The organism is Phytoactinopolyspora alkaliphila, assembly GCF_010550695.1.
GTDB lineage: Bacteria > Actinomycetota > Actinomycetes > Jiangellales > Jiangellaceae > Phytoactinopolyspora > Phytoactinopolyspora alkaliphila.
This window is the reverse complement of the sequence record NZ_JAAGOB010000003.1, coordinates 342,818-400,488: the sequence shown is the minus strand read 5'-3', so window position 1 is coordinate 400,488 and position 57,671 is coordinate 342,818. Positions and strand designations below refer to the sequence as shown.

The following is a 57,671-nucleotide window of genomic DNA, read 5'->3' as shown; positions in this document are numbered from 1 at the left end:
CTCCGCGGCGAGTCCACCACGGTCACGCCCTTGGCCCGGGCCAGCTCCTGACGCTCGGGAGACGGGTCGAAACCGAGCACGGTGTGGCCAGCGACCACCAGGTTGGCGGCCATGCCCAACCCCATGGCGCCTAGTCCCAGGAAACCCACGTTCTCTGTCATGACGCCTCTTTCGTGAGGGTACGAATCCACATGTCGGATGGGGTGTCAGGCACTGAGGTCGACCACCGTCACGGTAGCGCCGAGACGCCCGAGCTCATCGGCGAACGCCAGGTGCCGAGGGTGGCTCAGATACTCGTCCAGCATCGACTCGCTGGCGAACAACGCCGCCATACCCTGGGCCACATCTCCAGCGAACTCCTCCGGCGCCCGGTTGGGCCCCGTGAGCGCCTGCTGTGCGCCGCACTCTCGCGCAACATCGGCCAGACCGACCAGCACCGCCGCCATTCGTTCGTCCGCTGTGACGCCGGCAAGGACCAGGTGTACGAGGGTCACGACTCCGCGTCCTCCTCGAACGGACTCAGCTGGAGTTCCCTCCGCACGGTCCGCGTCACGACCGCGCTCATCGGGTGATCTCGATCGTCTCGTTACCTGCCACGAACGGCACGCCACCGCTGACCGCCTCTTGCGCGGCGATCCAGCGCGGATCGTTCTTGAATGCCGCCCATTTGCGGTCCCGGTCGTCGGCGTCATCGAACTCGACGATATAGACGAGTTGCTCTCCCTTGGTGAGCCTGCGCCGCCAGGGCCCGTACGCGGTGATGCCGTGATCAGCGAAGAGCGGCAGGCTCAGGTCGCGAAACTGACCGAACAGCGCGTCGGACTGTCCAGGGGAAATGGTGTAGGTACGAAGCTCAGCGAGCATTGTCGATCTCCGTTTCTGACGAGGTGGCGACAGCGGCCCAGCTGTCGAGGAAAGCTGCGGTCCGTGCCACCACGGCGAAGCGCTGACCAGCGGTGCGTAACGCCGCGTCATGCAGGGACATGTCCCAAGACGCGCACGCGTCCTCCGCGATGTGGACGAAGAACTCGCGACTGAACGCCTCTCGGGCCGTGGTGTCAACGCATACGTTGGTGGAGACACCCACACAGATCACCGTGTCGAGTGCCAGGCTCCGCAGCAACAGCTCCAGGCTGGTGCCGGTGAAAGCGCCGTAGCGGAATTTCTTCACCACGTGGTCGCCCGGCTCGGGGGCGAGCTGATCGACGGGCTGCTGTCCCCAGCTGCCGTCCAGGCAGATGTCGGTGGCCGAGTACGTGGCTCGCGAACGAGCATCGTGCCACACCGCCGAATCGCTGGCGGCGCCGGGAAGCGTTGTGTGCAGGCAATGGATCACCGCAACACCGGCTCGTCGCGCCCCGGTAGCCAGCATGGCGGCTTGCCGCACCGCGCCTACGGCAGGCGCGACATCCCGGCCGCCAGCCCGCGCCGCTTTGCCGCCGGGATCGACGAAATCGTTGGACAGGTCGATCAGTAAGAGCGCTGTACGCGAGGGATGGATGCGATCAGGGGTAAGCACTGAGCACCTCCATCAGTCTCCAATGCTCTGCGAGCCCGTTGAGTACCTGGTCAGGATCCGCCGACGGCGCGAGCACCGCGAAGAGTCCTCTCCGGCCCTCGAGCCCGGTCAGGGGCGCGGTGAAGCCGGTAGAGGCAAGCTGCGCGGCCTCCACCCCCCGGAGCAGGGCGTGCCGCCGCTGAACGGTGCTGAATGGTGTTGCGGTAAGAGCGGCGAGACCTGATGCCTGCGTCGCGGCGATGCTCAACGCTCGTGCCGTCTCCGCTGAGTCCAGACCCAGGCGACGGGCCGCCGCAGCGGCCGCTCCGATCACGATGGCCGCGCAGCCGGGGTCCCACCCGGCCTCGATGTGCGGGGCCAGGGCCGCATGGATCCGTACCGCTACCTCCGCCCCCACGAGCACAACGGAGGTGGCGCCGTCACTATCCGATTCCGCCGGAGCGACCGCCTGCGAAAGCTCGCTCAGCATCCTCACCCACGGCTCCGTCCCAGGGGCCGCGAGCCTCGGCATGGCCTGGCTGAGGTAGTCCGGCGGAGCCGCGGTGACGGCGAACTCGCCGAGCCGGACGGTCACGGCGCTCATCGCGCGGCCTCCGCGATCCGATCCGGCGCGCTCAACGACCGCCACGGGTCGCTGGTGACGCTCGGCAGCGACGTCACGAACCGCCACAGTTCCTCCGCCGAAGGTCCCCGGCCGAGTTCGAGCAAGGCGTCAGCCTTCGCCCTCAGCTCATCGTCGGTCAGCGGGCGGTCGATACTGCCACGCGCGTGCTCAACCCACTCGACCATGACGTCACCGCCAGCCATGTCGACCGCAAGTTCAGCCTGATCCCGCTCCAGGCGGGCATCGGGCACCATGGTGATGCGCGAGCGCATGTCTCCGTACTCCGGCGAACGTGCGGCCCCGGCGTCGAACTCGGCCAGCCCGACCGTGCCGCGGAGCAGGCCGGCGGCCACGCCGTGTACGGCGGAGAACCGCGCCTCGAGCTCGTTATCCGGTGCGGTCCGGCCCATCAGCTCCGGGACCAGCGGATGGCAGCGATACCGCACCGAGACGATCTCCGCCACCGTGCGGCCAGAGGCGCGGAGCCGCTGGTGGACGGCGAGGCCGGCGTCGATGCCCGGATGGGCGACGATGCCGCACGGGTACGGCTTGATCGCATTGGTGTCCAGTTCCCAGCGGATCTTGTCCGTGAGCAGTGTTGCAGGATCCGCGGACCGTGGTGCGAAGGCGGTGAGAAGCAGCGCCATCGGATCGTCTTCGTGGTTCCACCGCAACGATCCGCCGGACGCGTCGTCCACTGAGCTCACCGCGTTGGCGGCGGCCTGGCCAGCGTGGAAAGGCTTCAGCTCGGTGCCGAATGCCTCACGATGGCCCAGCGTCCGCACGCTCGCGATGGCGAGCGCCGTCGCCAGTTCGTCGCGGGATAGCCCGCGCAGGAGAGCAGCGGTCACGGTGGCGCCGATGACGCCGCACGTGCCGGTGATGTGCCAGCCGCGGTCGTAGTGCTCGGGGCTGACGGCGAGACCCAGCCGGAGCTGTATCTCACACCCGATGGCGAACGCGTCCATCAGCAGCGCGCCGTCGACTCGCGGCCCGCGCCCCACTGCCCATGCCGCCCCGAAGCACGCAGCCGCCGGGTGGATCACGGTGGCGAGGTGCGTGTCGTCGTAGTCGTCGTAGTGCCCGGCGAAACCGGCCAGCAACGCGGCGGCGCGCGGGCTCCCGCGCTCGCTGATCAGCGGGCTCGGCCCCAGCGGAACACCCGTACCGGTGTCGAGGTGGCGAGCCAGCCGTTGCACCCCAGGGGTTCGGGACGCGCCTATGGCCACCGCCACGATGTTGGCGAGGGTCCGCTCGGCCGCCCGGGTCCCCTCGTCCGTACGAGGGCGAGAGGCCAGGCCGATCACCGCATCGGCGAGCGCGCCGGTGATGCTCGGCGTCCGGTTCACAGGCTCGGCTCCAGCCAGGTGATGGCCCCGAAGGAATACGCCAGCTGGGCCAGGTCCGAACCCGCTGCGCTGCCGTGCCAATGCTCTTCGTCCGGCTCTATCCATACGATGTCTCCCGTGGTGACCTGGAGCGGGTCCTCGCCACGACGGCCGACTAGTCCCGCGCCCTGCACCACGTGGACGACCTGGCCGTCGGCGTGCCGATGCCAGTGCCCCCGGCTGCCCGCGGGAAGCCGGATCAATGCCGCAGTCGCCTTGGTGGTGGCGGTGCTTGCGACATTCGCGCTATACGCGAGACCGTGGAAACGCAACGGCTCAGGCACCTCGGTGGGATCGGCGAGCAATTCGTGCAACTGGAAGACGATCACAGGGTGGCCTCCTGGCGGGTTTCGTTCAGCGGATCGATCACCGGAGCGAGCTTGATCTCCGTGAACGCCCGAATGGTCTCCGTGATCGCGATCTCAACCGGGATACGTTCCATGCTGGACGCGCCGAGGAAACCCGTCACTCCGTCGCACCTCTTGAGCACGTATTCGGCGTCGCCCGGCGACACGATGGGGCCGCCGTGGCACACCACGAACGCCTCGTCGTTGACGGATCTCACGACATCGTGGACCCGCTGGGTCTTCTCCGCGGCTTCGTCGAGACCGACGGCGTTACGCCCGCCGATCATCCCGGCCGCGGTCAATCCGACGTGCGCCACGATCACGTCGGCGCCGGCGCCGGCCATCGCCCGGGCCTCGTCGTCGGTGCGGACGTAGGTGGCGGTCAGCAGGTCGAGCTCACGTGCACGGGCCACCATGGCCACTTCTTTGTCGAATCCATACCCGGTGGCTTCCAAGTCCTCGCGGACGCTGCCATCGAGGAGGCACACGCTCGGAAAGTTCTGGACGCCGGCGAACCCCATCGACTTCAGCGTCTCGAGGAGCATCGAGATGTTCTTTGTCGGGTCTGTGGCGCACACGCCCGCGAGCACCGGCGTCGGCGTCGCCACGGGCAAAACCTCCATCGCCATCTCGACGACGATGTCGTTGGCGTTGCCGAACGGCATCATGCCGGCCATGGACCCACGTCCGGCCATCCGAAAACGGCCCGCGTTGTAGATGACAATGAAATCGACTCCGGCCGCGGCCGCGCACTTGGCGGAGATTCCGGTTCCGGCGCCCGCGCCGATCAGCGGGCGCCCCTCTTCGACCTTGCCGCGGTAGCGGCTGAGGTGCTCTTGTCGTGTCATTCGTGTCTTCCTTTTGCTTGTGGTGAGCTGAACCGTTCAGCTGGCGTGAGTGCTCTGTGGTGCGTCGTCCGGAACCGGTAGATCGGCCCGCGCTCCAGCACGGAGCGTGGATGAGCCCGCAGCACCGCAAGATCAGATTCCGCGACTGTCGGCTGCCACCAGACTAGAAGATTGTCGTTGCTTTGTCTATAGATTGACTACTTAATGTGCTGATTACATTACCGCGCCATGAGTTTGAGCAGCTCGCTCGCCGCATTGCGGCCGAACGTCTCGGTGTTCAGCGCGGCGTCTACCCGACTCACCTTCACGTCCTCACTCAGCCCGGCCAGCAGCGCCTCGACCAGTGCTTCCTCCGCAACCGGATCCCAGAATTCGCACCCCTCCTCGGCCAGCGACGACGTGCCCCCGACGGGCAACACCATCGTCACCGGGCCGGTCGACCGGCACACCTTCTGCGCGAGGGTGCTTCCCAGCGTGCGGGCATCATCAACCGAGGTCCGCACGAGTGTGTCGACCGGACCGTGCCGGTAGGCCCGCCGGGAGCGGACCGGGACCGGGATGGTGTCAGGCGGACCGAAGTTCGCGATGTCGAGTGCCCCCACCGAGACCACCTGAGGAATACCTCTCGCGCCCGCGGCTTCGAGCCGATTCACACCCGCACTCGCCTTCCCACCGAGAAGCTCGTCCGCCAACTCCGTGGTGGTGAGGTCGAGCACGCCGGCGAACACCCCCTGCGTGATCAGCGACTCCATGGTCCGCCCGCCGCTGCCATTGGCATGGAAGGTGATGACGTCGAACCCTGCCGCCTCGACTGCTCGTGTCGCGGCCACGACCCCCACCGTCGTTACGCCGAACATCGACGCCGCCACTAGCGGCACCGCACTCTTCTCCGGCACTGGGGCACCGACGCTCGCCAGCATGACGGCCGCGGCACGACGGAGCAGTCCGGTGGTGAACGAATTGAGCCCGCTGATATCCACCGGCGACGGCATGACGAGCACATCGCTACCGTCAACGGCCTCCGACGCCGTCGACGCCATCGTCGTGAGCAGGAGACGCGGAAAACCGAACGGCATCGCACACCACGCCGGGGCCAGCAAGGTCACCGCGCCAGACCCGCCCATGCCCACGGCGCCGTCGATCCCCGCAAGGCGTTCACCCACGACGACGCGCAAGCCATCAGCCATGACCTGCAGTGCATCCGCACGGTCCCGGCCGCTGACCAGGTCGGCAAGCTGGACCCCAGCGGCTTTGGCGACGTCGGCGCGAGAGATGTCGGGCCTGATCACCGGCTCCCCTCGGACGCCGACGTCCACGGTCAGCGTCTTCACGCCGTGTGCGTGAAGTTCAGCGGCGAGAAACTCGTATTCGGCACCCTTGGTATCAAGCGAACCCGCGAGCAACACGGTAGTCATGACCACATCCCTACATTCGCGCCAAATGTGCTGTGATTGTCGTCTGATTGTGCGCCCCTTGCCCAACTTCGGCAAGGTCTTGCGGTAAGTCAGGCGTGTCCCCCACCGCCGGCCGCCGAGCTCAGCCGGCGGCGAAACCAACCAGTTCAGCTCGCTTGTCGACCCGGAATGAGCTCCTCGAACAGCGTCATCTCCAAGCCTGCCGGGATCTCCAGCCGAGAATCCTGGGACTGCCACGGCGTGCGGGTGTGGGCGGCGCGACAAGGATGGCGCCCGCGCCGACGAGGCGGCTGGTCTGCCGTTCACCGCATTTGTAGGGCCAGACCGGATTGTGTTGCCTTGGAAGGCTGAGTTGTGTTGTTCATGCTCTGTACCGTAGGACTGCCGCCATGTCAGGACCACGGCTTGAGAAGGCAGCTCCATGCCTGGCAGCGGCTTGGTGAGTAGCGTTGGGAACTTGCCGGCGAGCGCTGCTCAGGCCGAGCGTCTGCCGATTGTGTATATATTGTTACGGTGATGGAAATCTGGGATCGGCTTCTTGACAACCGGGACACCGACGACGGCCGGCCGGTGTATGAGCGCATTGCCGATGCCATCGCCGCGGCGATCGACAGCGGCGACGTAGCCCCAGGCGTCCGGCTGCCCACGGTGCGCGAACTCAGCCGCCGGCTCAACGTCAGCTCCACGACCGTGATGAGCGTGTACAACCGGCTCGGCGAGAAGGGCATGGTCCGTGGCGAGACTGGCCGCGGAACCTTCGTCAACCCGCCCGCTCAGGCCGAACGGCACCGACCGCTCGGGCGGGCTGCGGCGCAGAGTCGGGTACCCGTGAACCGCCGTGCCTGGCGCCGGCGCCTGCTGGCACAGTCGGAGTCGCGGCTCCAACACGCCTTTCCTACTGCAGTCGACCTGATGCGCGGCAGCCCGGACAGGGCCCTCTATCCACTGACAGAGCTCAAACGTGCCTATCGCGCGGCTGTAGGCAAAACCACTGCGCACGACCTTGAGTATCCGCGGCACCTGGATCTCGACCCGGTCCTCGCCGAGCCGATTCTGGCCATCCTTGACCGCGACGAGATCTCCGCTACCTCGGAACAGTTGCTGGTGATGAACTCAAGCCAGCAATTCCTCCAGCTCTTCGCCCACATGCTCATGGATCAGGCAGGCGACGAACCTGTGATCGCCGTCGAGGAGCCCGGCTATCAGACGGCGATGGATACCTTCGAACACGCTGGTTGCCTCTTGCTGGGCGTGCCCATCGATCAGCACGGCATGAATCCGGCGGCCCTCGACGACGCGCTGAACCGCGGCGCCTCGGCCGTTCTGTTCACGCCTCGCGTCCAGAGCCCCACCGGCACGTCATGGTCATCCGCCCGCCGCCGTCAACTCGCCGATGTCCTGGCTCAGCACCCGGACGTGAAGATCTTCGAGGACGACCATTTCGCCGAGGCATCCGCACGGCCCGGCGGATCCCTGTACTCAGACCGCCGGCTCCGGGGCAGAGTCGTGTATGTCAGGAGCTTCGCCAAATCCATCGCCCCCGATCTGCGGGTGGCGGTCGGCGTCGCCGACCCCAGTGTCCGCTCGGCGCTGAATGTCCAGAAGTCCTTCGCCGACGGCTGGACGTCGCGAATCGGCCAACGCACGCTCGGGCACCTTCTGGCCGGCGACGATGTCTTCCAGGCGATGGACCGCACACGCGCCGCATACGCGGAACGTCGTGCCGTCATGCTGGACGCGCTCACATCTCGGTTGGCGGGCTCCGGCGTCACGCTGCCCGAAGCGTCCGACATCGACGGGTTGCACGTCTGGCTCACTCTGCCCGTGGGCTGCTCCGCGGATCAAGTCGCCGAATACGCAGCGCAGCGGGGGTTTCTCGTCGCGCCCGGGGAACCATTCTATGTTCAGCCGGGCAACGAGAGCCACCTGCGGGTCAACGCGGGTGCTGCAGTCCCCGACCTCATCCGGGAAGCGAGTTCGGCGCTTGCCGATGCCGTTGAACGCGCGGCGAGCAGCCCGGTCAGCGCGGTCTTGACGCCTTGAGCCAGGATCGGGGGCGCCCTCAGGTGAGGGCGGGATCGTCCAGGAGGACCAGTCCAGTCTGTTCGAAGAGCTCGAAGGGCCGCGCCGCGCTGGGCACCGCCGCGAGCTCGATAGTGAGGTCGGGGCGGACCACCGTGCTCCGGCTCATGCAAGGACCTGCGTAGTAGACGGTGCCGATGCCGGCGAGTTGGGTGACCGCCTGGCACATGACGCACGGATGACAGCTCGAGATCAGATGGGCTCCGCCGAGGGTCCGGCTGCCACGCCGCGCGCACGCGTCTCGCACCGCCTGGGTCTCGGCATGTGCCGTAGGGTCCCCATCCGCGAGGACAGTGTTCACGCCCTCGCCGACAATATCGCCGTCCGCGACGACGAGCGCCGCGTACGGACGCTGACCGCGCGCGACGTTCTCCTCAGCCATCCGGACCACCTGCGCCATGAGATCTGCCAGGTCGTACCGGCCGTCCCGGTAGCTCGTATGCGGTATTCCGTTCATCATCCACTCCTCAGCTCGCGAACACGACCGGACAGGGCCAGGACATCAGAATTGTCGCCTTATTGTCTTGCCTCACGGGTCGAATGACAACGGCCAACGGGTTCCGCTCCGAAGGGCTCCCGGTAGCGCCGGGGAGCCGATGCCCTGCATATCCTGCCCCAAGTGATCACCATATGTCATCACATCACTCTAGTCGCGGAACACAAGCTAGCACTACAAGATCAGTACAAATAACAAACATTCCTCCTACATTCTCTTGACGAATGTACTGGGTTCGCTCCATGCTGGGCACTAAGACAGACGTGGACCCGGCTGACGACTCCACCCTTGAGAGTCCTACCCGGGCGCCGCGGCCGTGTCCTGAGTCGACGAACACGTAACCGGCGCCGCCCCGTGGCACAGCCCGTCTAGCGGAAGGACAACCCGCACATGAATGATCGCAATCGCAGTGTCTACCTCGGAGCCCGACGGGCCAGGCCGGAATCTGCAGAGATCTCCACACCGGACCGGCACCCTCGGCGACAAGTCCTTCGCACGGCCATCCCCGTTGGTATCGCTCTGGCGCTGACGGCGTGCTCGGTCGGATCGTCACCTGCAGAGTCCGGATCACAGGACACGATCGAGGGTGGCATGTCGGACGTTGTGGAATTCCCGAACTGGATGTGGGGCACACCGGACAACGAGCCCTACTGGCGCGAGCTCAAGGCCGAGTTCGAGTCGCGCCACCCCGGAGTGACCTTGACCGACGAGGTCATCCCCGGCGGCGAGTACCAGGACAAGATGTTCACCCTGATGTCCGCGGGCAACGCGCCGGACCTGGTCACCCCGTTCGACCCGGCCATGCGGGCCTGGGCCGACGCCGACCTCCTCGAGCCCCTTGACCCGTGGCTCGAGGAAGCGGGTTACGACATCGACAGCTTCATCCCGGCGAACCGGATGGCCGTCGGGGACGACGGGAAGGTCTACGGCGTCATCATGATGTCCAACCCCCGGGTGCTCTTTGTCAATCGCGGGCTCTTGGAGTCCGAAGGGCTCGACGTTCCCACCACGCCAGACGATGTGCTGGCCCTGAGCGAAGCACTCAGAGACAGCAGCTCCCAGACCTTCGGATTCGCGACCATGTCCGCTTCAGCCGCAGCCTTCCCGACATTCGGGGAACTCATGCCGATCGTCAAGAGCTTCGGCGGGGACTTCTTCCGCGACGGCGAACCAACCGCCAACGATCCCGCCACCGTGGAGGCACTCGACTTTATCAAGAGGCTTCACGACGAGAACCTCATTCCCACCGGGCAGACCGAACTTATCTACCGGGAGGCGTTCAGTCAGGGGAAGGTCGGGAGCATCGTGGTGGGCGCTTTCATCATGGCCATCATCCAGTCGAAGAACCCCGACGCGTTCGACGACTACGACACCGTCCCGATGCCTTTCGGATCGGCCCGCACGACCGCCGCCAACGGCTTCATCGCAATTCCGAAGGGCGCAAAGAACAAGGAGGCCGCCGCCCAGGTCATCTTGACGATGCTCGAAGACGAATGGCAGCAGAAGCAGGTGGAGATGTCCTGGCAAATTCCGGCGAGGCCCGGAATGGTGCCGGATGAGTTCCTGGCCGACAACCCCTGGTTCGAGGAGGTGCTCCAAGCGGTGCCGGTAGCCGAATCACTCGCGCCGGAGGGTGTGGAAGAGTTCACTCCACAGATCCAGGACATCGTGACGCGCCACTACCAAGACCTTCTCTTCAGCCAGAAGAGTGCAGCCGACGTCGCCGATGCCATTCAAGACGATCTCCTCGCGCTGCAAGAGGACTAGACGGTGCGCACGCTCGAATCCACCACCACGACGACGGTGAGCACGCGACGTCGACACCGGGTGCCCACGTCGTGGCTGTTCCTCATGCCGACCATGGCCGTGATGACACTGCTCTTCTTCTGGCCCCTGTGGCAGGCGGCCTCGATGAGCGTGACGGACACGACAGGTGCCGGGAGCCTTACTCTCGATCACTATCGTCGTGTGCTCGACGACCCTCGTTTCGGGAACTCAATCTGGGTCTCGGTCCGCTACACGGCTGGAGTGGTTGCCGGCAGCCTCGGCGTCGGAATCGCCGTAGCGCTCTTGCTCGACAGGGCCATGGCCGGCCGCGCCGTCTTACGTGCTCTCTTCATCATGCCCTGGGCAATGCCGTTCGTCGCCACCGCATTGATCTGGCGCTGGATGCTCGACTCGCAGTACGGGATCGTCACGTACCTTCTCGGACTTCTGGGATTCGACGACGTCCCCAACGCATTCAATTCCGAGCTGGCCTTGATGACGGTATCGACGATCGAGATCTGGAAGACCTTTCCGCTGGCCGCCATCATGTTCCTCGCCGGCATGCAAACAGTGCCGCGCGAGCAATACGAAGCAGCCGCGCTTGACGGAGCCGGGGCTTGGCGACGGTTCCGCTACGTCACGGTCCCGGGACTCCGGCACACCACCCGCGTTTTGACGCTCCTCCTCACGCTGTGGGTCTTCGGACGCGCCTTCATGGTGATCTTCTTGACCACCGGAGGTGGCCCAGCGGGAAACACCGAGACCATGGTGCTCCTCACCTACCTGCAAGGCTTCGGTCAGTTCGATCTGAACGGAGCTGCAGCCTTGGGGATGATCGTTCTCGCTATCGCGTCGGTTTTGACCGTGATCTACCTCAGGATGGCCCGCGATGAGAAATGACACTCGCCGTTCGCATGGCGGCACCTCAACGAAGGATGCGGCAGGCCACGGCCAAGGTCAGCGCCCGACCGCCTCGAAGAGTCGGCCGGGCCGGATCTCCCAGAAGCGCCGGTCCGGTTCCCGAGTACTGACCATCGCGACGTGGGTGCTCGGCCTCATGATGGTGTTCCCGTTCGTCTGGATGATCATTCAGGCTTTGCAGCCGAACGACGCACGGTTCGCCTATCCCCCGATTCCTGACCCGGCACGCTTTACCGGTGACGGTTTCGCCACCGCCGTCGGCAGCGGCGAGATCATCACCTGGCTTCGGAACTCCAGCATCGTCGCGCTCGTCAGCACGGCGATCTCCTTGGTGGCCGGGGCGGGAGCCGCCTATGCCCTCGCCCGATACCGCGGCCGCTCGGTGTCGGCATCCGGCTTCCTCATCCTCGCCAGTCAGATGGTCCCGCCCGTCGTGGTCATGGTGCCGCTGTTCAGCATGGTGACCTGGGCCGGCCTGTTCGACTCACTGACCGCCGTGATCTTGGGGAATGTCGCGTTCACCCTTCCAGTGGTGACCTGGATGCTGTCGGGAAGCTTCCGGGCCATCCCGATCGAACTCGAGGAGGCAGGAATGGTCGACGGCTGCAACCGGCTCGGTGTGCTGTTCCGGATCACCCTCCCCGCCTCGCTACCTGGCGTGGCCGCCGCCGCGGCCTTCTCCTTCAACTGGGCGTGGCAGGAGTTCCTGTTCAGCCGCTTGGTGATCTCCAGCGGCGAGAACTGGGTAGGCGGCATGGGCATCGCCTCTTTCCTGGGCGTCTTTGACACGCCATGGGACGCAGTGATGGCGGCAACCGTCATCTTCACGGTCGCACCTGTCTTGTTCTTCCTCATGGCACAACGAGGATTTGTCAACAGCGTCGGAGGAGGACTTAAAGGATGAGCTCGCCAGCATCGCTACCATACGAGAACACCGCTCACGAGAACTCGCCGCAAGGTGTGGCCGGGATCCTCGGGCTCGGAGACATGGGGGCCGGGATGGCCCAGAACCTGGTCGGCGCCGGCTATGAGATCGTGGCGTTCGATCCCTCTCCCGCCGCGTCACAGGCCGCCGCCGAGATCGGCATCCGGATGGTGACCTCACCCGCTGAAGTGGCCGCCGCGGCGACCAGCGCGGTCATCTGTGTGGTGCGGACGGAGGATCAGGCGAACTCAGCTCTTCTCGGTGCGGATGGAGTAGCGCGGGGCGCGAAAGCCGGATTGCCGGTCCTCATTGCCAGCACACTCTCGCCGAGCGCCACATCGACCATCGGCGCCCAGCTTGAGGAAGCCGGGCTGCGGCCGCTGAGCGCGGCTCTCAGCGGCGGACCGTGGGGATCCCGCGCCGGCACGCTGACCTTCATGGTCTCGGGCCACCCCAGTGCGGTCATGGCTGTCGAGCCACTCCTCGACGCCATGGGCAGCCGAACCTATGTGGTGTCGGAGCGCCTGGAGGCCGCCCAAGCCGCCAAGCTCGGCGTGCAACTCATCTACGGCGTCAACATGTTCGGCATCTTCGAAGCACTCAGGCTGGGCGCCGCGTTCGATCTCGACCAGGCGCAGCTCACCGAGATCTTCACTCACTCAGTTGGCGACAGCTGGGTGGCCCGCAACTGGGACCATGTCAGGGACTGGTGGGAAGGCGATGGGAATGGTCTCGACATTCTCGTCAAGGACATGCGAGCGACACTGGCCGAGGCCGACCACATGGCGCTGTCACTGCCTGTGACCCACCTGAGCTTCGATCTCATGCGTTCAGTCTGGCCAGCCTTTGGGCACACGATGCCGCCTCCAGGTGCCGAGATCGAAGACCCGGTGCCGTGGGCGTGACTAGCGGCCATCCCCTAGTGTCCATGGCCGAAGATTCTGCGGCTAGAGCCGACGGACGTGTCTGCACGTGGCACGGGGTATTCACGGGGTTGGGCCGTTTGCAGACGGCCCGGCATCCCGTACCCTGACCGGAGGTTCGGCCAGGTTAGAGTCTATATCGATCTTGTGCCCCCGGTGGGACTCGAACCCACACTCTGCAGATTTTAAGTCTGCTGCCTCTGCCTATTGGGCTACGGGGGCAATTCCGGCAAAACTCTACGCCATGTCCGTTACCCTTCCCATGATCACGAGAAGGGTGTGGCGGGTCAGAGGTAGGTCTTGCGGGGGTACAGGGCGTGTGCGCCGGCGACTCGGTCGAGGAAGAGGAAACCGTCGCAGTGGTCGATCTCGTGTAACAACGCGCGCGCCTCGAACGCGTCCGTTTCCACGGTGACGTCCTCTCCCGAGCCGGGCAGCTGACCAGTGACGGTGAGGCGCGTGGCCCGCTTGACGTCTCCGGTGAGGTCCGGCACCGACATGCAGCCCTCGCGCGCTTTCTCCTTGCGGGTGGCCTCGACGACCCGGGCGTTGCAGAGCACGAACGTTCCGTGCGACGTCCGGGTCTTCGGGTGACCGGTGACGTCCACGCTGAACATGTGCAGGTCAGCACCGACCTGGCAGCCGGCGAGACCGACGCAGCCTGGCGACACGCGCATGGTGGCCACCAGGTCGGCCGCGAGCTGAATCACGCGAGGGTCGGCGGGATCGACACTGCGCGAAGCCGACGAGAGCACCGGATGCGGCGCGCGGACGACGTCCAGCACGCGGCCCTGCACGCCGAGCTCGCGCTCGGACCAGTCCCGCACGCTCACAGGACGTCGGCCTCCTGTGGGCCGAACGTCACGTCCACGTCCAGCTCTCGGCTGACCTGCTTCAGTTCTGTTCCGAGGCGGTCCGGGTCGGTGCCGGCCGGCAGGTCGACTTCGGCGACGACGACGTACAGCTCGCCGGACAGCCGCGTGGTCAGGTCGGTGATGTTTCCGCCGGCGTCGGCGACAGCACGGGTCAGTGCCGCCACGATGCCGAGCCGGTCACCGCCGTGCACCGTCAGCAGGTACGGGCGTCCCGCCTCGGCCAGCGGCTCCTCAGCAGCGACCTCGCGGGCGGACACCCGCAGCGTGCCATCGGCGGCCAGGCCCGCCAGGGCTCGCTCGACCTCGTCGGCCGAGACCGCTCCCGAGCAGATCAGCATCATGGCGAAGTGCCCACGCAACCGGGTCATGGTCGAGTCCTCGAGGTTGACCCCGAGGTCGGCGAGGACCCTGGTGGTTTCCGCGATGATGCCGGGCCGGTCGTGGCCGATGACGGTGATGGCGATGGGGCTCACAGAGACATCAAACCGTACGCGTCATGGGCATGTCACTCCGGCCGTCCTCGTCCGGGCGCACGGCGAGCACCTGGTGGACCGCGATGCGGCCCGCGTCGAAAGAGAGAGCCGATCCGGTCATGTAGAGACGCCACACCCGCGCCCGGGGCTCACCGGCAAGCGACACCGCCCGGTCCCAGCTGGATACCAGGTTGGCCACCCACGCCCGGAGGGTTCGGGCGTAATGTTCACGCAATCCGTGTACGTCGCGCACCTCGAAGCCACCGCCCTCCACGTAGGAGATCACCCGCGAGATGGGGAGCAGCTCACCGTCCGGGAACACGTACGCGTCGATGAACGACCGGCGGCGCCCGTTCCCGGCGGCCGGCTCACTCTGCTGTCTGCCTTTCACGATCTGGTGATTCAGCAGCCGGCCACCCGGCCGGAGCAGCTCATACAGCCGAGACACGTATTCCGGCCACATCTGCGCCCCCAGGTGCTCGGCCATCCCCACACTGGCCACCGCGTCGAACGGAGCGTCGGCTACGTCACGCCAGTCCTGGACCCTGACCTCCACCAGGTGGTCCAGCCCGGCATCGGCGACTCGCCTCTTGGCCAGTTCCGCCTGCGCCTCGGACAACGTGACGCCGGTAGCATGCACGCCGTACTCACGGGCCGCGTGGATGAGCAGCGAGCCCCAGCCGCACCCGACGTCGAGCAGCCGCATGCCTGGCTCGAGGCCGAGCTTGCGGCAGATCAGGTCGTTCTTGTCCCGCTGAGCGTCGGCCAGCGTGTAGGACGGGTGCTCGTCGCCGGTCCAATACGCGCACGAATACACCATCGACGCGCCGAGAACCAGCTGGTAGAAGTCATTGCCGACGTCGTAGTGGTGGCTGATCGCCGCGCGGTCCCGTTCCCTGGAGTGCCGTTCTCCGGCCAGCCCGGCCTCGATGGACGGCGGCTTCGGCTGCGGCCCCACCGCACCCAGGAGCACAGCGGCCCGCAATGCTTCGGCCCGGTCGGAGGCAGAAAGCTTGGGCCGGTGATCCAGGCCCTCGAGAATGTCTTCGAGGCGCGCCAGTGCCTCTTCCAGATCGCCTTCGACGTCGATCTCCCCGGCCACCCACGCGCGACCCAGGCCGAGCTCATCGGGTTGCCACAGGATCCGCCGCAAGGCGCGCCGGGAATTCACCACCAGCACCGGGCCGTCCTCCGGGCCCACTTGCGCGCCGTCCCAGGTCCGAAGGGCCAGCGGCGACGGTTTGCCCAGGACTCGCTCGACCAGGCCGGCGATCCGGCCGGCGGCTCCTCCTCCAGACACCATCATCACCTCCGCGTTCGGCCCGTCAGGCACCACTATTCTTCCGCATCACCGACCACGATGCCCCCCGCGTCGCGATGTTCACGAGCTACCTGTGGTGGCGCTCGGCACGAAGCCGCTCCCCGGCTGATAGTGCGGCGACTGGTGCCGGAAGTACGTGTTGTAGACGTCGCAGTAGTGTCCGCCCGCACGCAGCAGCGATGCGTGGTCACCCTCTTCGATGATCCGGCCGTGGTCGAGGACGATGATCCGGTCCACGTGCTCGATGGTGGACAGCCGGTGTGCGATGACGATCGAGGTGCGGCCGGCCAGGACGACATCCAGGCCCTCCGATATCTGCGCCTCCGTCAGCGGGTCGACGCTGGCCGTCGCCTCGTCCAGCACCACGATGGCCGGATCCTGGACGAGCAGCCGGGCGAGCGCCACCAGCTGCCGCTGCCCGGTGGACAGGGCCCGCCCGAACTCACCGACGTCCGTATCCAATCCGTCCGGCAGCGCATCGATCCAATCGCCCCCCGCGACCTGGAGAGCGGCGGTACGCACCTCCGAGTCGGTGGCGTCCGCACGCGGGTAGCGGATGTTGTCGGCCACTGTGCCACTGAAGAGGAACGGCTGCTGCGGCACGGCGCCGATCTGGCGCCGGTACTCCCCCAGGTCGAACGTGCGCACATCGCGCCCGTCGACCAGCAGGCTGCCGCCGGAGAACTCGTAGAAACGGGTGATCAGCTTCGACAGGGTGGACTTGCCCGCGCCGGTGTGGCCGACGAGGGCCACCGTCTCGCCCGCCTCGATGGTGAGGTCGAAGGAGCGCAGCACGGGCGTGGACGGCTCGTACCCGAAGGTGAGATTGCGGAACTCGATGCGGCCCGCGAGCCTGTCGACCGGCTGCGCGTCGGTCTGTGTCACCCTGGGCGTCGCGTCGATCAGCGAGAACACCCGCTCCGAGGCGGCCAGCCCCTGCTGGAACTGGGACCAGAACGCCGCGATGGAGGTCAGCGGCAGCCAGAACAACGCCACCGCCTGGAGGAACAGGTACCAGTCCCCCGCACTGAGCGTACCGCCGAGCACCGACGAGCCTCCGACCTGGACGAGCAAGACCGTGGCCAGGCCGGCAACCAGGAACAGGACCGGGAAGATGCCGGAGAAGACGAAACCCTGTCGCAAGGTGACGGCGTAGCTCTGCTGGTTGATGGGGCGGAACTCCGAATAGACCGTCTGCTCCTGGCGGAAGCTCTTCGCGACGGAGATGCCGCCCATAGTCTCTTGCAAATTGGCATTGACCCTGGCCAAGGAGCGCTGCGCCCGCACGGTGTTACGCCTGGCCACCTTCCGGAACAGCAGCGCCAGCCCGATCACCACGGGCGAGACGGCCAGGGTCAGCAATGCCAGCTCGACGTTGCGGAAGAAGAGCAGCCCGGTGATGAAGCCGACGAGGAGAACCTGGCTCAGCAGGTTCATGGTCAGCGACACCACGTTGGCGAACTCGTCGGTGTCGGAGGTGACCCGGCTGACGATCTTGCCCGAGGGTTGCTCGTCGTAGAACGACATGTCGCGTTCCAGCACGGCGTCGAAGGCGTCGCGCCGGAGGTCGAGGACGACGTCCCCGGTCACCTTCGCGCTGAACCACTGCCGGAAGAAGTTGAACACCCACCCCAGCACGCCGATCGCCAGGATGCCGCCGGTAAGCAGCCAGCCGACGTCGGCGATTGAGCCCGCCTCCATGCGGTCGACGCCCCAGCTGATCATTAACGGCACCGCCGCCTGAGTGAGCGAGTGCAGGACGATCATGCCTGCCACCAGGAGCATCGCCGGGAGCTTGGGCCGGAAGTAGCCGAGGATGCGCTGCAGCAGCTCGCCGTCACGGTACGAGCGGTCGTATTCGTCGACGTCCAAGCCGTTGAGGATGAAGCCCATCAGCCGGCCACCTCCTCGTGCTGTGTGGAGCCGCTGTCCCGTACCGGGACGTCCACCTCGTCGTAGTGAGCGAAGATCCGCCGGTACAGCCGGCTGCGTTCCAGCAGCTCGTCGTGCGTGCCGAAGTCTGCCAGCTCGCCCTTGCGCAGGAGCAGCACTTTGTCGGCCCAGCGGATCTGGGACAGCCGGTGAGTGATCAGCAAGGTGGTCCGCCCGGCCAAGATCCGTTTGATGGCGGTCTGGATCCGATCTTCGGTGGCGGAGTCGATGGCGCTCGTGGAGTCGTCGAGGACGAGGATGGCCGGATCCGTGATCAAGGCTCGTGCGATGGCCAGCCGCTGGCGCTGCCCACCGGAGAGCGTGACCCCACGCTCGCCGATCACCGTGTCATAGCCGTCCGGCAGCTCGTCGATGAACTCGTCGGCCTGCGCGTCCTGAGCGGCCCGCACCACGGCCGCGCGGTCGGTTCGCTGACCCAGGCTGAAGGCGATGTTCTCCTCCACCGAGCGGGAGAACAGCACGATGTCCTGCTCGATGGTGGAGATCTGCGAGCGCAATGAGTCCAGGTTCCAGTCCCGCACGTCGACCCCGTCGACCAGGACCCGCCCGGAGTCGGCGTTGTAGATCCTGGGCACCAGCTTGGTGAGCGTCGTCTTGCCGGCGCCGGTCTCGCCGACGACGGCGATGGTCTCACCCGGCTTGACCGTGAACGAGACTCCCTTCAAGACGGGATCCCCGCCGTATCCGAAGGTGACGTCGTCGAAGACGATCTCGCCCCGCATCGTTGCTTCGTGCCCGTCTGGACGGTGCTCCAGCTCAGTCTCGGTATTCATGATGGACAGGATCCGGCGAGCCGACACCACGCCGATCTGCACCAGCGAGTACGCGAAGATCGAGATGAAGGTGGGGAAACCCAAGAGGCCCATCAGGCCCATGAACGCGATCACGTCGCCGAGCGACAGATCCCCGGCACTGTACATCGTCAGCGCATGCCACAGCGCGCCGGCCATGGCCAGCGCCAGCAGCAGCGTGGGCAGGTAGCGGGCCTGGACCAAGCCGTTCTTGACGAACGAATCACGATACCTGGCGGCGTTGACCTCGAACCGGCGTCTCTCCTGCTCTTCTTGAGCGGTGACCTTGATGACCTCGATGCCGCGCACGGCCTCGTTGAGACCGGCGTTGAGATCGCCGAACTGTTCGCGCATGCGAGTGGAGACCGGGCTGAGCTGGCGCATGTAGTGCCACAGGGCAAACACGAAGGCGATGACGAACAGGACCGGTACGAGCAGCAGCCGCGGATCTATGAATGCGATGAAGATCAGCGGAATGATGCCCTGCAAGCCGGAGTCGACAATGAGGTCGGCTCCGGGTGTGATCATGTGGGACAACTGCCGGATGTCATTGGCCGCGCGTGCCATCAGGTCGCCTACGCGCTGCCGGTTGTGGAACGTCTGGCTCTTACCCAGCAGGCTCACGTACAGCTCATCTCGCGCGTCCCGCTCCAGCCGCTTGGCCAGCAGCTCGCTGGACAGCCGTGCGACCAGGTCGATGACGCCGCGCATGAGGACAACGACGAGCAGGATGAGTGACACTGCCGCGAGCGCGCCCGCGCGATCACCGTCGCCGAGAACGGCGTCGAACGCGCGGCCGGTGAGGGTCGGCACCATCGAGTTCAGCGCCACCATGATTGCCGACCCGCCGAGGAACCCGACGAGGATCAGCGGATGCCTCCGTACGTGCGACCAGATCCAGCGCACCGGTCCGCGCCGGTCGAACCGGTGACGGCCGGAGATGGTGAATTCCGAGTTCAGATTGGGCACGAGGCTGTCTCCGCGGCGTAGAGGTGAGCTTAAGTAGTTCTACACGACCGCACCGACATGCCTCGCCTGGTTTTCGGCCGCTTCGCGGCCCGGATGCTCGAGCCGACACCTGAGGCACATACCGGTGACCGGACCCGGGTAGCTGAAGCACAGCGCCAAGGAGGACGATGACCCAGTGAACACGCCCACCGAAACCCCCAGCTTCGACGAGCTCGGCCTGCGCGCCGAACTCCTGGACACCTTGTCCGCCCTCGGGTACGAGGAACCGACGCCGATCCAGGTCGAGGCGATTCCACCTCTGCACGAAGGCCGGGACTTGCTGGGGCAGGCCGCAACCGGAACCGGGAAGACGGCCGCGTTCGCGCTGCCGGTGCTCCAGCGATTCTCCACCGGCGAAAGGGGTTCGGGCCCGGCCGCGCTTGTGCTCGTGCCCACCCGCGAGCTGGCAATGCAGGTTTCGCAGGCGTTCCACCGCTACGGCCGGGACCTCGGTGTCCGCGTGCTGCCGATCTACGGCGGGCAGCCCATAGTGCGGCAGCTGCAGTCACTCAGCCGCGGTGTCGACGTCGTCGTCGCAACCCCGGGCCGGGCGATCGACCACCTCAATCGGGGGACGCTGCGCCTGGACGAAGCACGCACGGTGGTCCTGGACGAGGCCGACGAGATGCTCGACATGGGGTTCGCTGAGGACATCGAGGAGATCCTCGAGCAGACCCCCGCCGACCGGCAGACGGTCCTCTTCTCGGCCACCATGCCCGCCCGGGTCGAGCGGATCGCCCGCAGCCACCTGCGGGACCCGGTCCGGATCGAGATGGGACACAAGGCACCCGCCGGGGAGACCCCGCGGGTGCGGCAGAGCGCCTACGTGGTGGCCCGGGCACACAAGCCCACGGTGCTCGGCCGCATCCTCGACGTGGAAGCGCCGTCCGCGGCGATCGTCTTCTGCCGGACCAGGGAGGAGGTCGATCAGCTCACCGAGTCGCTGAACGGGCGCGGATACCGGGCCGAGGCCATTCACGGAGGCATGAGCCAGGAGCAGCGCGACCGGGTCATGGGCCGGTTGCGCAGCGCGTCGGCCGACCTGCTGGTGGCCACCGATGTCGCCGCGCGCGGACTGGACATCGAACAGCTCACCCACGTGGTCAATTACAACGTGCCGTCGGCGCCCGAGGCCTATGTGCACCGGATCGGCCGGGTCGGCCGCGCCGGGCGCGCCGGCGTCGCCATCACGCTGGCCGAGCCTCGCGAGCACCGGATGCTGAAGGCCATCGAGCGGGTCACCAAGCAGCGGTTCAGCATGGAGAAGGTGCCCACGGTCGCCGACCTGCACGCGCGCCGCCTCGAACTGACCCGGGCGTCGCTCGAGGACGTCCTGCAGACCAGCGAGGACCTGGACCGGTTCCGCGTCGTGCTGGAGACGTTGACCGACGAGTTCGACGTGATGGACGTCGCGCTGGCAGCGGTGAAGCTGGCGCACGAGACGGGCGGCAACGTCGTGGACGAGGAAGACATCCCCCAGGTCGCCGAGCCGGCGCGTGGCAAGCGCCCGGATCGCCACAGCGGGCAGCGCGGCGGAGACCGCCAGGAGGGCAAGCGTGGCCGCGGGCCAGCCGGACCCACCACACGGGTCTTCTTCGGAATCGGCCGGCAGAGCGGCGTGCGGCCACAGGACCTGGTCGGTGCCATCGCCGGCGAATCCCGCCTGAGCGGCCGGGAGATCGGCGCGATCGAGATCGCGGACCGGTTCTCTCTCGTGGAGGTTCCCGAGGCGGCCGCCGACGACGTGATCAAGGCCCTGCGGCAGAGCACCATCAAGGGCAAGAAGGCCACGGTGCGACGAGAGCGCTACGAGGGCCGCCGCTGATCCCTCATGATCATCGACGATCCCGCACATGTGCAGGTACAGGATCGCCGATGATCATGGCAGGGTGCGGTGCGGTGCGGTGCGCTGCGCTAGGGCTTGGGTGTCGCCGCGCGGCGGAACTCTTCCCTCGGCATCCGCATCCGGCCGAGCGAGACGACCTCCCGGCGGAACAGCAGCGCCATCGTCCAGTCGACGATGACCCGCGACTTGCGGTTGAACGTCGGCATCTTGCTCATGTGATAGCTGCGGTGCATGAACCAGGCGGGGAAGCCCTTGACCTTGATGCCGTACACGTGTGCGACGCCCTTGTACAGCCCCAGGCCGGCCACCGAGCCGACGTACTTGTGCCGGTACTGCTTGGGCTCCTTGCCGTTGAGCGTCGCCACGATATTCTTGGCGAGCAGCTTCGCCTGCCGCACCGCGTGCTGCGCGTTGGGTGCGCAGGTGGCGTCAGGCTCGTCCGAGGCCAGGTCCGGCACCGCCGCATTGTCACCGGCCGCCCAGGCGTCGTCGACACCCACCACCCGCATGTCCGCCGAGGCGCTGACCCTGCCCCGCTCGTCGAGCGGCAGGTCGCTGTCGGCGAGCACGGGGTTGGCCTTCACCCCGGCGGTCCAGACGATCGTGTCGGCGTCGAACGGCTTGCCCTTGGACAGCACCACGTGCCCGTCGACGCACGATTCGAGGAAGGTCTTGAGGCGGATCTCGATGCCCCGCTTGCTCAGCTCCTCTACCGTGTAGACGCCCATCTCGTCGCCCACTTCGGGCAGGATCCGGTCCGCGGCGTCCACCAGCACCCAGCGCATGTCCCGCGGCGAGATCTGCGGGTAGTAGCGAAGCGCGTACTGGGCCATGTTCTCCAGCTCGCCGAGAGCTTCGGCACCCGCGTAGCCACCGCCCACGAACACGAACGTCAAAGCCTTCCGGCGCACCGCCTCATCGGTGGTGGAGGCCGCGATGTCCAGCCGGTCGAGCACGTGGTTGCGTAGACCGATCGCCTCCTCCACCTGCTTGAACCCGATGCCGACGTCGGCAAGGCCGGGAATGGGAAGGGTGCGGGCGATGGCGCCCAGCGCCACGACCAGGATGTCGTAGTCGATGTCGAACGGGTCACCGATCTCAGGCTCGACGCTCACCTTCTTCTCGGCGTGCGAGATGGAACGCACGCGCGCGGTGACGACGTGGCACTTGCGCAGTACTCGTCGCAATGGAACGACGACGTGCCGCGGCTCGAGAGCGCCCGCGGACGCCTCCGGCAAGAAGGGCTGATAGGTCATGTAGGAGCGAGGGTCCACGACGGTCACCCGGGCCTGCCCTTGACGCAGCTTCTTCTGCAGGCCCAGCGCGGTGTACATGCCCACGTACCCGCCGCCGAGAACGAGGATGTGCGGAACCTTGCCTTGAGTCATCTTCACTGTCTACCCCAGGTCGACCCGGTCCAGACGGGACTACCGCGCGGCATTGCCGGTACCGGCTGGCACAACTCTTAAGGCGACTCTATCCCGCTTGTGAACACATTCACAAGCGAGATACGCATGATGCCCACCACAGCCCACCATGACTGCCCGCCAAATGATCATGTAAACCATGTTTTCTCGTGCTCCACCATGCCTGCAGGCCTGGTGAAGCACGAGAAAACATGGTTTACATGATCATTTGGAAGCGGCGGCGGGCGCGGGGTCAGCGGTGCAACGCCTTCCGGGCGAGCCGGTTGCCGATCACCTGCGCCAATTGCACGATGCCGATGATGACGAGGACCGTCACCAGCGTCACCTCCCAGTTGAACCGCTGGTAGCCGTAGACGATCGCGAAGTTGCCCAGGCCGCCGCCCCCGACGTATCCGGCCAGTGCCGACATGTCGATGATCCCGATCAGCAGGAACGTGTAGCCGAGGATGAGCGGCGCCAGCGCCTCCGGGATCAGGACTGTGAGGATGATCCGCAGTCTGGACGCACCCATCGCCCGGGCCGCCTCGATCACGCCCGGATCCGTCGCCACCAGGTTCTGCTCGACGATCCGAGCGGTGACGAACGACGCCATGATCGACATCGCGAAGATGACGGCGTCGTTGCCGATGGTGGTGCCGATGGTCGCCAGCGTCAGCGGACCCACGGCGGTGATGAAGATGATGAACGGGATCGGGCGCACGATGTTCACGGCGATGTTGAGCACCGTGAACACCGCGGCATTCTCCAGCAGGTTGCCCTTACGGGTCGCATACAGCAGCACGCCGAAGACCAGCCCGAAGAAGCCACCGATCCCGATGGTGATGGAGACCATGTAGAGGGTCTCCCGGATGGACTGGAGCAGGATTGGACTCAGCTCCGACCAGTCGCGGTTCATCGCGGCCCTCCGTGCCGGCGAATGGCGTCGACGGCGAAGCCGTACGGATCGACGTCGGGTGCCTCGTGTTCGTCCGGCGAGCCCTCCGGCGGATCACCGTCGATGATCGCCGACGGGTCGTCGCGGGGCGCGTCTCTGGTGCCCAGGTCATGGACGTCCGTCGTGGATCGCAGGTCGGCGATCAGCGCCTCGATCGCCGCCTCGTCGCCGCCGAGCTCGAGGGTGAGACTGCCGAAGGGACGCTCGTCGATCTCGGTGATGCCACCGAACACGATCGCGCCGTCGACGCCGTGTTCGCGCAGCGCCGCGGTGACGTCCGTCCCGCTGCCCGCGCCCTCGCGGATGCCGACCGTGATCATCCGGCCGGGATGCCGGTGGCGCAACCGCTCCAAGGTGTCTTTGCTCGGCCGGTCGCGCATGGTGGTGGCGACGAACCTGCGGGTGGCGGGTGCGCGCGGCGAGGCGAACACGTCGTACACCCGCCCGTGCTCGACGACCTTTCCCCGCTCCATGACCGCCACCCGATGCGCGATGGACCGGATGACGTCCATCTCATGGGTGATGACGACGACGGTCACGCCGAGTTCGCGGTTCACCCGCTTCAGCAGCGTCAGGACGTCGTCCGTGGTGCTCGGATCCAGGGCGCTGGTCGCCTCGTCGGCCAGGAGGATCGCCGGCTTGGTGGCCAGAGCCCGGGCAATACCTACCCGTTGCTTCTGGCCACCGGAGAGCTGCCCAGGGTAGGAACGTGCCTTGTCCGCGAGTCCGACGAACTCCAGCAGCTCGCTCACGCGCTGCTGCCGTTCTTGCTTCGACCACTTCGCGACCTTCAGCGGATACCCGACGTTGCCCGCTACAGTCCGGGAGTTCATCAGGTTGAACTGCTGGAAGATCATCCCGATGCCGGCCCGGACCCGGCGCAGCTCTGCCTCGCCCAAGATGGTGATGTCCTGGCCATCCACAACCACCTGCCCGGAGCTGACCGGCTCAAGGGCGTTGACCAATCTGACCAGCGTGCTCTTGCCGGCACCGGAGTAGCCGATCACGCCGAAGATCTCGCCACGGGCGACGTCGAGAGTCACCGAGTCGACAGCGCGGACCGCCCGCGGGCCGTCACCGAAGACCTTCGTCGCGTCGCGGAAGCTGATCATCGCCGCCACGCGGGCACGCTCCTCTCCAGCCGAACGTCCCGCTGAACGTCCACCCGATCCTCCAGCCGGCTCATCATCCGAACGCTACCTGTCCACCGCTGCCGGCGACGCTCAGCCCAACGCGGTCAGGTTGGTCTCGATCTCGTCGAGAACCTCCTGCAACTCGCCGGCGGGGTTGTCGGTGAAGACCGCCGTGCCGCCGGACGCCCTGCTGGAGGCCTCCAGGACCTCGTCGCTGTGGTAAAGCTCCACCAGACGCTGGAACGTCTCGTTGTCGCGGTCCTCCGCCCGGGCGGCCCACACGTTGATGTACGGGCGAGCGCCAGGGCTGTCGGCCTGGTCCTGATAGAGCGCGTCGTCCGGATCCAGGCCGGCGTCGGCGACGAAGTCGTTGTTGATGATCGACGCGTCGACGCTGTTCAGCGCCACCGCGGTCTGCTCGGCGGACACCGGTGTCACCGTCACCTTCGACTCGGCCTCCACGACGTCCGAGGGCAGCGATGTCGAGTTCCCCCCATCTTCCAGGGTGAGCAGCCCGGCGTCCTGCAGGACGAGAAGGGCACGCGCCTGGTTGGTCTCGTCGTTCGGGATGGCCACCTCGCCGCCTTCCGGGATGTCATCGACCGAGGCGTGCTTCTTCGAGTACAGGCCGAGCGGATAGATGGCCGTCGCCCCGATGGGAGCGAGGTCGTCGTCGTTGGCGGTGTTGTACGCCGCCAGGTACTGCAGATGCTGGAACTGGTTGAGGTCGAGCTGTCCCTGGGACAGCGCCGGGTTCGGCTGCGTGTAGTCGGTGAAGTTGACCAGCTCGACCTCGATGCCCTCGTCGGCCGCGAGGTCGGTGAACGCCGCCCAGTAGTCTTCGCTGGCTCCGACGACGCCGATCTTGATCGGGTCGCCGTCCTGCCCGGTGGCGGTGTCGGCCTCCCCGTTGCCGCCGCAGGCGGACAGCAGCAATCCGGCCGCGACGATGCCGGTCAAGGTGATACTGCGACGAAACATGCTCGGGTGTTTCCTTTCCCATGGGCACGTCAGGGATCTCCTGACACGGTGGTGATCTGGGGTGCGAGCCGATGTCGGCGACACGCCCCGGTGGGTGGACGGCCGCCTGTGGGCACACGGTCCACGCTAGGTGCTGTCGATGCCGGCGGCGCTCGGTGCCGGCACCTCGCCGCGGCGGGCGAGTACAGCGTGACGCGATACAGTCACGCGGCACGACACCTTCGGGCAGCCTCAGCCCCGCGACTCGGAGGCGCGCGGCGAAGTCAGCGGCGACAACACGGCATGCGCGTTCCACACATGTGCATGCGGCAGCGCGTTGCTGTCGGCATGGTCATGGCGGTGTGGGACGACGCGCGGGACATGACTTCAATGATGCGGTCTCCACCCGGAACGGGCAAACCAGGGAAACAGAATGTCCACATTTTGAGAATGATTTGATCGTATTTTGAGACATGTCGGGAGTATTTGACCGATCGTTCTGCTTTGACTACGGTCTGACCTATGGCTCGCACCAAAGAGTTCGACCCCGACGCGGCACTGCAGCGCGCACTAGACCTGTTCTGGGAGCGCGGCTACGAGGCGACGTCGATGTCCGACATCGTCGAACATCTCGGCATCGGCCGGGCCAGCATCTATGCCACCTTCGGCAGCAAGCACGAACTGTACGTCAAGGCGCTCGCCCGATATATGCAAGCCCGGGATCAGAATCCAGTGGAACTTCTCTCCCAACCCGGGCCGGCATTGCCCGCGATACGGAGCCTGATCCAGCGGTACGCCGACGAGTCGGCACAGGACAAACGGCGACGAGGCTGCATGGTGGTCAACGCGGCCAGCGAACTGGTTCCGGGCGACGAACAGGTGGCACGTTTCGTGGAATCGTCTTGGGCCAGCTTGGAAGCGGCACTGACCTCCGCGCTTATCCGGGCGCGTGCCCAGCACGAGATCGCACCGGAGACCGATCCGCGTACGCTCGCCCGTTTCATCCTCGTTTTCCTGCAGGGCATACGCGTGATCGGCAAGGGCTCCGCCAGCCCGGATCGCGTCCAGGACGCCGCAGCACAGGCCATCGCGCTCCTGCACTGACATTCGATGAGCAACTCCCGGGAGAGCCGACGCATGCCTGCATTTTGGATCGTTCAGTCAAATATTAGAATTGCTTTCACGCTCCTGGGAGTGATCCAGGTGACGCTGATCGCCGCCATCACACTCATCGTGGTACCACTCCCCGCGATACAGCAGCAGTTCGGGCTCTCGCCGGCCGAGCTCGCACTCCTCAGCGCCGGCTACGGCCTCTCCTTCGGCGGGCTGCTCCTGGTCGGTGGCCGTCTCACCGATCGGTTCGGCGCTCGCCGGATGTTCGTAGCGGGCCTGGCCGTCTTCGGTGGAACCTCTTTGCTCGGCGGATTGGCGGCCGCACACGTCGTCGTCCTGGCAGCCCGGTTCACGCAGGGCGTCGGCGCCGCCATGGTCGCACCAGCCGCGGTGGCGCTGGTGACGCACCTCTACCCGGACAGCGCCCGCCGTTCCCGAGCGTTCGCGGTCTGGGGAACACTGTCCATCACCGGAGCGGTCGCGGGAACCATGCTGTCCGGGCTCATCGCCTCCGTGGGTTCATGGCGCTGGACGTTCCTGATTCCGGCAGTGATCGCCACGGGAGTGCTCGCCGGCTTCCGACGCCTGCCGGCAGCGTCAGCGCAGCCCGCCTCGCAGCTCGGGGTCCTCGACGGCACGCTCGTCACCGCAGGCCTGGTGGCGCTCAGTTACGGCGTGCTCGAGGGACGCCTCGTCGTGATCGGCTCGAGCGTTCTGGTCCTCGTCGGCTTCCTCGTCCGGCAGGTTCATGCGGCCGATCCGCTCCTGCCGATCCAACTCCTCATGGACCGAGGCCGCGGCGCGGCGCTGCTGGTCATCTGGCTCACCGCCGCCGCCAGCACCGTCGGGACGTTCCTCCTGAGTCTGTACTTCCAGCAGATCCAGGGCAGATCATCGGCGATGACCAGCGTGGCGTTCCTGCCGTTCCTCCTCATCCTCACCACGGCACCGCTCAGCGCCCACCTCACCCGCCGACATGGAGTACGGCGAGTCACGGTGCTCGGCCTCCTGCTTGCCGCCACGTCGATGCTGCTCCTGAGCCGTATCCAGGTGGACTCTCCGTACGGCGGGGTCGTTCTGGCCGCCCTGGCGCTCTTTCCTCTTGGCGCCGGGCTCGCCTTCTCAGGCGCGACCGTCACCGCGATGTCCAGGGTTCCCGCCGAACGCAGTGGCGTGGCCGGCGGCCTGGTGAACACGGCGATGGAAGTGGGGCCGACCGTCGGCCTCGCGCTGCTCCTGGCCCTCGCCACGGCGCGCACCGAAGCACTGCGGGACGACGGGCTCGCTACGGCGGCGGCCACCACCGGTGGTTACGCCGCGGCGTTCACGGTCACCGCCCTCGCGTTCGCCATCACGGCGACGGCAGTTGCATTCACCTTCAGAAAGGAAGAACAACAGTGAACTACCACGACAAGATCATCCTGGTCACCGGCGGAGGATCCGGGATCGGCCGTGCTGTCGCACAGGCGTTCGCGGAGAACGACGGCACTGTTGTGGTGTCCGGGCGCAACCGGGAACCGCTGGAACAGACCGTCAAGCTGATCGAGGCGGCCGGTGGCCGTGGTGCGGCCGTGACGGCGGACGTCACCAGTTCCGCTGACCTGGAGCGGCTCCTCGACGGGATCGTCGACCGGTATGGCCGGCTCGACGTCGCCGTGAACAACGCCGGCGTGCTGGCCACGGGCCTGACCAGCGAGCTTGCCGAAAGGCAGTGGGCCTACATGCTCGGCGTGAACACCACCGGAACCTTCTTGTCGATGCAGCATGAGATAGCCGCGATGCGCGTCAGTGGAGGGGGCGCCATCGTCAACATCGGTTCCAACATCGGCGCGCACACACGCATCCCCGGAACGGGAGGCTACGCGGCGTCCAAGGCCGCCGTCACAGCGTTGAGCCGGACGGCTGCGCTCGAATACATTCACGAGGGCATCCGGATCAACGTGGTGAGTCCCGGCGCGTCTGATACCCCCATGTCGATGCTGCCCGGCGAGACCGACGCGGATCGGGCTGCCAGGCTCGGCTCACAGGTCCCGATCGGACGGGTGGGCGCTCTGGAGGAGATCGCCTCGGCGGTCCTCTGGGTGGCGTCGGACGAGGCGTCGTACATGGTCGGCCACGATCTCGTCATCGACGGCGGCAGCTCCGCGTAGCCGGACTCATCAGGTGCCAGTGCCGACGTCCCTGCCCTTGAGGGCACGGCCGAGGACGTCGTCGAGCATCTGCTCGGTCAACTTGCCGGTGAACGTGTTCTGCTGGCTGGGGTGATACGAGCCGATCAAGGTGACCGCCCGTTCGTTCCCTGTCGATACGGAGCCGGCCTCGTCGTCGGCGTCGCGCGGCCCCAGGGTGACTTCGGCACCGTGGCCGAACTTCGGCCGCGGGCGGGGCACCCGTAGCCCGGCCCGGCCCAGGGTGGTGAGCGCGGCCGTCCAGGCGAAGGATCCCAGGGCCACCACCGATCGGACACTCGGCAGGACGAGCGAGACCTCCCTGTCGAGCCAGTGCGAGCAGGCGTCCCGTTCGGCAGGGGTCGGCTTGTTGTCCGGTGGGGCGCAGCGCACCGTGGCCACGATCCGGACACCGGACAGGTGCAGGCCGTCCGCCGCGTGCTCGGACGTCGGCTGAGAAGCGGCGCCGACCCGGTGCAGCGAGGCGAACAGCCAGTCGCCGCTGCGGTCTCCGGTGAAGATCCGCCCAGTCCGGTTGCCGCCGTTGGCGGCCGGTGCAAGGCCGATGACGAGCACCCGCGGCTCGCGGTCGCCCCAGCCTGGGGTTGGGCGGCCCCAGTACGGCTGCCCGGCGAACGACTTGCGCTTCGTGACCGCGACGTCCTCGCGCCAGGCGACCAGGCGGGGGCAGGCCCGGCAGACGGACGAGCGGGCGGTCACCTCGTCCAGGGACGCGCGGGCGGCGAGCCTGGCCGCGTCGTCGGCGCTCACCGCCACGGGCGTGGCGGGGTCCGCCGAATCGTCCGGCCAGCCCTCGCCAGGGGGAACAGGGCTCGGAAACAGTACGCCGGTGACGGGGTGGGGGCGCGAGGCGGCTTCACGGGGATCGTCCGGGGACACGCCTGCCATTCTGCCGGACCGGACGCGACGTCCTGCGGATCGAGGCCCCAGGCGCTCACTCTGCAGGACAGTGTGCAGCGCCCTGCAGAATTTTTTCCAGCCGAAGAGTTTGCTCGCCGAGTATTGACGTGCCATTTTCAGGTCGGGCAGGATGATCCGCACGCTGACCCACGGTGCCGCCGCCGCGGGACATCCGGTCACAGTCCGCCTTATCAGGAGGTCTTCGATGTACCGACGTCTCACCCATGGGCCACGTGCGCGGTTCCTCACCGCTGCCGCGGGTCTGGCTTTGCTCGCCCCATTCGCGATCTCACCGGTGATGGCCGCGGACTCCCCGCCAGACGCCGACCGGCAGGCTCAGTACGCAGCGGCGGCCGCGGAGTTCGGCGTGCCGGAATCGGTGCTCCTCGGAGTCTCCTACCTCCAGTCACGCTGGGACACCAACATCGGCTCGCCGAGCACCAGCGGGGGCTACGGCCCCATGCACCTCACCGACGCGGCGCATGTCGCCCAGCTTCCGGCCGGTGGTCACCACCACGGCACCGACGAGGACCCACGGGGCGACGACTCCCGTGAGTCCGGCGCGGTGACCCACCCCGACGTTCCCCCGCCCGACGAGGCGTCGCTGGAGACGCTCAGCGCCGCCGCTGGCCTGACCGGAACACCGGAAGACGACCTGCGTGACGACGCGGCCGCGAACATCCGCGGTGGCGCGGCATTGCTCGCGCACTACCAGGAGGAGCTGGGCGCACCTGTGGGAGGCGACACCGACCCGGCTGACTGGTACGGCGCCGTCGCCCGCTACAGCGGTGCCGACACGACCGACGCCGCCCGGTTCTTCGCCGACGAGGTCTACGCCACCCTGCGTGACGGCGCCGAACGCCGCACCGACGACGGCCAGCTCGTCACCCTGGCGCCGCAGGACAGCCTGACACCGGACCGTTCCTGGCTGGACCAGCTGGGGCTTCGCAACGTGGACCGCCCGGACGGGCTGGAATGTCCTGTCGACATCTCCTGTGAGTGGCTGCCCGCTCCGTACGAATTACGCGGCGACGGCACCAACATCAACAGCTACGGCAACCACGACCTCGGAAACCGGCCGGAACAGCAGAAGATCGAATACATCATCATCCATGACGCGGAGGGGTACTTCGGGCCCACCACCGAGCTGGCACAGAACAAGGACTGGGTGAGCTGGCACTACACGCTGCGCGCCTCCGACGGTCACATCGCTCAGCATCTCAAGGCCGAGAACGTCGGCTGGCACGCGGGCAACTGGTTCGTCAACGCGAAGTCGATCGGGCTCGAGCACGAGGGCTTCGCCGCCCAAGGCACCTGGTACACCGAGGCGATGTACCGCACGTCGGCGAAGCTGGTGCGCTACCTCGCGGAGAAGTTCGACATCCCGCTCGACCGCGAGCACATCATCGGTCACGACAACATCCCCGGCATCCTGCCGGCCAACGTGGCCGGCATGCACTGGGATCCAGGCCCGTACTGGAACTGGGGCCACTACTTCGATCTGCTGGGAGCGCCGTCCCGGTCCACGGGGACGCCCCGCACCGGCCTGGTCACGATGAACCCGGACTTCGGCACCAACCGCCCGGCCTTCACCGGCTGTGAGACGGCCGGCGTGCCGTGCCCGTCGCGCGGCTCGTCGTCGGTCATCCTCCACTCCGAGCCCAGCCACGACGCCCCGCTCGTCAACGACATCGCGCTGCGTCCCAACGGCTCCCCCGCCACCATGCACATCTCCGACCACGGTGCGCGGGCATCGGGCGGGCAGACGTTCGCCATCGCGGGACATCACGGGGACTGGACCGCCATTTGGTACCTCGGCCAGAAGGCGTGGTTCCACAACCCGCCGGACAACCCCGCCGCCGACTGGTCGCGCGGGTTCGTCGTGACGCCCAAGGCCGGACGGGACAGCATTCCGGTCTACGGCCGGGCCTACCCCGAGCCGGAGGCCTATCCCGAAGGCGTGCCCGTACAGCCGATCGTCCCGCTGCAGTACACCTTCCCCGCCGGCCAGCGATACGCGGCCGGGCCCGTCCTGACCGGGGAGTACTACCGGGCCACCACCTACGACGGCTCTTCTCCCGGCGACTGGACAGTGATCAGCGGCGACAAGGAGTACGTGCAGATCCAGTTCGGGCATCGGGTGATGTTCGTCGACCGAGCCGACGTCGACATCGTCCCGGCCGCCCGGAACGCACCCCGCTGACCCGCGCCCAGCCCTCGGGTGTGTCACCTGATCGTCGATGTGTCACCTGATCAGCTCCTACGTCGCGATCAGGTGACACATCGGCGGCTCAGGCGGCCTGTACGACATCCGATTGGATCTCACGATACGAACACTTCTGGATCAGGTGACCTAACCAGCAGCAAAGGGGCCGTTGCGTCATCTGATCGTCGTCGGCGGAGGTCTCCCACATACGCCGACTGTCCCCCCGGCGGATCAGACGACAAATCGACGATCAGGTGTCAAACGAGGCTGCGGGCGATCCCGTCGAGGATGTCCCGCTCGCTGAGAATCACCTCGCCGGCGCCGGTTCGGTCCATCACGCGCCGCAGGATCAGGGCGCCGGCCGCGATCACGTCCACCCGGCCGGGATGGATCACCGAGATGGCGGACCGCTCCTGGTGCGACGACGCCAGCAGCCGATCGCTGATCGCGGCCACGGCGTCGGCGGGGATACGCGCGTGGTGCACCTTCTCGCGGTCGTACTCGTCGAGTCCCAGGTGGATCGCACCCACCGTCGTCACGGACCCGGCGAGCCCGATGAGGGTATGAGCCTGCTTGAGCGGAACGTCGTCAGCGGCGCCCGCCACACCCGCGTCGATGTCCACGCGAGCCGCACGGATCTGCTCACCGGTAGGCGGGTCGGCCGCGAAGTGCCGTTCGGTGATCCGTACCGCGCCGATGTCCACGCTGCGCGCCGCCTCGGGCTCGGTGGAGCCGAAGACGAACTCCGTCGAACCACCGCCGATGTCGACGACGAGGTAGGGCGACGGCAACGAGCCGTCCAGGTCGCACGTGGCGCCGGTGAAGGAGAGCCCGGCCTCCTCGTCACCGGTCACCACCTCGGGCGTGACCCCGAGGATGTCGTGGACGCTGCCGATGAACTCCGCGGCGTTGGACGCGTCCCGGGTAGCGCTGGTGGCGACCATCCGCACCCGTTCAGCTCCCAGCTCGTCGATCACCGACGCGTATTCGACCAGGGCGGCTGTGGTTCGGCGCAGGGCATCGTCTGCGAGCCGGCCGGTGCGGTCCACGCCCTGGCCTAGACGGACGATGCGCATCCGCCTGTCCAGGTCACGCTGCGAGCCGTCGTCGCCGATATCGGTGACGAGTAGCCGGAGGGAGTTGGTTCCGCAGTCGACGGCAGCTACGCGTGTCATCTATCGCGCTCCCTGTCCGCGCCGGTGATCGCCACCATGCCATCCAATGATCGCGATCCTGCCGTCACGCCGGTCGCCAGGTGCAGGTGTCCGGTGTCCACGGTTTGTCCTCCAGCGCCGCCATCCGTTCCAATGCCTCGTCGCCCAGGGGGTTCACACCCGACCCGGCCGCCAGGCTGTGCGCGGCCAAGACGTGCAGGCACTTCACGCGCGACGGCATACCGCCCGCGGAGACCCCGGCGATCTCCTCGACATGCCCGATCTTCTCCCGATCGGTCAGATACGCCTCGTGCGCCGCACGGTACGCGTCGGCGAGCGCGGCGTCCTCGTCCAGCCGGGCACTCAGCTCGTACATCACCCCGAGCGACTCCAGGGTGGACGCCGCGGCCACCGCGCGGGGACACGTCAAGTAGTAGACCGTGGGAAACGGTGTGCCGTCGGGCAGCCGGGGCTCGGTCTCGACCACGGCCGGGTGACCGGTCGCGCATCGGGCCGCGACGGCCCGCACGCCGCGCAGCGGCCGCCCGAGCTGGTCACGCAGCGTCATCAGGTCGGCGTCGGTCACCGTGGTCTCGTCCATCCGCATCACGCCTGGTGGGTCCGGCTGCGGCTGCGCGTCGGCGGTCGCATCACGGGAGTTCTTCGTCGGGAATCTCGTCGGCGGCCTGCACGGAAGCCCAGAGCCGTTCGTGCCAGCTGCCCTCGCCGGCTGGCGGCAGGCCAGCCGGACCGTCGTCCTCCGGCTCTTCCTCCTCGGGATGGATCACGATGTAGCCCTGCTCGCCAGGCATCGCGTACCGGAGCCGTTCCCGCGCCTGGATCGCGACGTACGCCGGGTCCTCCCAGCGTTCCAGCTCCACCTCGAGGTCGGCCACCTGCTCACGCAGCTGCTCCGCTTCCTCTTCCAGGGCTTTGCGCTCGTTGTGCTGCTCGAACCAGGTGCGCAACGGATACGCGTACGAGACGAGAAGCACCGCCAGCACCAGGGCCAGCACCGCTGCCCGCCCCGTGACCGACGGCCGGGCCGGCCGGACCCGCGGTACCCGGCCCGCGCCCGCGCCAATTCCCGTCGCGCGGGGCCGGCCGGATCGCTCGACGCCAGCCCGCGGGCGGCCCACGTCACGTGCTGGACGAGGGCCACCCCGGGGCGCTCGGGCGGCCGGACGCCGCTTCGCCCCGGCGCCACCCGAAGGGCGAGCGCCAGGAGAGCGACGAGATGGTGGCACAGTTACTTATTAAACCGCGGGAAAGCCGCAGAACCCGCGTAACGCGCGGCGTCGTCGAGCTCTTCTTCGATCCGCAGCAGCTGGTTGTACTTGGCGACGCGCTCCGACCGGGCCGGCGCGCCGGTCTTGATCTGACCGGCGTCCGTGGCCACCGCGATGTCGGCGATGGTGGTGTCCTCGGTCTCGCCGGACCGGTGGCTGATCATGCTTGCGTAGCCGGCGCGCGTGGCCATCGCCACCGCGTCGAGGGTCTCGGTCAGGGTGCCGATCTGGTTGACCTTGACCAGCAGGGCGTTGGCAGCGCCGTCCTTGATGCCGCGGGCCAGCCGCTCCGGGTTGGTCACGAACAGGTCGTCGCCGACGATCTGCACCTTGCCGCCGATCGCCTGGTTCAGCGTGACCCAGCCGGACCAGTCGTCCTCGGCGAGCGGGTCCTCGATGGAGACCAGCGGGTAGTCCGAGGCGAGCTGGGCGTAGTACTCGCTCATCTCCGCGGCGGTCTTCGACGCGCCCTCGAAGGTATAGGCACCGTCCTTGTAGAACTCGGTGGCGGCGACGTCCAGCGCAAGGGCGATCTGCGAGCCGGCGGTGTAACCGGCCTCGTCGATGGCCTGCAGAATGAGGTCCAGCGCCTCCCGGTTGCTCGGCAGGTCCGGGGCGAAACCACCCTCGTCGCCGAGCCCGGTGGCCAGACCCTTGGTCTTGAGGACCTTCTTCAGCGAGTGGTAGACCTCGGCGCCCCAGCGCAGCGCCTCGCGGAAGGTCTCCGCGCCGATCGGCGCGATCATGAACTCCTGGATGTCGACGTTGCTGTCCGCGTGGGCGCCGCCGTTGAGGATGTTCATCATCGGCACCGGCAGCGTGTGCGCGTTGGGCCCACCGAGGTAGCGGAACAGCGGCAGGTCAGCGGACTTCGCCGCCGCCTTCGCCACGGCGAGGGATACACCCAGCACCGCGTTGGCGCCGAACTTGGCCTTGTTCGGGGTGCCGTCGAGGTCGTTCATCTCCTGGTCGATCAGCCGCTGGTCGGTGGCGTCGAACCCCAGGAGCTGGGGGGCGATGTCATCCATGACGGCGATGACCGCCTTCTCCACGCCCTTGCCGAGGTAGCGGCCCTTGTCACCGTCGCGCAGCTCAACTGCCTCAAACTGGCCGGTGGACGCACCCGACGGCACGGCCGCGCGGGAGAGCGTGCCGTCGTCGAGGGCTACCTCGACCTCAACGGTGGGGTTGCCGCGCGAGTCGAGAATCTCGCGCGCGCCAATTGCTTCGATCGTGGCCACGTCTTGTCTCCTGTGATTGTGGACGTCCTCATGTCAGCCGGTGTGTACGCTACGGCAACCGATGCGGAGTCCGATGCACGCTCGTACTGTCGAAAGCTTAGGGCGAGACGTTCCGGCGGGAGAGAGCTACCCCCTTCGCCCAGGTGTCGATCAGCGGACTCCTTCACACAATCCTCAACGTGGGGGCGCGTGATGACACCGTCAGCCGTTGATGATCATGAGCAGGGCGAGGAAGCGTCAGCGGCGCGGCGTGACGGTGAACACCTCGACGGCGCCGATGCCCCGGACCATCGTCGGCGGCAAGGCACGCAGCGCTACGCTCGGCTCGTCACGCAGCTCGTCGGCAGTCGCGGCGTCGACCAGGACGGAATTCCGCTCGGCGACGGTGGTCAGCCGTGCCGCCAAGTTCGTCGGCGTGCCGAACACGTCGCCGAGGCGAGCCACCACCGGCCCGGTGGCGATGCCGACTCGGATATCCGGCAGCGACGGGTTGATCCCGATCTGCTCCACCAGCTGGCAGCCGATGGTCGCTGCCGTCCGTGCGCTGTCGGCGACGAAGACCACCTCGTCGCCGAGGGTCTTCACCACCCGGCCGCCGCAGCCGAAGATGACGTCGTTGGTGGTGGCCTCGAACTGCTCGACCAGCGTGCCGAGCGCCTCGACGCTCAATCCGCGGGACAGCCGGGTAAAGGAGACCAGGTCCGCGAAGCCGACCGAAGCCGGGGCTGCCAGCAGCGGCGCCTCCCCCAGTTCGGCGATGGCGACCAGCCGGTTCACCGACGACGCGAGCTTACGCCGCCAGGCGTAGATCAGCAGCCGCTCGAACTCCGGCAGCAGCCGTTGCGCCATCTGGTACGCCGAGGTGAGCCTGCTCTGTGCACCCACTCCGCCGCTGCCCGACTCTTCGACGATCTCCGCGAGCGTCTCCACGTGCCATTCGGCCAGGCGCCCGGTCATCCGGCCCAGGGCGCGCACCATTTGAATAGCCGTCGCGTCGTTGACCGCCTTGGACTCCACAAGCTCCGTGACGCCGCGCAACGCTTCGAGGTCCCAGACGGTGAACGCGTTCTCGTCGCCGACGTCGGGGAACCCGAGCGCCCGCCAGTAGCGGCGGGCATTCTCGACGCTGAGGCCCGCAGCCTCGGCGATCTGGTCGAATGTGTAGCGGCGCGAGGCGCCAAGCAGCAGCCGCTCCAGATCGTCCGTCGTGGGACGCTCCGTGCTCACCGGTCTCCGGGCTCCTCGCGACGACCGGGCTCCCCGCGACGACCGGACCGTTCCCGGCGGCCGGCGCGGCCCGAATCTCTGGAGTGCTCCCACTCGTCCAGCTCCTCCGAGTAGCCGGAATCCTCCCGCGACCAGGGCTCGTCGCGCGCATCGGAGACCATCTCGCTCAGCCGCAGCTGCACCGCGTGCACCCGGGGCACATCGTGGAGCTTGATCTGGCCTTCCTCGCTGGCGGCCGAGACGATCAGCGTGCCGCACCGGAGGATACGGTCGAGCAGGCCCTGCTCGAAGGCCGCGTCGTTGATCCGGCTCAGTGGAATGTTCCTACCGGTGCGGGAGATGATGCCCGAGCGCGTGATCAGCCGGTAGTTGGTGACCGTGAACGTCGTGGTCAGCCAGGTGAGGAACGGCCACAGAGACCAGATCAGCACGACGAGCACCGCACCGATGATGATCGCCCACCGGCCCACGGTCGTGCCGGTGCTCTGCTCATCCGGGAGGATGCCGAGCCCGAACCCGGCGGCCGCACCGGCGACCAGCAGGACGGCCACCGGCACGATCAGAGCCTTGGCGTGAGTGCGCAGGTGGTACTCGACAAATTCACCTTCGCTGAGGTGCTTCTCTGGAAAGCGCATAGGCGAATCCTGACACGTTCACATGCGGGACGGCGTCTTCTCCACGGTTACCGGCTCGGCCTGTCGGGTTCGGTCACCGCCCTGAGGTGAACGACATCCCCCGCGCCGACGACGACCGGTCCGTCTGCGGTGTCGATGACAAGCCGTCCGGCCGGATCGACGTCAGCCGCCCGGCCCTCGACGACGGCGCCGCCGGGGAGCTCGGCCCGCACCCGCCGCCGCAGCGTCGCACAGCGGTGGCGGTACGCGTCGGCCAGTTCCGCCGCCGGGTCGCCGCCGGCCAACCGCCAGGACGTGTACCGCTCCTCCAGGCACATCCCGAGCGCTTCGAGGACGTCGTCGCGCCCGACATCCGCACCGGCGCTGGCCAGGGAGATCCCACCGGCAGGAAGCTGATCCATCCCCTGGGTGACGTTGAGGCCCACGCCGGCGACGACGGCCGGCCCATCGGCCGAATCGACCGTCTCCACGAGGATCCCGGCGAGCTTACGGTCGCCGACCAACACGTCGTTCGGCCATTTCAGGGCGGCGCTGATCCCGGTGACGTGGTGCACCGCGTCGGCGACGGCGACGCCGACCACCAGCGGGAGCCACGGCCACCTCGCCGGCGGAACGTCCGCAGGACGGAGGAGGAATGACACCGTCAAGCTGGTGCCCGCAGGGGTGTCCCAGGTCCGGTCCAGTCGGCCGCGCCCGGCGGTCTGGTGATCGGCCACGAGAACGGTACCCTCCGGGGCTGCGTTCCGGGCCAGTTCAGCCACGTCGGCGTTGGTCGACGCCGTCTCGGCAACGCGCGTCACGTGCCACATGCCTGTCCCCTCACACCCGTCACAGCGGAAGTCAACCATGGCGTCACCGGCGGCGGGCGTGGGGACCGTCGTCGGCAGGTCGAGGGCGCCTCCGGCGGCCGTGGCCGGGGGGGAGCTTTCTGCCTTGACCCTCCAGTTACTGGAGTTCCTAGCGTCCACGGAGGTCCACGATTCCCGGCGGAAGGCACGTTCCCATGCAGAAGCAGCACCGGTTCCAGCTCACGCTCAATCTCGCAGCCGGCGAGGCGTCCATGGCCGACGTCGGCAAGACTCTCGGCCAGACCGGCGTGAACCTCATCGAGGTCAAGCGAGCCTACGACACAGCGACGACGCACCAGCGCGGCGAGATCGTCCCCGTCGTGGTGACGGTGTTCGAGGACCGCTCCTTCGAGCTGACCTACAAGACCCCACCGACGTCGTTCCTGATCCGGCAGGCACTCGGCCGGTCCGGGTCGTCGCGGCCAGGCCACGAGAATGCCGGCATCCTCACCCGTGACCAGGTGCGCGGGATCGCCGAACGGAAGCTGCCGGACCTGAACACGTCCGATATCGAGGGGGCGATGCGAACCATCGCCGGCACGGCGCGCTCCATGGGGGTGAAGGCCGAGCTGTGAACCGCGGCCTTACCGATGCTCGGGTTGGCCCATTCAGCCGCACGGTTCTGTCTCGGGTGCGGGGACGCGTCCCCAGTCATGGTGCTGGCCGCGGTGTCGGCGTGGATCGCATTCCTACCGCCACGAGGAATTTGCCGCTGCGGCAAGACCCCTGCCGCGGGTGACACGCCGCGTCGCTGCTCCAGTGCGGTGGTGGGCGGGTGAGTGCGGGCACAGCTCCTATTGACTTGACGTCACCTGGGTGTGGTGGGGGCTGTGTGAGAACGAACCGATGCACGCGGTCATGGTGTGGTCGTGCAGCACTGTCGTGTGAGGTTCGCAGGTCTTTCTCGGCTGTGGCTCACACAGCAGGGCACGCAACTGCCGTGAAGATCACCGTGCGAGAAACAGCCGCCGCAAAAGCCCAGGCAAACTGTCCGTGAAGATCACCGTGGTGATTCCAGCCGATCACTCCTGCCCGTGAAGATCGCTGTGGTGATTCTGGCGGGCCGGCGAGCGTACGGCGGCCGAGCGAATCAGCCGGTGTTCTGCAGGCCCGCGGCCACGCCGTTCACGCTGATCTGCAGGAGGCGGCGCACTGCGTCCTCGCCGGGAGCGTCGTCGTCTCCCTGCCGAAGGGTCCGCAGAGCGCGAACTTGCAGGTAGGAGAGCGCGTCCACGTACGGGTTGCGCAGCGCGACCGCGCGGCCCAGCACTCGCCGGTCCTCCAGGAGCCGGGAATGACCGGTGACGTTGAGCACCCACTCGGTGGTGAGGGCGTGTTCGGCCAGGATCTTCTCCGTCAGGTCCGAATTGTCACCCAGGGCGAGGTAACGCGCGGCGATCCGGCGGTCCGTCTTGGCAAGAGACATCTCCGCGTTCTCGAGCATGACCGTGAACAGGGGCCATTCCTCGCGTGCGCGGCGCAACACGTCGACGTCGCCGACGGCGGCCAGCCCGGACCCGAGCCCGAACCAGCCGGGCAGATTGACCCGCGTCTGTGCCCAGGAGAACACCCAGGGAATGGCTCTCAGGTCGTCCAGCGACGACACGGTCAGGCCGCGCCGGGCCGGGCGGGAGCCGAGCGGCAGTGAGCCGACCTCCTCCAGCGGCGTCACCCGGGCGAACCACTCGGGGAAGCCCTTGGTGTGGACCAGGTCGTGGTAGCACTCCTTCGCGGCGACGTCGAGAGTGCTCGCCAGCTCGGCGAACGTCTCAGCTGCGGCGTGCGCGCGCTGCTCGACCTCTGGCGTGGAGGCGAGCAGCACCGCGGAGGCGACCTGCTCGATGTGCCGTCGGGCGATGGCGGGGTTGCCATACCTGGCGAAGATGACCTCACCTTGCTCGGTGAGCTTGAACCGGCCGTCGACCGATCCCGGAGCCTGGGCCAGCACGGCCCGGTTCGCCGGACCGCCGCCCCGGCCTAGAGCGCCGCCGCGGCCGTGGAACATGGTCAGAGTGATCTTGTTGTGGGCAGCCCACTCGGTAAGCCGCGCTTGCGCGTCGTAGAGCTTCAGGGTGGCCGACACCGGGCCGACGTCCTTCGCCGAGTCCGAGTATCCGAGCATCACCTCGAAGCGCCGGTCGGTCTCGTCCAACCGGGATTGGGTCTCGGCGAGGTCGAGAGCCCCGTTCAGGATCTCGACGGCGGCTTCGAGATCGGCTCCCGTCTCGAACAGCGGGATCACGTCGAGCGCGATGGCACGATCGTCGAGGGCGTAGCGAGCCAGTTCGTGCACGGCCGCGATGTCGTCGGGTGACTGGGTGAAGGAGACGATGTACCGGCGGCAGGCGTCCGGGCCGAATCGGGACTGGATCTGCGCCATCACCCGGATGGTCGCGAGAACCTCCTGAGTGCGTTCGGACAACTCTCCGCCGGCCCGGATCTCTTCGAGAGCGGCTCGATGCACGGCGCTGTGCTGGCGGACCTCCAGCTCGGCGAGATGGAAACCGAAGGACTCCACCTGCCACACGAGGCTCTGCAGCTCCCCGTACGCCTGCCTCCTGGCGCCCGCGGCTACCAGGCTGCCCTGGATGGTACGCAGCTCGCCCAGCAGGTCCTCGGCGCTCTGATAGCCGAGGTCGGCGTCTCGGCCCCGGGTGGCGCCGACTCTCGCGGCCGCGTAGAGCAGCGCGATCCGGTGTGGCTCGTTGGGTGAGCGGGCCGCAATGTCGGCGTAGACCTCGGGTTGTGCTGCTTCAGCATCCGCGAGCATGCGGCTCACCTCGGGCGACGGCGGGGTCATCGAGGTGTCCAGGGTCAGGCCGCGGCCCACCCGGTGGCACGCCGCCTCCAGGGCGCGCAGCACGTGGTCCGACTGGATCGCCATCGCCTGCCGGGTCACGGTGCTGGTGACGAACGGGTTGCCGTCGCGGTCCCCTCCGATCCACGACCCGAGCCGCACGAAGGCAGGGACCCGGGGCGCCCGGACCTCGGTGGAGTCGCCCAGGGCGGCGTCGGCACGCCGGTAAACCTGGGGCACGACGTGGAACAGCACGTCGTCGAAGGCCGACATCGCGGTGCGGACCTCGTCGAGCGGGCCGGGCCGCTCGGCCCGGAGCGGAGCCGTACGCCACAGCACATCGATGCTTTCCAGCAAGAGCCGTTGGGTCTCGGCCGCCTCGGACCCGCCGACCCGCGGATCGTCACGCCGTTCCAGCAGATCGGCCACCCGGCGGATCGCCGTCACCACCGCGCGACGCCGGGCTTCCGTGGGGTGCGCGGTGAGGACCGGCCGGAACTCCAGGCCCGCGAGAAGCGAGCTGGCCTGTTCGTTCCCGGCGAGGGCGGCGATCTCAGCGACGGCCGCCGACGTGGCGCTGCTCGCCGAGTGCTCATCAAGGTCCGCCGCGCGCAGGGAGCGGATCCGGTGATACTCCTCGGCGGCGTTCACGAGGTGGAAGTAGACCGTGAACGCCCGAGCGACCTCTTCACAGCGCTCGACCGGCCAGGAATCCACGAGCCGCTCAGCCTGAGCCGCGGCGTCGTCGGCGACGGTGAGGTCCTCGTGGTGTGAGGCGATCGCAAGCTCGCGCAGCCGCTCGACGTCGTCGAGCAGCCCCGCTCCCCCGTACTCGCGCAGCACCTGGCCGAGTGCTTCACCGAGGACCCGGACATCGGCGCGGAGCGCGTCGGGCATCTCGAAGCGGGCGGCCTCACGGGAGCCGGTAGAGGTAGGAGACACGACGCCTAGCGTAAGGCCATGCGATGGCAAAGAATGAAACCACCCAGGCGGCACGGGTAGTCACGCTGGCACGCACGGTGGAGGCGACGCTGACCACCCCGCCCGACGGGCATCGCCGTGTCATAGAGTCGCCGCATGCGTGCCAGCGACCCGATCCGCCGCCCGCGACCGGGCCGGAGTGGCCTCGCCCGCCGCAACAGGCGGCGGGGATCGGCGGTGGTCGCAGCCGTCGCCGTGCTCGCCGGATGTGCCTCCGACGACGGCACGGTCGAGGAGCTGCACACGTCCGCCGGGGGCACCGCGCTGAGTGCCGCCCTCGACCGGATCGCCGCCTCGGACGCGGCCGCTGAGTACATCGAGTTCGGCGCCACTCAACGTATCGACGAGCTTTCGGGCGGCTCGTTCGACGGCGTCTGGGGCAGCCTGGACGGGTGGGGTTCCTCCCCGGTCGCCCGGCACCGCGAAGAGCTGCCCGACGTGCTCGGCATCGATCTGCGCTCCGCGGCGTCGACCCTCACCGTGAACCAGCCGCCGCACAGCGTCACCTTGATCGAGGGCGGCCAGGACGCGGCGCGCATCACCTCGGCCAGCACGGATTCCGGCTGGTCCGGCGACGACGTGCTGAGCCTCGAGATGGAGGTCAGCCAGCCGCTGAGCATTCCCGCACCGCACGTCATGCCGACGGGTTCCGATGTCGCGGTGGGCGCCATCGCCGCGGACATGTCCATCGTCGATCCCGGTGAGCGCAGCCTCGCCGACGCGCCATCCGTCGGCGGGATCGCCGCGTGCCTGGACGATGTCGTGGCGGCGTTGATCCTGCGGGTGGGCTCGGATCCCGTCGGCCTGGGTGTCCGGGAATCCGGCGACACGGACAGGCCCGTCAGTGTCGTCTGCGTGCCTGCTCCCACCGCCGACGACGCGGAGCGTCTCGTGGACGGCATCAGTCACGCGATCACCAGTGGAGCGCCGGCGAGCGGACGACCCTACTCGGACCTCTTCGCCGAGCCGTCCGGCACGGTTCTCAGAACCGGGGCGGAGCGCGACCACGTGGTGCGCGTGGAGGTTCCGCACGCCGACGGCGCATTCGCCAACACGATGTTCCAGCTGGCCCTGTCGCGGGAGCTGCCCGGACTCACCGTCGACGGCTCGCCCGGCTGACCACGCCGCCCGAATCGCCCGGCACCGGTGTTCTACGCTGCTGTGCGACCATCTGATGCGGAGGATCACATGACGGCCAGCTTTGACGGCCCCGACATCCACACCACCGCCGGGAAACTCGCCGACCTGCGTCGCCGCATCGAGGAAGCGGTCCACGCCGGCTCCGCCCGAGCAGTGGAGAAGCAGCACGCGCGAGGCAAGCAGACAGCGCGCGAGCGGATCGCGATGCTGGTGGACGAGGGGACGTTCGTCGAGTTCGACGAGCTGGCCCGGCACCGCTCCACGGCTTTCGGCCTGGAGAAGAACCGCCCCTACGGCGACGGCGTCGTCACGGGTATCGCCACCGTGAACGGTCGGCCGATCGCCCTGTTCAGCCAAGACGTCACCGTGTTCGGCGGCAGCCTCGGGCAGGTCTACGGCGAGAAGATCGTCAAGATCATCGACTTCGCGCTGAAGACGGGCTGCCCGCTGATCGGCATCAACGAGGGCGGAGGCGCCCGCATCCAGGAAGGCGTCGTCTCCCTCGGGCTGTACGGCGAGATCTTCCGGCGCAACACCCTCGCGTCGGGCGTCATCCCGCAGATCTCGCTGATCATGGGCGCGGCGGCCGGTGGCCACGTGTACTCGCCCGCACTGACGGACTTCACCGTCATGGTGGACCAGACGTCGCAGATGTTCATCACCGGGCCGGACGTCATCAAGACGGTCACCGGCGAGGACGTCAGCATGGAGGATCTCGGCGGCGCGCACACGCACAACTCCCGTAGCGGCAATGCGCACTATATGGGCAGCGACGAGGCCGACGCGATCGACTACGTCAAGGCGCTGCTGTCCTACCTGCCTCAGAACAACTTGGACGAGCCGCCCGCGTACGAGGTGTCCGAGCCGGTCTACGAGGTCACCGACCACGACCGCACGCTCGACACGCTCGTTCCCGACAGCCCGAACCAGCCCTACGACATGCACACGGTGATCGAGACCGTGCTTGACGATGACGAGTTCCTCGAGGTGCAGCCACTGTTCGCGCCGAACATCGTCGTTGGGTTCGGGCGGATCGGCGGGCACTCCGTGGGCATCGTCGCGAATCAGCCCATGCACCTGGCAGGGACACTGGACATCGACGCGTCCGAGAAGGCCGCACGGTTCGTGCGGACGTGCGATTGCTTCAACATCCCGGTGCTGACCTTCGTCGACGTGCCCGGCTTCCTGCCCGGCACGGCGCAGGAGTGGGACGGCATCATCCGGCGTGGCGCCAAGCTCATCTACGCCTACGCCGAAGCGACGGTGCCGCTGGTCACGGTCATCACCCGCAAGGCCTACGGCGGCGCCTACGACGTCATGGGCTCGAAGCATCTCGGAGCCGACGTCAACCTGGCCTGGCCCACCGCTCAGATCGCGGTGATGGGCGCACAAGGCGCGGTCAACATCCTGTACCGGCGCGAGCTGGCCGGGTCCGACGACCCCGATGCTCGCCGCGCCGAGCTCATCACCGACTACGAGGACACCCTCGCCAACCCGTACGTCGCGGCCGAGCGCGGCTACGTCGACGCCGTGATCGAACCGTCCCACACCAGGTCCGCCGTGGCGCAGGCGCTGCGCGCGCTGCGCACCAAACGGGAGACCCTCCCCCCGAAGAAGCACGGCAACATCCCCCTCTGACCCGGATGTGTCACCTGATCGTCGATATGTCGCCTGATCATTCGTACGAGAACGACGAGATGACATACACAGGGCTGTGCAACGGTGTTAGGCATCTGATCGTCTCCACCATGTGGACACCAAATGATCAGGAGGCTAAACAGCGTCGCAACGGGCCGTTACGTCATCTGATCCAGTCCGGACCGCACCGGGCCGACAGCCACTAGAATGCGCGGCATGAGCGAGGAGAGCGAACCGCTGATCCGCGTGGTCCAGGGTGATCCGACGGCAGAAGAGCTCGCCGCGCTGACCGCCGTCGTGTCAGCCAAGGCCGCCGAGGCATCGTCGGCGGCGAGCGCCGGGAGCGGAGGCCCGCGCCCCTCGACGTGGTCCGCGTACTGGCGCACCGCACGCGCCCCGATGCGGGCCGGCCCGGGCGGCTGGCGCGCCAGCGCGCTGCCGAGATCCTGAGTCCGCGAGTCGCCGAAGGGCCTAAGCCAGGGCGCGATCGAACGACGTGAGCCGGCGAGCCCTCGACCGGTCCATGGAGCGACCGCTCCACAGGGCTGCCGAGGTCCACGGGGTGACCGGCACCACGCGTCGCTGAAGACGCACGTATCGCCGGACCAGGGAGCGCCTGCCGAGCTAGGACTGTTCGCCCGCCCGGTGCGTCAAGTCCGGCCCGAAAGCCGGGACGCACACGGCGACGTAGTCCGCGCCCCCGGGTCCCGCCACATACCGGACGGTCTCCCCGGCCGGAGTGAGAATCGCCTGGCCCGCACCCACCTCCGTCTCCGAACCGTCGTGCTCGACGACGAGACTCCCGGACAGCACCAGCGTGACCTCGTCGAACTCCGGTGCCTGTGCAGGTTCGTCCCAGCCCGGCGGCGCCGACATCCGGGCGACCGACACGCCCTCGGTCCCCGTGGCCACTCTGCCCACGAACTCGTCGATCAGCTTGCCACCGGGAACGGGTATCCGCTGCGGCGCGGAGATGAATCTGACCATACGGTCGACCCTATGCCCGGCAGAGGCGCCGCCAGAAGCGCCGGCAGCAAACGGCACGGAGACGGATCCAGGGCGAATTTCGGATGCTCAGTTCACCTCCCGGCAAGTAGTGTGCGGCCATGAGCGACGCCTTCCAGCATCTCGATGAGTCCGCGAACGCCACCACGGTCGACGACGTAGCGGAGCGGTACGTGGACGAGTTCGTCCGCCTCGACCCGTTCGAAGCCACCTACGCGGGTGTGGCCGGGCACGACGCCGAGTCCACCGATCTCTCGCCCGACGGGTACGCCGAACGGGTCGCGCTGACCACACGGACGCTGCACGCGCTCGATGCCGCGGTGGCGCGGGACGAGCGAGAACGGGTCGCCGGTGAGGCGATGCGTGAACGCCTCGGGCTGGAGCTCGAGATGCATGAGGCGGGCCTCGACCGCAAGCTGAGGAACATCGCCAGCCCAGTTCACGACGTGCGTGAGGTCTTCGACGGCATGCCGACCGAGACCCAGGAGCATTGGGACGCGATCTCCGCGCGCCTGCGCGACGTGCCGCTGAGCCTGGAGCGCTACCGGGCCACCGTCGAGCAGGACATCGCCGCGGGCCTGCTGCCTGCGCGTCGCCAGGTCGCCGCTGTGATCGAGCAAGCGGGGCAGGTCGCCACGGACAGGCTCTTTCACGAGCTCGCCGCCACCGCGCCCGAGGGCCGGCGCTCGGAGCTGGACCGGCTGGCCGCGACCGCGTCCGAGGCGTACACGGATTTCGCCGGCTTTCTAGCCGATCGCGTCGCACCACGCGCCCGGCCCGAAGACCACATCGGCCGCGACGCCTACCGAGTGGCCAGCCGCTATTTCCTCGGCGCCGAGATCGACCTCGACGAGACCTACGCCTGGGGCCTGGACGAGCTGTACCGAATCGAGGCGGAGATGGCCCAGGCGGCAGGCCTCATCGTCCCCAGCGGCTCGGTCGACGAGGCGGTGGCCGTCCTCGACGCCGATCCGGCCCGCAACATTCACGGATCGGAGCCGTTCCGGCAGTGGATGCAGGATCTGTCGGACCGCACCGTGGCCGAACTGAACGGCGCCCATTTCGACATCCCGGAACCGATCCAGACGCTGGAATGCCGCATCGCCCCCACCAAGGACGGCGTCATGTACTACAGCGGGCCGAGTGAGGACTTCACCCGGCCCGGCCGCATGTGGTGGTCGGTGCCGGAGGGAATCGAGACGTTCTCCACCTGGCGGGAGAAGACGACGGTCTTCCATGAGGGAGTCCCCGGGCACCATCTCCAGGTAGCGCAGGTGGCCTATCGCAAAGAGGCCCTCAACCGCTGGCAGCGGATGTTCTGCTGGGTCTCCGGGCACGGTGAGGGCTGGGCGCTGTACGCGGAGCGGCTCATGGAGACCCTCGGATATCTCGACGACCCCGCCGACCGTCTCGGCATGCTCGACGGCCAGGCGCTGCGTGCCGCCCGGGTGGTCATTGACATCGGCGTTCATCTCCAGCTCGACATCCCGGCCGAGGTGGTCCGGCGGGACGGCCTCCCGGCCGGACCGTGGACCGGCGCCGCCGCTCTCGACTTCCTCACGAAACACACGCGTCAGTCTCCGGAGGTCAACCGGTTCGAGATCACGAGGTACCTCGGGTGGCCGGGCCAGGCTCCCTCGTACAAGATCGGCGAACGCATCTGGCTGGGTGCGCGCGACGACGCGCGGAAGCGCAAGGGCGCGGCGTTCGACCTCAAGGAATTCCACCGCGCAGCTCTGGACCTCGGGGCGCTGGGGCTCGACCCCCTGAAGGACGCCCTAACCCGCCTGTAGGACGGCCCCGCCCGTACGACGGCCCCACCCGTACGACGGCCCGCCCGTACGACGGCCCCGCCCGTAGGTGGAGGAGTGAATCCGGTGTTGTCATCACGACATCAGGCTCACTCCTCCACCGCCGCGCGCTCGCGCGCCGACAGCGTCGCATCTTGCGCGCGTCACGTTCGACCAGTGGCGCACCACTCCGGTGGTACGACGCACATCGTGTCCTCTGCGCCGTCCGGACCTACTTCTAGGGCTTGAGTTCACCGCACCAGACGATGACAGTGATCAACTTCGGTAGAGTGTGGCCGCGTGACGGTCACCCGCCTGCTTCTCGCCTCGACATCACCCGCGCGCCTCGCCTCTCTGCGCTCAGCCGGCATCGAGCCCGTGGTGCATCCGCCCGGCGTGGACGAAGAAAAGGTGCTGGCTGAGGCGACAGCCAGGTTCGGCTCCATCAGTGCGGAGGATGCCGCGCTCACCCTGGCCAGGGCGAAGTCCGAGGCGATCAGCGCCACGACCTCCGGCGACTTCCTGGTGCTCGGCTGCGACTCCGTGCTCGAGATCGACGGAGCCATCCACGGCAAACCCGCCGGCGCGGCCGAGGCGACGGCGCGATGGCAGGCCATGCGCGGAAGTTCAGGTGTCCTGCACACAGGTCACTGGCTGGTGGACGTCCGCTCGGCAGCTATGGGCGGCACCGGCGGCGCGATCGGATCCACCGCATCCACGCGGGTCCATTTCGCCGACCTCACCGACGCCGAGATCGACGCCTATGTCGCTACCGGCGAGCCGCTGCGAGTGGCCGGTGCGTTCACCATCGACGGCCTGGGCGGCCCGTTCGTCTCCGGCGTGGAGGGCGACCCGCACAACGTCATCGGACTTTCCCTGCCCCTGCTGCGCAACCTTCTGGCCGACCTCGGAGTGCCGATCACCGAACTCTGGCGCCGATGACGGGCAGGCCCGCCCCACCCGGCCATTCTTCCCACGGCAATCTTCACGACCGCGCCCACCCGGCCATTCTTCACACGACACGCTCCACGACCCACCCCAACAACCCGCAGCGCCACGACGGATCTCGGCGTGCCGCCGGCCACCTTCCCCGGGCACAGCCACCGCCACCGCCGGCCACCCCCCGAGCACAGCCACCGCCACCGCTACCGCCACCGGTCACCGCCACCTTCCCCGGGCACAGCCACCGCCACCGCCGGCCACCCCCCGGGGCACATCCACCTCACCGAGCACGGCCAAAGTCAAACCGGCGGCACTCCGTGCCGGCGGTCGGAAAACCTGCGGTCCTTGTGCACGGCGGCGGCGAGCCTGGCCACGAGCTGGTCGCGCACTTGCTCCGGTTCGACGATAGCGTCGATGACGAGGTCCGAGGCGAGCCGCAGGATGTCGATGTCCGCCTCGTACTCCTGGCGCAGACCGGCGACGTACTCCGCCCGCTCGGCCTCGTCCTCGATCGCGGCGATCTTGTTGAAGTACACCGCGTTGATCGCCGCTTCGGGGCCCATCACCGCGATCTTGGCCGTGGGCAGGGCAAGGCAGGCGTCCGGCCCGAACCCGGGTCCGCACATGGCGTACAGACCGGCGCCGTATGCCTTGCGGATGATCAGCGACACGGTCGGCACGGTCGCTTCGGAGACGGCGGTGATCATCTTGGCGCCGTGGCGGATGATGCCCTGTTTCTCCACCTCGGAGCCGATCATGAATCCGGGCACGTCAGCGAGGTACACGAGCGGAACGTTGAACGCGTCGCACAGCCAGATGAACCGAGCTGCTTTGTCGGCCGAGTCAACGAAGAGCACGCCGCCCTTGACGGCGGGCTGATTGGCGACGACGCCCACGACTTGCCCCTCGAGCAGCCCGAACCCGGTCACCAGCTCGGCCGCGAACAACGGCTTGACCTCGAAGAAGGAGTCCTCGTCCAGGATCGCGTCGATGACGTCGTGGATGTCGTAGCCCAAGCCCTCGTCGGCCGGAACCAGATCACGTCCGAACGTGCGTGAGGGCGCGGCGCTCGTGTAGACGGGCGGGGCCGAGCGCCACGTGGACGGAAGGTAAGAGAAGAATGCCTTCGCCTGGTCGATGGCGTCGGCGTCGTCGACGGCGAGGTTGTCCCCGCAACCAGAGACGGTGGCGTGCATCCGTGCACCGCCCATCTCCTCCAGCGTGACCCGCTCCCCCACCACCATCTCCGCCATCCGCGGCGAGCCGAGGTACATGGAGGCGTTGCCCTCGACCATGACGACGATGTCGCAGAACGACGGGATGTACGCCCCGCCAGCGGCGCTGGGGCCAAACAGGCAGCAGATCTGCGGCACCTTCCCGGACAGCGCCACCTGGTTGTGGAAGATCCGCCCGGCCCCGCGCCGGCCGGGGAACAGCTCCACCTGGTCGGTGATCCGCGCACCGGCCGAGTCGATGAACCAGAACACCGGCAATTCGTCACGCAGGGCGAGCTCGGTGACCCGGACGATCTTCTCGACCGTCCGCGCGCCCCACGACCCGGCCTTCACGGTGGGATCATTGGCGACGACGAGCGCGGGGCGCCCGTCCACCAGGCCGCGCCCAGTGACCACGCCGTCGGCGGGTAGTCCTGACGCCATCGCGTTGGCGAGCTGACTGTCCTCGACGAACGTGCCCTCGTCGAACAGTAGGTTCAGCCGGTCCCGGACGTACAGCTTGCCCTGGGCCTTGAGCTTTGCCGCTCCGGCGTCCGAGGGGCGCAGCGTCGCCTCGCGGGCCGCTCCGACGTCGGCGAAATGGTCTTCACCCATGTCCGTCCTCACTCGACCGGCAGGCCCAACCCGCGAGCGATGAGCATCCGCTGAATCTCACTGGTGCCTTCGCCGATCTCCAGGATCTTCGCGTCACGGTAGAAGCGTGCCACGGGATACTCCTCCATGAAGCCGTATCCGCCGTGTACCTGGGTGGCGATGCGCGTGGCGGTGACGGCCGACTCCGTGGCGTAGAGCTTGGCGATGGCCGCAGCCTTCTTCACCGCGTCACGCGGCGCGCCGGCGTCACGCAGTGCGGCCGCCTTGTAGGTGAGCAGCCGCGCGGCCTCGGCCATCACCTGGATGTCGGCCACCTGGAACGCGACACCCTGCTTGCTGCCGATAGGTACCCCGAAGGCAGTGCGCTCGTTGGCGTAGGTGACTGACGCGTCCAGCATCGCCTGGATGCACCCGACCGCTAGGGCGGCGATGGCGATCCGGCCGTCGTCGAGCGTAGCCAGGAACTGCGCGAAACCCTGACCTCGGGTGCCGAGCAGATGGTCGGCCGGGACTCTGGCCCCAGAGAACGTCAGCGGATGAGTGTCGGAGGCATGCCAGCCCAGCTTGTTATAGGCAGGTTCGACGGTGAAGCCAGGGGTTCCGGAAGGGACGATGATCGTGGAGACCTCGGGCCGCTGCGCAGTGCCTTCGCCGGTGCGCGCTGTCACGGTCACGCACGAGGTGATCTCGGTGCCGGAGTTGGTGATGAACTGCTTGGAGCCGTCGATGACCCACTCATCACCGTCGAGGACGGCGCGTGTGGAGGTAGCTCCGGCATCCGAACCGGACCCCGGCTCCGTCAGGCCGAACCCGGCCAGCGCGCGGCCGGCCACCAGGTCCGGCAGCCACCGCTGTTTCTGGTGATCGTCGCCGTAGGTGAGGATCGGGTTGATGCCGAGTCCGACGGCTGCCTCCAGGGTGATCCCCAGGGACTGGTCCACCCGGCCGATCTCCTCGATCGCCACGCACAGGCTGGTGAGATCGCCGCCGGACCCGCCGTACTCCTCCGGAGCGGTGAGTCCGAACACGCCCAGTTCGCCCATGGCCCGGACCACGTCCACCGGAAAGTGGTGGTCACGATCCCACCGTTCCGCGTGCGGCGCGATCTCGGCACTGGCGAAATCCCTGACCACGGCGCGGAACGACTCGTGTTCCGCGGAGAGCTCGAACGCCATTGTTCTCCTGCCCTTCCAGACTGACCATGCTGTCGCCTGACGGTGCTGCCGTCCTACCACGGGGTCGTCCATGGTGAGCGACCCTTCTACCGTAGTCACCACCGTCTCACGGTTGATCGATGTGGTGTTGTCGCGATGGTGAGAAGAATCCCACTCGGGGTGGTGCTGACCGCTGACGCCCGAGTGGTGCTCACCAGGCACACTCCGGCGTGCTTTCAGGCTGTGCGCCAAACCAGACACATGGACACTAGACTCCCCTACCAGTCGGAGGAGGAGCAGCCAGGTGAGCGTCGGCAACCGTCGGATCAGCAAGGTACTCGTCGCCAATCGCGGCGAGATCGCGGTGCGGATCGTGCGCGCCTGCCGGGACGCGGGCATCGGCAGTGTCGCCGTGTACGCGGACTCCGACCGCGACGCCCCGCACGCGCGGATGGCCGGGGAGGCCTACGCCCTCGGCGGTGACACGAGCGCAGATACATATCTGGCGATAGGCAAGCTGCTCGACGTCGCGGCGCGGTCCGGAGCCGACGCCGTGCATCCCGGCTACGGCTTCCTGGCTGAGAACGCGGCGTTCGCCCAGGCGGTGATCGACGCCGGGCTGATCTGGATCGGCCCGTCGCCGGACGCCATCATGGCGCTTGGCGACAAGGTCAGCGCTCGCCACATCGCCCAGCGCGCTGGTGCGCCCCTGGTGGCGGGGACGGCCGAACCCGTCACCGGCGCCGACGAGGTCGTCGCCTTCGCGGAGGAGCACGGCGTGCCGGTCGCCATCAAGGCCGCCTTTGGTGGTGGCGGGCGCGGCCTCAAGGTGGCCCGCACCCTCGAAGAGATACCGGAGCTCTACGAGTCCGCCGTCCGCGAAGCCGTGGCGGCGTTCGGGCGCGGTGAGTGCTTCGTCGAGCGTTACCTGGATCGGCCACGCCACGTCGAGACTCAGTGCCTGGCCGACCAGCACGGCGGTGTAGCAGTGATCTCCACGCGCGACTGCTCGCTGCAACGACGGCACCAGAAGCTGGTCGAAGAGGCACCCGCACCGTTCCTCAGCGAGGAACAGAACGCCCAGCTCTACCAGGCGTCCAAGGCGATCCTGCGCGAAGCCGGGTACACCGGGGCGGGCACCTGCGAGTTCCTCGTCGGGGCCGACGGCACCATCTCCTTCCTCGAGGTCAACACCCGCCTGCAGGTCGAGCACCCGGTGACCGAGGAAGTCACGGGCATCGACCTGGTCCGGGAGATGTTCCGCATCGCCGAGGGCGAGGAACTCGGGTACGGCGACCCCCCGGTGCGCGGGCACTCCATCGAGTTCCGGATCAACGGCGAGGACCCGGGCCGCAACTTCCTCCCCACGCCTGGCCCGGTCACCACGTTCCGCCCGCCGGCGGGCCCGGGCGTGCGCCTCGACAGCGGCGTGGAGCAGGGCAGCGTCATCGGGCAGAACTTCGACTCCCTGCTGGCCAAGCTGATCGTCACCGGCGCTACCCGCGAGCAGGCGATCGAGCGCGCCCGCCGGGCGCTGGCCGAGTTCGACGTGGAGGGACTGGCCACCGTCATCCCGTTCCACCGCGCGGTGCTGGACGAACCGGCGTTCGTGCCTGCCGAGTCGGGCAAGCCGTTCCAGGTGCACACCCGGTGGATCGAGACCGAGTGGGACAACACCGTCGAGGCATACACGGGTAGTCCCGGGGGGAGCGGGTCCGACGGCGCGGAGCGCGAGCGGGTGACCGTCGAGGTGGGCGGCAAACGCCTCGAGGTGGTCCTGCCCGCCGGGCTGGGCGCTTCCGGCGCCTCGGCCGGGGCTGCTCGCAAGCCCGTGCGACGAGGCTCGGCCCATGCCGGCGCGCCCGCAGCCGGGGGCGACGCACTCGTCTCGCCGATGCAAGGCACCATCATCAAGGTGATCGCCGAAGAAGGCCAGCAGGTCAATGAGGGTGACGTCGTCGTCGTGCTGGAGGCGATGAAGATGGAGCAGCCGCTCACGGCCCACAAGGCGGGCGTCGTCGCCGATCTCACCGCCGCCGTCGGCGCCACCGTCTCGAACGGTGCCGTGATCTGCCGTATCGCCGACCGCCCGGATCGCTGACCTGTGGGGATGACGTAGCGGCCGGCCGGCGTTCTTCCCTTGTCAAGAAGATCGACCCATACGCGAGGAGCACATCCTGATGCCCGCATTGAGCGACCATGCCCGTGAACTGTTCTCCCGTCCGCTTCTGGGCTGGGCGACGGTGCTGCGTCCCGACGGCACACCGCACAACTCTGTCGTCTGGCTGGACGTCGACGGCGACGACATCCTCCTCAACACCGCGATCGACCGGGCCAAGGAGCGCTATCTCCGGGAGAACCAGTCCATCTCGGTGAGTGTCTTGGACCCCGACGACAACTTCAGCTGGGCCAGCGTCACAGGTACCGCGTCCTTGAGCACCGAGGACGGCAATGACGTGATCGACCGCCTGGCACGGAAGTACACCGGCGAGAACTACCAATGGCACAAGCCGCACGAGACCCGCATCACCATCCGGGTGAAGGTGGACCGCGTGAACGAGCAGTCCGGGCGCTGACTTCCGGCGCTCTACCGTGGCCATCAACGACACGCCCCTTGTGAGCACCACAGATCGTTGATGATCACGGCCACCCCAGGCTGGCGCCGGATCGGCTCACGTTGGATGATGGGGTTATGTCGAACGCATGGGATGACGCAGCACAGGCATTGAGAGACTCGTGCCTCTATGTCCATCCCGACGCGGAGGCCGAGCTGGAGGACGCCGGGATACCGTTCACCGACGCCGAACAAGCCGACGCGCTCGAACAGCTCCGCGACGCATCGACGCCGATCTGGGTCGCGGTGTTGCCCGCTGCCGCCGGTGCCAATCCGTCCCTCGCTGCGTTCCCCCGGGCGGTCGGTTCAGACGGCACCTACATCGCGGTCTTGCCGAATCTCAGCGTCAACGCGGACTCGACACTCCTTGACGGCGTTCAGCCCACGGTGGTCTCGGCCTCCCGGATCTCGAACGACCTTCCTGAGTTCATCGAGAACGCGATCAGCGGAGTAGAAGGGCTCGCCGAGACCCAAACCGATGGCCAAGGCGGGGGTACCGGCCCGCGCGGTGGCGGGGGCGGAATTCTGCCGCTGGCCATCCTCCTGGCCGCGGGCGGCGGCGGATTTCTCCTGTACCGGCGGAACAAGCTCAACCGGGAGCGCGCCGAACTGGAGCAGGTCCGCGGTGTCCTCGACGAGGACATCACCGCCTACGGCGAACGGCTCTCGGCGCTGGACCTGGACGTGCGAGAAGACTCCAAAGTGCCGATCGAGGCGCGCCGCGAGTACGGCCGCGCACTCGATCTCTACGAGAACGCCAAGCTCTACGCGGACCGGGCGGAGAAGCCCGCGGACCTCAAGCCGGTCACCCACGCGCTGGAGGAGGGCCGCTGGCTCCTTGGCTGTGTCGGCGCCCGGATGTCCGGAGAGCCGCTGCCGGAGCGGCGGATGCCATGTTTCTTCGATCCCAGCCACGGCCCGTCGGTGGAGGACGTCCAATGGGCGCCGCAGGGCGGTGTGCCTCGGGGCGTACCGGCCTGCGCCGCGGACGCGTACCGGGTCAAACAGGGTCTGGATCCCGAATCCCGGCTGGTGACCACAGCCGATGGTGAGCGTCGGCCGTACTGGGACGCCGGACCCGCGTACGGTGCTTGGGCCGCCGGATACTACGGCGCCGTCCTGCCCGCGATGATGGTCGGCACCATGCTCGGCACCACCATGGCCGCACCCCTCGCGTACGGGGCCGGAGCAGGTGACGCGGCCGGCGGCGGAGACTTCGGCGGCGGCTTCGAAGGCGGCGGTGGGGACTTCGGCGGCGGGTTCGAAGGTGGCGGCGACTTCGGCGGCGGCTTCGACTTCTAAGCCCGCCCCCCGGGCGGTGGCCGGTACGCACATCGCCACGCCAGTCCTCGTGGGTTGTGTGAAGAACTACCCATCGGCGAGATCCGGGGTTGCGCCATTCTTTCGATGATGAGTCCAGGGTGTTCTCCCTAGTGTCTCTCGGCAAGGAGACCGAGGAGTCCACCATGACGACCGTTGAGAACACCCCGACAACACCCGCCGCCACCGACATGATCGGTGACTTGCGTGACGCCGTCGCCGGCGAGGTGATCACCCCCGAAGACACCAGGTACGACGAGGCTCGCCGAGTCTGGAACGGCGTCATAGATCGGCACCCCGCCGTGATCGTGCGCTGCATCAACACCGACGATGTCGCCGCTGCCGTGCGGATCGCGGGCGTCTACCGTCCTGAGATCAGTGTGCGAGGCGGTGGTCACCAGGTCGCGGGGAGCGCAGTGTGCGACGACGGACTCGTGATCGATCTATCCCTCATGAACAGCGTCACCGTCGACCCCGCCGCGTGTACCGCGAGGGTCGAGGGAGGCGCCCGGTGGGCCGACGTGGACCGTGCCACCCAGGCACACGGCCTGGTGACCACCGGCGGCGAGGTGTCCATCACCGGCGTCGCGGGGCTTACCCTCGGTGGCGGCATGGGCCAGTTGCAGCGAGCTTACGGCCTGGCCTGCGACAACGTCATCTCTATGGAGATCGTCACCGCGGACGGGGAGTTGCGAGACGTCAGCGCGACGGAGAACCCGGACCTGTTCTGGGCAGCCAAGGGTGCTGGACGTGGGCTGGGCGTCGTCACGTCGTTCACGTTCGGGCTCCGCCCGTTCGGACCGGACGCCGCCATCACACAGGTGATCTACCCGTATGAGGAAGCCGAGTCGGTGCTGCGGAAGTGGCGCGACGCCGTACATAGCGCGCCAGAGACGGTCAGTCCCGAGGCAGGACTCTGGTCGATCCCGCCGGACCCGTCGATTCCGGCGGAGCTGCACGGGATCAAGATGTGCCTCGCCGCGGCGCTCTATGCGGGTGATCCGGCGGACTCCGCCGCGGCTCTGGCTCCATACAGCCAGTTGGGAACGCCGATGATCGACCAGAGCGGCATCGTGCCCTACGTCGAGGTGCAGAGCGCGCTCGATCCGATGGTGCCCGACGGCCGTCGTTACTATTTCAAATCGCACTTCATGAACGAGCTCTCCGACGAAGCCATCGCCACATTCATCGCGTTCGACCAGAAGCGGCCGACGCCGCTGGCACTGACGATCATCCGCACCCTCGGCGGCGCCATCGACCGGGTGTCCCCGGACGAGAGCGCGTACCCGCATCGGGGTGCCCGATTCAACTTCAGCATCGACTGCATATGGGACGACCCCGCGGACGACGAGCGTGTTGTGACCTGGGCCCGCGAGTTCTTCCAGGCGATGCGGCCCTTCGCCACGGGCGGCGTGTACATGAACTTCGCCGGGTTCGAGGGCGAGAACGACGTGCCGCGCGAGGCTACCCACGGACGAGACGCCCGTGTGGAGCAGGTTCTTCGCACCTACGACCCGACCGGACTGTTCGCCTCAGCAGCCGCCCGCGTGTAGCCGGGAGTTGGGGGTTTGGTGGAAGATTCTTTCAGCGGTGGAAGGTCTTGTACGCCCTGGGCTACACAACCCTCCACCGCTGAAAGACCATTCCACCGTTCAGCAGGGGCGATCACCGGGATTACCGGGATCACCGGATGAGGCGGTGCT

Annotated in this window: 52 protein-coding genes and 1 tRNA gene (2 of these 53 running past the window's edge); 20 read left to right on the top strand and 33 right to left on the bottom strand. The window is 67.7% G+C overall.

The window, feature by feature from the left end; all coding sequences use genetic code 11:
- The 9 genes from G1H11_RS07835 to G1H11_RS07795 form a co-directional block, all read right to left on the bottom strand.
- Window positions 1-161: the start of an NAD(P)-dependent oxidoreductase gene (locus G1H11_RS07835; protein ID WP_163817690.1), read on the bottom strand. The gene continues 685 nt to the left of window position 1, outside the view; only the first 161 of its 846 coding nucleotides appear in the window; its start codon is at window positions 159-161; its stop codon lies beyond the left edge, outside the window.
- A gap of 45 nt (window positions 162-206) precedes the next feature.
- Window positions 207-494: a Dabb family protein gene (locus G1H11_RS07830; RefSeq protein ID WP_163817688.1), complete on the bottom strand. Its 288-nt coding sequence runs from the start codon at window positions 492-494 to the stop codon at window positions 207-209.
- 67 nt (window positions 495-561) lie between these two features.
- Window positions 562-864, bottom strand: coding sequence for an NIPSNAP family protein (locus G1H11_RS07825; protein ID WP_163817686.1), 303 nt, complete (start codon window positions 862-864; stop codon window positions 562-564).
- Window positions 854-1,519 (bottom strand): isochorismatase family protein, encoded by a 666-nt coding sequence (locus G1H11_RS07820; RefSeq protein WP_163817684.1) that lies wholly within the window; start codon window positions 1,517-1,519, stop codon window positions 854-856. The genes G1H11_RS07825 and G1H11_RS07820 overlap by 11 nt, the downstream gene beginning before the upstream one ends.
- Window positions 1,506-2,102, bottom strand: coding sequence for an MmgE/PrpD family protein (locus G1H11_RS07815; protein WP_163817682.1), 597 nt, complete (start codon window positions 2,100-2,102; stop codon window positions 1,506-1,508). The genes G1H11_RS07820 and G1H11_RS07815 overlap by 14 nt, the downstream gene beginning before the upstream one ends.
- The gene (locus tag G1H11_RS07810; protein WP_163817680.1) at window positions 2,099-3,472 is read right to left on the bottom strand and encodes an MmgE/PrpD family protein; all 1,374 of its coding nucleotides are present in this window, start codon (window positions 3,470-3,472) and stop codon (window positions 2,099-2,101) included. The genes G1H11_RS07815 and G1H11_RS07810 overlap by 4 nt, the downstream gene beginning before the upstream one ends.
- The gene (locus G1H11_RS07805; protein WP_163817678.1) at window positions 3,469-3,840 is read right to left on the bottom strand and encodes a cupin domain-containing protein; all 372 of its coding nucleotides are present in this window, start codon (window positions 3,838-3,840) and stop codon (window positions 3,469-3,471) included. The genes G1H11_RS07810 and G1H11_RS07805 overlap by 4 nt, the downstream gene beginning before the upstream one ends.
- Window positions 3,837-4,706, bottom strand: coding sequence for a phosphoenolpyruvate hydrolase family protein (locus G1H11_RS07800; RefSeq protein ID WP_163817676.1), 870 nt, complete (start codon window positions 4,704-4,706; stop codon window positions 3,837-3,839). Before G1H11_RS07800 ends, G1H11_RS07805 begins: the two co-directional genes overlap by 4 nt.
- A 218-nt stretch (window positions 4,707-4,924) precedes the next feature.
- Entirely contained in the window at window positions 4,925-6,121 is a 1,197-nt protein-coding gene (locus tag G1H11_RS07795) for a Tm-1-like ATP-binding domain-containing protein (RefSeq protein WP_163817674.1), read from the bottom strand.
- A 516-nt stretch (window positions 6,122-6,637) separates the two neighbouring features.
- Between G1H11_RS07795 and G1H11_RS07790 the strand changes: the two genes are divergently transcribed.
- A complete protein-coding gene (locus G1H11_RS07790) occupies window positions 6,638-8,164 on the top strand; it encodes an aminotransferase-like domain-containing protein (protein ID WP_163817672.1) in 1,527 nt (508 codons plus the stop codon).
- 19 nt (window positions 8,165-8,183) lie between these two features.
- Here the strand turns inward: G1H11_RS07790 and G1H11_RS07785 are convergent, their stop codons facing one another.
- Entirely contained in the window at window positions 8,184-8,660 is a 477-nt protein-coding gene (locus tag G1H11_RS07785; RefSeq protein ID WP_216843551.1) for a nucleoside deaminase, read from the bottom strand.
- 630 nt (window positions 8,661-9,290) lie between these two features.
- On the opposite strand from G1H11_RS07785, the gene G1H11_RS07780 reads away from it, so the two are divergent.
- From G1H11_RS07780 to G1H11_RS07765, 4 genes are read left to right on the top strand one after another with little or no spacing between them, the layout of a single operon-like run.
- Window positions 9,291-10,466, top strand: a complete 1,176-nt coding sequence (locus tag G1H11_RS07780) for an ABC transporter substrate-binding protein (protein WP_163817670.1) — start codon at window positions 9,291-9,293, stop codon at window positions 10,464-10,466.
- Window positions 10,467-10,469: 3 nt separating this feature from the next.
- Window positions 10,470-11,366 (top strand): ABC transporter permease subunit, encoded by an 897-nt coding sequence (locus G1H11_RS25645; protein ID WP_163817668.1) that lies wholly within the window; start codon window positions 10,470-10,472, stop codon window positions 11,364-11,366.
- On the top strand, window positions 11,356-12,291 hold the full coding sequence (locus G1H11_RS07770; RefSeq protein ID WP_163817666.1) for a carbohydrate ABC transporter permease: 936 nt from the start codon (window positions 11,356-11,358) through the stop codon (window positions 12,289-12,291). The genes G1H11_RS25645 and G1H11_RS07770 overlap by 11 nt, the downstream gene beginning before the upstream one ends.
- A complete protein-coding gene (locus G1H11_RS07765; protein WP_163817664.1) occupies window positions 12,288-13,217 on the top strand; it encodes an NAD(P)-dependent oxidoreductase in 930 nt (309 codons plus the stop codon). Before G1H11_RS07770 ends, G1H11_RS07765 begins: the two co-directional genes overlap by 4 nt.
- Window positions 13,218-13,383: 166 nt before the next feature.
- On the opposite strand, the gene G1H11_RS07760 is transcribed toward G1H11_RS07765, so the two are convergent.
- The 6 genes from G1H11_RS07760 to G1H11_RS07735 all read right to left on the bottom strand — a co-directional run bounded on the left by G1H11_RS07760 (window position 13,384) and on the right by G1H11_RS07735 (window position 19,617).
- Window positions 13,384-13,457: transfer RNA gene (locus G1H11_RS07760), tRNA-Leu, on the bottom strand.
- Window positions 13,458-13,522: 65 nt separating this feature from the next.
- Window positions 13,523-14,068 (bottom strand): peptide deformylase, encoded by a 546-nt coding sequence (locus tag G1H11_RS07755; protein ID WP_163817662.1) that lies wholly within the window; start codon window positions 14,066-14,068, stop codon window positions 13,523-13,525.
- Complete coding sequence (locus G1H11_RS26950) at window positions 14,065-14,583, bottom strand: ACT domain-containing protein (RefSeq protein WP_163817661.1); 519 nt, start codon at window positions 14,581-14,583, stop codon at window positions 14,065-14,067. The genes G1H11_RS07755 and G1H11_RS26950 overlap by 4 nt, the downstream gene beginning before the upstream one ends.
- A 7-nt stretch (window positions 14,584-14,590) precedes the next feature.
- Window positions 14,591-15,886, bottom strand: a complete 1,296-nt coding sequence (locus G1H11_RS07745; RefSeq protein WP_163817659.1) for an SAM-dependent methyltransferase — start codon at window positions 15,884-15,886, stop codon at window positions 14,591-14,593.
- 78 nt (window positions 15,887-15,964) lie between these two features.
- Entirely contained in the window at window positions 15,965-17,797 is a 1,833-nt protein-coding gene (locus G1H11_RS07740) for an ABC transporter ATP-binding protein (RefSeq protein ID WP_163817657.1), read from the bottom strand.
- Window positions 17,797-19,617 (bottom strand): ABC transporter ATP-binding protein, encoded by a 1,821-nt coding sequence (locus tag G1H11_RS07735; protein ID WP_216843549.1) that lies wholly within the window; start codon window positions 19,615-19,617, stop codon window positions 17,797-17,799. Before G1H11_RS07735 ends, G1H11_RS07740 begins: the two co-directional genes overlap by 1 nt.
- A gap of 175 nt (window positions 19,618-19,792) precedes the next feature.
- Here G1H11_RS07735 and G1H11_RS07730 point away from each other — a divergent pair, with 175 nt between their 5' ends.
- Entirely contained in the window at window positions 19,793-21,481 is a 1,689-nt protein-coding gene (locus G1H11_RS07730; RefSeq protein WP_216843548.1) for a DEAD/DEAH box helicase, read from the top strand.
- Window positions 21,482-21,570: 89 nt separating this feature from the next.
- On the opposite strand, the gene G1H11_RS07725 is transcribed toward G1H11_RS07730, so the two are convergent.
- The 4 genes from G1H11_RS07725 to G1H11_RS07710 form a co-directional block, all read right to left on the bottom strand.
- A complete protein-coding gene (locus tag G1H11_RS07725; protein ID WP_163817655.1) occupies window positions 21,571-22,890 on the bottom strand; it encodes an NAD(P)/FAD-dependent oxidoreductase in 1,320 nt (439 codons plus the stop codon).
- Between the two features lie 271 nt (window positions 22,891-23,161).
- Complete coding sequence (locus tag G1H11_RS07720; RefSeq protein ID WP_163817653.1) at window positions 23,162-23,824, bottom strand: methionine ABC transporter permease; 663 nt, start codon at window positions 23,822-23,824, stop codon at window positions 23,162-23,164.
- A complete protein-coding gene (locus G1H11_RS07715; RefSeq protein WP_216843547.1) occupies window positions 23,821-24,984 on the bottom strand; it encodes a methionine ABC transporter ATP-binding protein in 1,164 nt (387 codons plus the stop codon). Before G1H11_RS07715 ends, G1H11_RS07720 begins: the two co-directional genes overlap by 4 nt.
- A 102-nt stretch (window positions 24,985-25,086) precedes the next feature.
- A complete protein-coding gene (locus tag G1H11_RS07710) occupies window positions 25,087-25,977 on the bottom strand; it encodes a MetQ/NlpA family ABC transporter substrate-binding protein (RefSeq protein ID WP_163817651.1) in 891 nt (296 codons plus the stop codon).
- Between the two features lie 501 nt (window positions 25,978-26,478).
- Between G1H11_RS07710 and G1H11_RS07705 the strand changes: the two genes are divergently transcribed.
- The 3 genes from G1H11_RS07705 (at window position 26,479) to G1H11_RS07695 (ending at window position 29,219) form a co-directional block, all read left to right on the top strand.
- Complete coding sequence (locus G1H11_RS07705; RefSeq protein WP_163817649.1) at window positions 26,479-27,060, top strand: TetR/AcrR family transcriptional regulator; 582 nt, start codon at window positions 26,479-26,481, stop codon at window positions 27,058-27,060.
- Window positions 27,061-27,150: 90 nt separating this feature from the next.
- Entirely contained in the window at window positions 27,151-28,470 is a 1,320-nt protein-coding gene (locus tag G1H11_RS07700; RefSeq protein WP_163817647.1) for an MFS transporter, read from the top strand.
- Window positions 28,467-29,219 (top strand): SDR family oxidoreductase, encoded by a 753-nt coding sequence (locus G1H11_RS07695; RefSeq protein WP_163817645.1) that lies wholly within the window; start codon window positions 28,467-28,469, stop codon window positions 29,217-29,219. Before G1H11_RS07700 ends, G1H11_RS07695 begins: the two co-directional genes overlap by 4 nt.
- A gap of 9 nt (window positions 29,220-29,228) precedes the next feature.
- Here G1H11_RS07695 and G1H11_RS07690 read toward each other — a convergent pair whose 3' ends face one another.
- A complete protein-coding gene (locus tag G1H11_RS07690) occupies window positions 29,229-30,137 on the bottom strand; it encodes a uracil-DNA glycosylase (protein WP_343074824.1) in 909 nt (302 codons plus the stop codon).
- Window positions 30,138-30,363: 226 nt separating this feature from the next.
- On the opposite strand from G1H11_RS07690, the gene G1H11_RS07685 reads away from it, so the two are divergent.
- Complete coding sequence (locus G1H11_RS07685) at window positions 30,364-32,361, top strand: N-acetylmuramoyl-L-alanine amidase (RefSeq protein ID WP_163817641.1); 1,998 nt, start codon at window positions 30,364-30,366, stop codon at window positions 32,359-32,361.
- A gap of 260 nt (window positions 32,362-32,621) precedes the next feature.
- Here the strand turns inward: G1H11_RS07685 and G1H11_RS07680 are convergent, their stop codons facing one another.
- The 7 genes from G1H11_RS07680 to G1H11_RS07650 form a co-directional block, all read right to left on the bottom strand.
- The gene (locus G1H11_RS07680; protein WP_163817639.1) at window positions 32,622-33,539 is read right to left on the bottom strand and encodes a Ppx/GppA phosphatase family protein; all 918 of its coding nucleotides are present in this window, start codon (window positions 33,537-33,539) and stop codon (window positions 32,622-32,624) included.
- A gap of 64 nt (window positions 33,540-33,603) precedes the next feature.
- Complete coding sequence (locus G1H11_RS07675; RefSeq protein ID WP_163817637.1) at window positions 33,604-34,119, bottom strand: DUF501 domain-containing protein; 516 nt, start codon at window positions 34,117-34,119, stop codon at window positions 33,604-33,606.
- 49 nt (window positions 34,120-34,168) lie between these two features.
- On the bottom strand, window positions 34,169-34,657 hold the full coding sequence (locus G1H11_RS07670; RefSeq protein ID WP_163817634.1) for a septum formation initiator family protein: 489 nt from the start codon (window positions 34,655-34,657) through the stop codon (window positions 34,169-34,171).
- Window positions 34,658-34,767: 110 nt separating this feature from the next.
- Window positions 34,768-36,048 carry a phosphopyruvate hydratase gene (gene eno, locus G1H11_RS07665; RefSeq protein WP_163817633.1) on the bottom strand — a complete coding sequence of 427 codons (1,281 nt, stop codon included), beginning with the start codon at window positions 36,046-36,048 and terminating at the stop codon, window positions 34,768-34,770.
- 237 nt (window positions 36,049-36,285) lie between these two features.
- Complete coding sequence (locus tag G1H11_RS26945) at window positions 36,286-37,275, bottom strand: adenylate/guanylate cyclase domain-containing protein (RefSeq protein WP_163817632.1); 990 nt, start codon at window positions 37,273-37,275, stop codon at window positions 36,286-36,288.
- On the bottom strand, window positions 37,272-37,910 hold the full coding sequence (locus G1H11_RS07655; RefSeq protein ID WP_163817631.1) for a PH domain-containing protein: 639 nt from the start codon (window positions 37,908-37,910) through the stop codon (window positions 37,272-37,274). Before G1H11_RS07655 ends, G1H11_RS26945 begins: the two co-directional genes overlap by 4 nt.
- 47 nt (window positions 37,911-37,957) lie before the next feature.
- The gene (locus tag G1H11_RS07650; protein WP_163817629.1) at window positions 37,958-38,719 is read right to left on the bottom strand and encodes a biotin--[acetyl-CoA-carboxylase] ligase; all 762 of its coding nucleotides are present in this window, start codon (window positions 38,717-38,719) and stop codon (window positions 37,958-37,960) included.
- Window positions 38,720-38,913: 194 nt separating this feature from the next.
- Here G1H11_RS07650 and G1H11_RS07645 point away from each other — a divergent pair, with 194 nt between their 5' ends.
- A complete protein-coding gene (locus G1H11_RS07645; RefSeq protein ID WP_163817627.1) occupies window positions 38,914-39,333 on the top strand; it encodes an uL11 family ribosomal protein in 420 nt (139 codons plus the stop codon).
- A gap of 515 nt (window positions 39,334-39,848) precedes the next feature.
- Here the strand turns inward: G1H11_RS07645 and G1H11_RS07640 are convergent.
- Complete coding sequence (locus G1H11_RS07640) at window positions 39,849-42,452, bottom strand: phosphoenolpyruvate carboxylase (RefSeq protein ID WP_163817923.1); 2,604 nt, start codon at window positions 42,450-42,452, stop codon at window positions 39,849-39,851.
- A 180-nt stretch (window positions 42,453-42,632) separates the two neighbouring features.
- On the opposite strand from G1H11_RS07640, the gene G1H11_RS07635 reads away from it, so the two are divergent.
- The 3 genes from G1H11_RS07635 to G1H11_RS07625 all read left to right on the top strand — a co-directional run bounded on the left by G1H11_RS07635 (window position 42,633) and on the right by G1H11_RS07625 (window position 45,764).
- Window positions 42,633-43,655 carry a hypothetical protein gene (locus G1H11_RS07635; RefSeq protein ID WP_163817625.1) on the top strand — a complete coding sequence of 341 codons (1,023 nt, stop codon included), beginning with the start codon at window positions 42,633-42,635 and terminating at the stop codon, window positions 43,653-43,655.
- Between the two features lie 69 nt (window positions 43,656-43,724).
- Window positions 43,725-45,314: an acyl-CoA carboxylase subunit beta gene (locus G1H11_RS07630; RefSeq protein WP_163817623.1), complete on the top strand. Its 1,590-nt coding sequence runs from the start codon at window positions 43,725-43,727 to the stop codon at window positions 45,312-45,314.
- A 216-nt stretch (window positions 45,315-45,530) separates the two neighbouring features.
- The gene (locus G1H11_RS07625; protein ID WP_163817622.1) at window positions 45,531-45,764 is read left to right on the top strand and encodes an acyl-CoA carboxylase subunit epsilon; all 234 of its coding nucleotides are present in this window, start codon (window positions 45,531-45,533) and stop codon (window positions 45,762-45,764) included.
- 174 nt (window positions 45,765-45,938) lie between these two features.
- On the opposite strand, the gene G1H11_RS07620 is transcribed toward G1H11_RS07625, so the two are convergent.
- Window positions 45,939-46,301, bottom strand: a complete 363-nt coding sequence (locus G1H11_RS07620; RefSeq protein WP_163817620.1) for a cupin domain-containing protein — start codon at window positions 46,299-46,301, stop codon at window positions 45,939-45,941.
- 119 nt (window positions 46,302-46,420) lie between these two features.
- Here G1H11_RS07620 and G1H11_RS07615 point away from each other — a divergent pair, with 119 nt between their 5' ends.
- Window positions 46,421-48,112: a DUF885 domain-containing protein gene (locus G1H11_RS07615; protein ID WP_163817618.1), complete on the top strand. Its 1,692-nt coding sequence runs from the start codon at window positions 46,421-46,423 to the stop codon at window positions 48,110-48,112.
- A gap of 297 nt (window positions 48,113-48,409) precedes the next feature.
- Window positions 48,410-49,051, top strand: a complete 642-nt coding sequence (locus tag G1H11_RS07610; protein WP_163817616.1) for a Maf family nucleotide pyrophosphatase — start codon at window positions 48,410-48,412, stop codon at window positions 49,049-49,051.
- Between the two features lie 299 nt (window positions 49,052-49,350).
- Here G1H11_RS07610 and G1H11_RS07605 read toward each other — a convergent pair whose 3' ends face one another.
- Together G1H11_RS07605 and G1H11_RS07600 are read right to left on the bottom strand one after the other, a co-directional pair.
- On the bottom strand, window positions 49,351-50,880 hold the full coding sequence (locus tag G1H11_RS07605) for an acyl-CoA carboxylase subunit beta (protein ID WP_163817614.1): 1,530 nt from the start codon (window positions 50,878-50,880) through the stop codon (window positions 49,351-49,353).
- Window positions 50,881-50,888: 8 nt separating this feature from the next.
- Window positions 50,889-52,055: an acyl-CoA dehydrogenase family protein gene (locus tag G1H11_RS07600; RefSeq protein ID WP_163817921.1), complete on the bottom strand. Its 1,167-nt coding sequence runs from the start codon at window positions 52,053-52,055 to the stop codon at window positions 50,889-50,891.
- 304 nt (window positions 52,056-52,359) lie between these two features.
- Between G1H11_RS07600 and G1H11_RS07595 the strand changes: the two genes are divergently transcribed.
- The 4 genes from G1H11_RS07595 to G1H11_RS07580 all read left to right on the top strand — a co-directional run bounded on the left by G1H11_RS07595 (window position 52,360) and on the right by G1H11_RS07580 (window position 57,521).
- A complete protein-coding gene (locus tag G1H11_RS07595) occupies window positions 52,360-54,135 on the top strand; it encodes an ATP-binding protein (protein WP_163817919.1) in 1,776 nt (591 codons plus the stop codon).
- Between the two features lie 79 nt (window positions 54,136-54,214).
- Window positions 54,215-54,610 carry a PPOX class F420-dependent oxidoreductase gene (locus tag G1H11_RS07590; protein ID WP_163817612.1) on the top strand — a complete coding sequence of 132 codons (396 nt, stop codon included), beginning with the start codon at window positions 54,215-54,217 and terminating at the stop codon, window positions 54,608-54,610.
- Window positions 54,611-54,726: 116 nt separating this feature from the next.
- Window positions 54,727-55,950 carry a hypothetical protein gene (locus G1H11_RS07585; RefSeq protein ID WP_163817610.1) on the top strand — a complete coding sequence of 408 codons (1,224 nt, stop codon included), beginning with the start codon at window positions 54,727-54,729 and terminating at the stop codon, window positions 55,948-55,950.
- A 164-nt stretch (window positions 55,951-56,114) separates the two neighbouring features.
- Window positions 56,115-57,521: an FAD-binding oxidoreductase gene (locus G1H11_RS07580; RefSeq protein WP_163817608.1), complete on the top strand. Its 1,407-nt coding sequence runs from the start codon at window positions 56,115-56,117 to the stop codon at window positions 57,519-57,521.
- 130 nt (window positions 57,522-57,651) lie between these two features.
- Here G1H11_RS07580 and G1H11_RS26940 read toward each other — a convergent pair whose 3' ends face one another.
- Window positions 57,652-57,671, bottom strand: the 3' portion of a protein-coding gene (locus G1H11_RS26940; protein ID WP_343074823.1) for a LuxR C-terminal-related transcriptional regulator. It continues 1,609 nt past the right edge of the window; 20 of the gene's 1,629 nt are visible here — the last part of the coding sequence; its start codon lies off the right edge, out of view; it ends in the stop codon at window positions 57,652-57,654.

Coding starts and splice junctions, on each gene's coding strand:
- G1H11_RS07825 (WP_163817686.1), bottom strand. CDS start 864: ATGCTCGCTGAGCTTCGTACCTACACCATTTCCCCTGGACAGTCCGAC.
- G1H11_RS07815 (WP_163817682.1), bottom strand. CDS start 2,102: ATGAGCGCCGTGACCGTCCGGCTCGGCGAGTTCGCCGTCACCGCGGCT.
- G1H11_RS07800 (WP_163817676.1), bottom strand. CDS start 4,706: ATGACACGACAAGAGCACCTCAGCCGCTACCGCGGCAAGGTCGAAGAG.
- G1H11_RS07795 (WP_163817674.1), bottom strand. CDS start 6,121: ATGACTACCGTGTTGCTCGCGGGTTCGCTTGATACCAAGGGTGCCGAA.
- G1H11_RS07790 (WP_163817672.1), top strand. CDS start 6,638: ATGGAAATCTGGGATCGGCTTCTTGACAACCGGGACACCGACGACGGC.
- G1H11_RS07785 (WP_216843551.1), bottom strand. CDS start 8,660: ATGAACGGAATACCGCATACGAGCTACCGGGACGGCCGGTACGACCTG.
- G1H11_RS07780 (WP_163817670.1), top strand. CDS start 9,291: ATGTCGGACGTTGTGGAATTCCCGAACTGGATGTGGGGCACACCGGAC.
- G1H11_RS07770 (WP_163817666.1), top strand. CDS start 11,356: ATGAGAAATGACACTCGCCGTTCGCATGGCGGCACCTCAACGAAGGAT.
- G1H11_RS07765 (WP_163817664.1), top strand. CDS start 12,288: ATGAGCTCGCCAGCATCGCTACCATACGAGAACACCGCTCACGAGAAC.
- G1H11_RS07745 (WP_163817659.1), bottom strand. CDS start 15,886: ATGGTGTCTGGAGGAGGAGCCGCCGGCCGGATCGCCGGCCTGGTCGAG.
- G1H11_RS07740 (WP_163817657.1), bottom strand. CDS start 17,797: ATGGGCTTCATCCTCAACGGCTTGGACGTCGACGAATACGACCGCTCG.
- G1H11_RS07725 (WP_163817655.1), bottom strand. CDS start 22,890: ATGACTCAAGGCAAGGTTCCGCACATCCTCGTTCTCGGCGGCGGGTAC.
- G1H11_RS07720 (WP_163817653.1), bottom strand. CDS start 23,824: ATGAACCGCGACTGGTCGGAGCTGAGTCCAATCCTGCTCCAGTCCATC.
- G1H11_RS07710 (WP_163817651.1), bottom strand. CDS start 25,977: ATGTTTCGTCGCAGTATCACCTTGACCGGCATCGTCGCGGCCGGATTG.
- G1H11_RS07705 (WP_163817649.1), top strand. CDS start 26,479: ATGGCTCGCACCAAAGAGTTCGACCCCGACGCGGCACTGCAGCGCGCA.
- G1H11_RS07685 (WP_163817641.1), top strand. CDS start 30,364: ATGTACCGACGTCTCACCCATGGGCCACGTGCGCGGTTCCTCACCGCT.
- G1H11_RS07680 (WP_163817639.1), bottom strand. CDS start 33,539: ATGACACGCGTAGCTGCCGTCGACTGCGGAACCAACTCCCTCCGGCTA.
- G1H11_RS07675 (WP_163817637.1), bottom strand. CDS start 34,119: ATGGACGAGACCACGGTGACCGACGCCGACCTGATGACGCTGCGTGAC.
- G1H11_RS07655 (WP_163817631.1), bottom strand. CDS start 37,910: ATGCGCTTTCCAGAGAAGCACCTCAGCGAAGGTGAATTTGTCGAGTAC.
- G1H11_RS07650 (WP_163817629.1), bottom strand. CDS start 38,719: ATGTGGCACGTGACGCGCGTTGCCGAGACGGCGTCGACCAACGCCGAC.
- G1H11_RS07645 (WP_163817627.1), top strand. CDS start 38,914: ATGCAGAAGCAGCACCGGTTCCAGCTCACGCTCAATCTCGCAGCCGGC.
- G1H11_RS07640 (WP_163817923.1), bottom strand. CDS start 42,452: ATGCCCGACGCGCTCCGCGCCGATGTCCGGGTCCTCGGTGAAGCACTC.
- G1H11_RS07635 (WP_163817625.1), top strand. CDS start 42,633: ATGCGTGCCAGCGACCCGATCCGCCGCCCGCGACCGGGCCGGAGTGGC.
- G1H11_RS07630 (WP_163817623.1), top strand. CDS start 43,725: ATGACGGCCAGCTTTGACGGCCCCGACATCCACACCACCGCCGGGAAA.
- G1H11_RS07625 (WP_163817622.1), top strand. CDS start 45,531: ATGAGCGAGGAGAGCGAACCGCTGATCCGCGTGGTCCAGGGTGATCCG.
- G1H11_RS07620 (WP_163817620.1), bottom strand. CDS start 46,301: ATGGTCAGATTCATCTCCGCGCCGCAGCGGATACCCGTTCCCGGTGGC.
- G1H11_RS07615 (WP_163817618.1), top strand. CDS start 46,421: ATGAGCGACGCCTTCCAGCATCTCGATGAGTCCGCGAACGCCACCACG.
- G1H11_RS07605 (WP_163817614.1), bottom strand. CDS start 50,880: ATGGGTGAAGACCATTTCGCCGACGTCGGAGCGGCCCGCGAGGCGACG.
- G1H11_RS07600 (WP_163817921.1), bottom strand. CDS start 52,055: ATGGCGTTCGAGCTCTCCGCGGAACACGAGTCGTTCCGCGCCGTGGTC.
- G1H11_RS07590 (WP_163817612.1), top strand. CDS start 54,215: ATGCCCGCATTGAGCGACCATGCCCGTGAACTGTTCTCCCGTCCGCTT.
- G1H11_RS07585 (WP_163817610.1), top strand. CDS start 54,727: ATGTCGAACGCATGGGATGACGCAGCACAGGCATTGAGAGACTCGTGC.
- G1H11_RS07580 (WP_163817608.1), top strand. CDS start 56,115: ATGACGACCGTTGAGAACACCCCGACAACACCCGCCGCCACCGACATG.